Below are 55,852 nucleotides of genomic sequence, written 5' to 3' on the forward strand. Positions count from 1 at the left end.
TTGCCACGCGGGAGGGTGGTGTCGTCCGGCGCGTACGGGTCGACGGTGACCTGCGGGGAGAACCGGAAGTAACCGCCTGACGGCCAGCCGCTGTTGCCGCCGTTGCGGCCGTATCCCTCGCAGGTGAGGGTGCGGTTCGCGTTGCTGAGGGTGCAGTTGCGCAAGCCGACGTTGTTGCCGGTCCAGGACGCGCCGTCGCCGCTGTACTCGGTGGGGACGGTGGTCTGGGCGGGGAAGGTGGTGTTGCCGGGAGCGGTGAAGACCGCCGTCATGCCGGAGGGCGGGAGCAGGCCGGCGCCGCCGGTGTTCTGGTATGTCCACGGGACGGCGCCGGTCTGGCCGGGGGCGATGGTGACGGTGGCGGGCACGTCGCGGCCGATGAAGGTGACGGCGGCGGCGGGGGAGGCGAAGGCGGCAGCGAGCGCGACGGTCGTCGCGGCGATGGTCGCGGTACGGGCGAGGGTTCGGATCACGGTCGCGATGATCGTGGACGAACGGGAAGATCGAAGGCGCACGGCGCGCCGGGGAAACGGCGGTTCACCCGCCTGGCGGGCGGAAGTCGACCGGCGCGTCGAAGGCCGCGCGCCGCGTGGTGCGGCGCAGCGCGCGCAGGACGGGCGTGCCGAGGGTGAGGCACAGGACGACCGTGAGCGCCGCGCGTGTCAGGTCCCAACCCAGCGACGTGGCGAGGCAGTAGGCGGCGAAGCGGACCAGGTTGGCGGGCAGCGGATCGCCGGGGACGAAGGAGACGGAGCCGGCCAGCCCGCCGATGTACGGCCAGCCCTGCACGTTCATGATCGTGCCGTACAACACGGACGACAGCGCGCCGTAAACGGCCAGCAGCAGCAGTTCGCGGCGGCCGCGAAGAGTGCCGGAGCCGGGCAACAGGCCCGCGCCGAGGCAGACCCAGCCCATCGCGAGCATCTGGAACGGCAGCCACGGCCCGACCCCGCCCGTGAGCAGCGCGGACGCGAACATCGACAGGGAACCCAGGACGAAGCCGAAGCCGGGCCCCAGCACCCGCCCCGACAGCACCATCAGGAAGAACATCGGCTCCAGCCCCGCCGTCCCCGCGCCCAGCGGCCGCAGCGCGGCACCGGCAGCCGCCAACACCCCCAGCAGCGCAACGGACTTGGCGTCCAGCCCGGGCGCCCCACCACCCGCCGCACGCCCTTCGGAGATCTGCGCGATCACGACGGCGAGCAACAACGGCAGCAGCAGCGCGAACAGCCACGGCGCGTCGGCGGAGTGGCCGACCAGGGCCGACTTGGTGGAGGCGAGCAGCGGCCAGCCGAAGGCCGTCACGCCGACGAAGGACACCAGCAGCAGCGTCGCGATCGACCGGCGCCCGAGCGGAACAGGACGGCTGCTCATGCGCTCAGCGCCTCCGCGACCTGCTGGACGGTGAGCCACGGCCCGGGCGCCAGCACCTTGGCGACCTGCGGGGCGAAAGCGGGCGAGGAGACCACGACCTCCGCCGTCGGCCCGTCCGCGACGATCTCGCCCTCGGCCAGGATGAGGGTCCGGTGCGCCAGTTCGGCGGCCAGCTCGACGTCGTGCGTGGCCAGCAGCACGGCATGGCCCTCCGCTGCCAGGTCGCGCAGGATCTCCACCAGCCGGGCCTTGGCGGCGTAGTCGAGGCCGCGGGTCGGCTCGTCCAGGAGCAGGAGCGGGGGGCGGGCGGTGAGCACCACGGCGAGGGCGAGGGTGAGCCGCTGGCCCTCGGAGAGGTCGCGCGGGTGCGCGGTGTCGGCGATGCCGGGCAGCAGGCGTTCGACCAGGGCGCGGCACGAACCCGCGACAGCGCCCGCGTCCGCATCCGCGGCGGTGCACTCGGCGGCGACGCTCTCGCCGTACAGGAGGTCGCGCGGGTCCTGGGGGACCAGGCCGACCTGGCGGATCAGTTCGGCGGGGCGGGTCCGGTGCGGGGTGCGGCCGCCGACGGTGACACTGCCGGAGGCGGGGGCGTGCAGGCCGACCAGGCTGCCGAGCAGGGTGGACTTGCCGGCGCCGTTGCGGCCCATCAGGGCGGTGATCTCGCCGGGGCGCAGCGCGAGGTCCACGCCGCGCAGGGCGTGCACCGGGCCGCGTCGGACGGCGAGGCGGTCGGAGACGGCGATCGGTGCACCGCCCGAAGCGCCGCCGGCGGCGGGTGCGCGGCCGTCCAACTCGGCGCGCAGGGAGGCCGCCTTGCGGCGGGCGTCGCGGACGGACAGCGGCAGCGGCCGCCAGCCCGCGAGCCGGCCGAGGCCGACCACCGGCGGGTGCACCGGCGAGTGCGCCATCACCTCGGCCGGTTCGCCCAGCACCGGGGGCGTGCCCGGGGTGAGCAGCAGCACCTGGTCGGCGTACTGGACGACCCGTTCCAGCCGGTGTTCGGCCATCAGCACGGTGGTGCCGAGGTCGTGCACCAGCCGCTGGAGGACGGCGAGCACCTCCTCGGCCGCGCCGGGGTCGAGTGCCGAGGTGGGTTCGTCCAGGACCAGTACGCGCGGGTGCACGGTGAGCACCGAGCCGATGGCGACGCGCTGCTGCTGGCCGCCGGAGAGGGAGCCCAGCGCCCGGTCGCGCAGGTCGGCGAGGCCGAGCAGGTCGAGGGTCTCCTCGACCCGGCGCCGCATGACGTCGCCCGGCAGGCCCAGGGACTCCATGCCGTAGGCGAGTTCGTCCTCCACGGTGTCGGTGACGAACTGGGCCGGCGGGTCCTGGCCCACCGTGCCGACCAGGTCGGCGAGTTCGCGCGGCCGGTGCTCGCGGGTGTCGCGGCCGCCGACGGTGACCCGGCCGTGCAGCACGCCGCCGGTGAAGTGCGGCACCAGGCCGCTGACCGTCCCCAGCAGGGTGGACTTGCCGGAGCCGGACGGGCCGACCAGCAGGCAGAGTTCGCCCTCGGGGACGGTGAGGTCGACGTCGTCGAGAACGGGCGCTTCGGAGTCCGCGTACCGTACGGAGACCTGCTCGAAGGTGATCACGATGCCCTCCGGGGCGGGGTCGGGGCGGCGAACGCCGGTACCAGGCCGAGCAGTACGGTCAGCACGGCGGCCAGCGGCAGCACGGGGACGGTCGGCGGGACGATGGTGGGGGCGAAGGCGGCCGGGTCCTGGGCGGCCAGGTAGGTGGTGAGGGCCGCCACGGCGGCGCCGGAGCCCGCCGTGAGCCACTCGGGCAGGGCCCAGGGATCCGGCCGGTAGCGGGTTCTGACCGACCGTCGATTGCCGAGCAGCAGTCCGGCGAAGGCGGCGGCCAGGCCGAGCAGCAGGACGGGCAGTGCCCAGCCGGCGCCCCCGGCGGTCAGCAGTCCGTACGCGGCCAGGCAGACCCCGAGCAGCCCGGCCAGGGTGAGCGCGGCGGTCGCCCGGGCGAGCGCGCGCGGGACGTCGGCGGTGCGGCCGAAGCCGCGGGTGTCCATCGCCGCGGCCAGCGCGATGGACCGCTCCAACGCGCCCTCCAGGACGGGGAGTCCGACGCTCAGCACGGCCGCGACGCCCTTGTCCGTACGGCCGCGCAGGCGGCGGGCGGCGCGCAGCCGGCGGACGTCGTCGACCAGGTTGGGGGCGAAGGTCATCGCCACCACCACGGCCACGCCCGCCTCGTAGAGCGCGCCGGGGAGGGCGCGCAGCAGGCGGGCCGGGCTGGCGAGGGAGTTGGCGGCGCCCACGCAGATCAGCAGGGTGGCCAGCCGTAGCCCGTCGTACAGCGCGGCGAGCAGGCCCTCGACGGTGACCCGTCCGCCGATCCGTATGCCCTGCGCCCAGGCGGGGAGCGGGACTTCGGGCAGGGTGAACAGCACGTGGGTGCCGGGGATCGGGGAGCCGAGCAGCACGGCGAAGGTCAGGCGGATGCCGAGGACGACCAGGCCGAGGCGCAGGAACGCCCCGTACGAACGGGACCAGGGCGAATCGCCGCGCCGCGCCGCGACCACGTACCCGGCGGTCGCGGCGAGCAGCAGCAGGATCGCCGGGTTGGTGGTGCGGGTGGCCGCCGCGCCCAGCCCGAGCGCCCACAACCACCAGGCCCCGGGGTGCAGTTGGCGGGGGCCGGTGGGCGGTCGGGTGCTGCGGGCGGTGCTGCTCACGGATCTGTTCTGTCCTGGGAGACGGGGCAGGGGTCAGGGGTTGCGGGCAGGGGTCAGGGGTTGCGGCGGCGCGCCTGCCAGACGGCGCCCCCGGCCAGGACGGCGACCAGTGCGCCGCCGGCGACCAGGCCGATGTTCGGGTCGCTGTCGCTGTCGCCGCCGGTCTGCGGGCCGGCCTTGGCGGTGCTGTCCGGCCGCGCGGCGGCCGCACCCAGTTGCTCGGCGCAGCCCGCCTTCGGATAGCCGGCGATGGCGCACAGCAGGCTGTTGGTGTCGTAGCGCAGCGGCGGCGCGACGGCGGCCAGCACCTCGGCCGAACTGGCGCGCGGCGCGACGCTGGCGCAGGCGGTCCGCTGCTCGGGCGGCTGTGCGGCGGACGACCCGGCGTCCTCGGCGGTCCCGAAGTCCAGCAGGACGGCGACCCGCTTGTGGCCGTCCTGCGCGGGCGTGCCCGCGCAGATCTCGTCGAAGCGCGCCTGAGCGCGGGGCTTCGCGGCCTCCTGCCCGCCGTCGGGGCTGACGGCGAACCGCCACCCGTCGACCGCCCCGTCCGGCGGCACGGCGATCGCGGGCCCCTGCTGCTGGTACATCCACGCCCCGCCGTCGGCCCCGCGCCAGAACGACCAGTACCGGTATCCGGAGGCGGCCCGCGCGGGCGCGGCGGTGGCGAGGAGCAGCAGCGCGCCGAGCAGCGCGAGGAGAACCCGGGTCGGCGAGCCGCCTCCGGCACGCGGGGCGCGGGCCCGGCCCGCCGGAGGGTGAACCACCGGGCGCATCAGAGGTTCGGGTTGCGCTTGCGCTGGAGGCTGAGCAGCAGGCCTCCGCCGATGCCGATGAGGAGGCCGACGATGATCAGCCAGACCTGGCCCATGCCGTCGCTCTTCTTCGACGACGGGGTCGCCGCCTCCGAGGAGGTGGCGGTGGCCTTGGGGGCCGGGCCGAGGGCGGTGAGCTGGCCGGCGAGGGCGGCAGGGTCGCGGTGGGCGGCCTGGCTGACCAGGAGCAGGGTGGCGGTGGCGGCGGCGTCGGTGCCGTCCTTGGTCCAGGTGGAGCCCTGTCCCTCAAGCCAGCCGACGGCGTCGGTGGCCTGGTCGGGGTGGCCGCTCTGGATGAGGGCGAGCGCGGCCCAGGCGGTGGCGGTGTAGTCGGGCTTGGGATCGGAGCCCGGGGTGGTGAGGGTGAGGTGCTCGCCGCCCGCCGTGAGCTGGCTGGTGAGGTAGGCGCCGACGGCCTCGCCCGCCTCGGCGTGCGGGACGGTCGCGGGCGCGGAGCCGTCGGCGCACGCGAGGGCCTTGGGCGCCGTGTCGGCGCGCACCGAGGTGGCGACCGGCAGGTGTCCGCCGGCGGCGGCGAGCGCGGCCTGGGCGCTCGCCAGGGTGTTGGGGGTGAGGGCGCCGGCGGCGGGGTCCGGCTGGTAGCCGAAGGCGCCGCGCTGGTCGGCGGGGGCGGTGCAGCCGAGCTGGAAGTGGGCGAGGCCGTCGAAGGCGTTCTTCCCGGTCGCGCCGTCGCTTCCCGCCTTGGCGACGCTCGCCGGGTCGGTCCGGGCCGCGAACAGCGCGTTGACGGCGAGTCCGGTGGAGTTGGCGTCGCCCGGGATACCGGGGTTGTAGGGCCAGCTGCCGTCGGCGTTCTGATTGGCCTTGAGCCACTTCACGCCCTTGTCGACGGCGTCCTGGTGCCCGCCGACGGCGACCAGCGCCTGGATGGCGACGGAGGTGGCGTTGCTGTCCTCGGTCTTGGCGTCGCAGGCCGCGCCGGCTGCCCGGTAGGAGGGCCAGCCGCCGTCCTCGCACTGCTGCCCGGTGAGCCACGCGACCGCGGAGTCGGCCGGGGTGACCTTGGCCGCCGACAGCGCGGTGAGCGCCAGCGACTGCCGCCAGACGCCGTCGTACGTGGGGTCGCTCTTGCCGTACAGGCCCTCCGGCAGGGGGGTCGACGGCGAGGGGCTGTCGGCGAGGGCCGGTCCGGCGGCGACGCCGGCGAGCAGCGCGGCGGACAGGGCGGCGGCGCCCAGTCGGGCGGCGGTGTGCATGGTGCGGGTGTGCCTTTCGGTGAGCGGTGGTGGCCCGGGCGGGGCCCTTCCGTGGTTCTCGGCGGGTGCCGGGCGCGGGCGCCCGGGCCAGGGCCTGTCTCGTGGATCCTTTGGACCCTTTGGATCCTCTGGATCGTTTGGACTCTTTGAACCCATGCCGGGGCCGCGACGCCCGTCGACTCTAGCCGCCGGGCCGGGCCGGACGGGCCCGGTGAGGCAGGAACAGGTTTCAGTCCGGTTCCGGTCCGAGCGTGGTCAGGCCAGCGTCAGCAGCCGTGCCGCGGTGTGCAGGTCGGCTCTCACCTCGGCGATCGAGGCGCGCCCGGAGAGCCAGGCGACCAGGGCCGAGTGCCAGGTGTGCTCGATCACCCGGACGGCCGCCCGCTGGCTCTCGCTGGGCGGCCCGGACTGGCCGATCGCATCCAGGATGAGCTGTCCGGTGGCGGCGCTGATCCGGTCCACCTCGGCCCCGACCGAGCGGTCGGCGAAGCACATCGAGCGGACCATCGCCTCGGCCAGCAGTGGTTCGCGCTGCAGCGCGTGGAAGGCCCGGGTGAGCGCGTCGGCGACCCGCAGGGCCGGCTCCCGGTCGGTCGGCGGGTGGCGCCGGATGTGGTCCTGGAGGCCCTGCAGCTGCTCCAGCATGACCGCGACCAGCAGGTGAACCTTGGACGGGAAGTACCGGTACAGCGTCCCGAGGGCGACCTGCGCGCTCTCCGCGACCTCCCGCATCTGCACCGCCTCGTACCCGCCGCGGGCGGCCAGCGCGGTGGCGGCCCGCAGGATGCGGCGGCGCCGTTCGGCCTGGCGCGCGGTCAGCGGCGGCTCGCCCGAGGGCGCGGAGGTGGGGCTCGCGGGCGTGGTCGGCGACGGCAAGTGTGCTCCCGGGGGGCGCGTGGGTGGCGGCGTGCTCCTGAAAGGTCGGCCCGAAGCCGTCCCGCGGTCGGTCGGCCCGGCGTGGCGGGAATCACCAGCCCTGGCTCCTGAGCGAAAGCTACGGGCCGGTATCTTCGAGGTCTCTCATTGTTCACACGGTCGATGACGAGTTCCACAGCCACTGAAACCTGATCTACTTTAGCGACCGGCAGCACCAGTAGCACCGATAGCAGACCAGAGATGAGGGCCGAGGATGACCGCGCAGCCGTTGCGGATTGCCCTGCTGTCATACCGCGGGGACCCGTTCTGCGGCGGTCAGGGCGTGTACGTACGGCACCTCTCCCGCGAGCTGGCCGGACTCGGCCACCACGTGGACGTGATCGGTGCCCAGCCCTACCCCGTACTGGACGAGGTCGCGGGGCCCGGGTCGGTGCGCCTGGTCGAGCTGCCCAGCCTGGACCTCTACCGCGCCGACGACCCCTTCCGCACGCCCGCCCGCGGTGAGTTCCGCGGGCCGGTGGACGTGCTGGAGTTCGCCACCATGCGCACCGGCGGCTTCCCCGAGCCGCTCACCTTCTCGCTGCGCGCCCGTCAGTACCTGGCCCGGCACAAGGGCCGCTACGACGTGGTGCACGACAACCAGACCCTCGGCTACGGCCTGCTGGGCCTGGCCCGGCACGGCTTCCCGCTGGTCACCACGATCCACCACCCGATCACCGTGGACCGGCAGTTGGAGCTGGACGCGGCCACCACCCGGCTGAAGCGGCTCTCACTGCGCCGCTGGTACGCCTTCACCCGGATGCAGCGCCGGGTCGCCGCCCGGCTGGACCACGTGATCACCGTCTCCGGCAGCTCGCAGCGCGAGATCGCCGAGCACCTGGGCGCCGCCCCCGGCGCCATCTCGGTGGTCCCGATCGGCGCCGACACCCGGCTCTGGTCGCCCTCGGCGGAGGTCGAGCGGGTCCCCGGCCGGATCGTCACCACCTCCAGCGCGGACGTGCCGCTCAAGGGCCTGGTGTACCTGGTCGAGGCGCTGGCCAAGGTCCGCACCGAGCGGGACGCCCACCTGGTGGTGGTCGGCAAGCCGCAGAAGGACGACGGGCCGGTGGCCGAGGCCGTGCGCCGCTTCGGGCTGGCGGAGCACATCGAGTTCCGCACCGGCCTGAGCGACCGGGAGCTGGTCGACCTGTACCGCTCGGCCGAGGTGGCCTGCGTCCCGTCGCTGTACGAGGGCTTCTCGCTGCCCGCCGCCGAGGCGATGGCCACCGGCACCCCGCTGGTCGCCACCACCGGCGGGGCGATCCCCGAGGTGGCCGGCCCGGACGGCGAGACCTGCCTGGCCGTGCCGCCGGGGGAGGCGGACGCGCTGGCCGCCGCACTCGGCCGGCTGTTGGACGACCCGCGGCTGCGCGCCGAACTCGGCGCGGCCGGGCGGGAGCGGGTGCTGGCCCGGTTCACCTGGGAGCGGGCGGCCGAGCTGACCGCCGAGGCGTACCGCGCGGCGATCGCCACCGGCGTGGGTGCCCGGGCCCGTTCCGGGCCCGGCTGGCGGTACGTGCCCTGAGTGGCGCGCCCGAGCGGTGTCGCCCGACCGATCCGACGACGCGCGCGTGACCTGACGAAGCGTCAAGAACGCTTGGTAGCAATAGGAATGGGAGCCCTGCAGTGCTGACCGTCGATTTCTCGCGCTTCCCGCTCGCCCCCGGCGACCGGGTGCTCGACCTGGGCTGCGGCGGGGGCCGGCACGCGTTCGAGTGCTACCGCCGCGGTGCCAACGTGATCGCCCTCGACCAGAACACCGAGGAGATCGCCGAGGTCAAGAAGTGGTTCGCCGCGATGGAGCAGGCCGGTGAGGCCCCCGAGGGCGCGTCGGCGGTCGCGATGGAGGGCAACGCGCTGGCGCTGCCGTTCGAGGACGAGTACTTCGACAAGATCATCATCTCCGAGGTGATGGAGCACATACCCGACGACAAGGGCGTGCTCAACGAGATGTTCCGCGTCCTCAAGCCGGGCGGTCTGCTCGCCGTCACCGTGCCCCGCTGGCTGCCGGAGAAGATCTGCTGGGCGCTGTCCGACGAGTACCACGAGGTCGAGGGCGGCCACATCCGGATCTACCGGGGCGACGAGCTGCTCGGCAAGCTCAAGGACGCCGGCCTGGAGCCGTACGGCACCCACCACGCGCACGCGCTGCACTCGCCGTACTGGTGGATCAAGTGCGCGGTCGGCGTGAACAACGACAAGGCGCTGCCGGTCAAGGCGTACCACCAGCTGCTGGTCTGGGACATCGTCGGCACCCCGGTCATCAGCACCCTCACCAAGGCCGCCGAGAAGGCGCTCAACCCGGTCATCGGCAAGAGCTTCGTCGCCTACGCGTCCAAGCCCCACCGCACCGGGTCGCAGCGCGCCGAGTCCGGCCGGGCCGGCGCATGACCGCCGCCGTCCCCGAGGTGCTGCTGCTCGACGGGGTGCTGGACGCCGAGCAGGCGGCCGGCACCGTCCGCAGCATCCTGGCCGAGCAGCGCCCCGACGGCGCCATCCCGTGGTTCACCGGCCACCACCTGGACCCCTGGGACCACACCGAGGCCGCGATGGCCCTCGACACCGCCGGCGAGCACGCCGCCGCCGAGGCCGCCTACCGCTGGCTGGCCGCCCAGCAGAACCCGGACGGCTCCTGGTACGCCGCGTACACCGACGGCGTGGTCACCGACCGGGCCAAGGAGAGCAACTTCTGCGCGTACATCGCGGTCGGGGTCTGGCACCACCACCTCAGCACCGGCGACGACGCCTTCCTGGAGTGGATCTGGCCGGTGGTCCGCCGGGCCCTGGACTTCATCGTCGGCCTGCGGCTGCCCGGCGGCCCGATTGCCTGGCGGGTCGACGAGGACGGCGCCGCCACCGACGAGGCGCTGCTCACCGGCTCGTCCAGCATCCTGCACGCGCTGCGCTGCGGCCTGGCCGTCGCCGACTACCTGGAGGAGCCCCAGCCCGACTGGGAGCTCGCGGCCGGACGGCTGCGGCACGCCATCGCCCACCACCCCGAGCGGTTCCTCGACAAGGACCGCTACTCGATGGACTGGTACTACCCGATCCTCGGCACCGGCCTGCGCGGCGACGCGGCGGTGGCCCGGATCGAGCGGGACTGGGACCGCTTCGTCGTCCCCGGCCTCGGCGTGCGCTGCGTCAGCGACCGCCCGTGGGTGACCGGCGGCGAGAGCGCCGAACTGGCCCTCGCGCTCTGGGCGATCGGCGAGTCCGACCGCGCGGTGGACATCCTGCGCTGGATCCAGAAGCACCTGCGGCACGAGGACGGCTCGTACTGGACCGGGTACGTCTTCGAGGACGACGCGATCTGGCCCGAGGAGCGCACCACCTGGACGGCCGGGTCGCTGCTGCTCGCGGTGGCCGCGCTCGGCGGGGACCCGGCGACCGTCGCGGTCTTCGGCGGGGAACAGCTGCCCGCCGGGCTGGTGGTCCAGGACTGCTGCTGACGACCAGCGCATACGGAAGGGGCGGGACCGGTGATCCGGTCCCGCCCCTTCCGTGTGGTGGGCGTCAGCCGCGCTGGATGCCCGAGGTGTCGCTCAGCACACCGTGGGTGCCGTCCGGCAGCTGCGCGACCAGCGCGGCACCGCGCTGCTCGACGGCCAGGTACCAGGTGCCCGGCACGACCTCGCCGACCGGGGCGCCGGCCGGGTTGTCCTTCGGGGCCAGCTGGCGCGGGGCCGGGACGGCGAACCAGAACGGCTGGAAGTCCGCCGCCGGGGCGGCCGGCTGCTGGGCGGCCGGGGTCGGCTGCGGGGCCGGGACACCGGCGTCCTGCGGCTGGCCGGGCACCGGCTGACCGGGCTGGCCCGGCTGCGGCTGACCGGCACCCGGGTAGCCGTAGCCACCGGCCGGCTGGGCGGCGAAGGCCGGGTCGTGGCCCTGGGCCGGGTAGCCGTACTGGCCGGGCTGACCGGGGGCACCCGGGTGACCGGGCTGACCCGGCATCGGGTAGCCGCCCTGGTACGGGACGGCCGGGCGGTCGGTGACCAGCGGGGCCTTCAGCGCGGGCACCAGCGGGCCCGCGGCGGCCGCACCGGCCAGCACGATCAGCGAGATGACGCCGAGCCAGGCACCGAAGCCGTGGCCGACGCTGGGGCCGTAGGGGCTGGCGCCCAGCGACCAGACCGAGGTCCACAGCGCCGCGACGGCGAAGGCGATGCCCCACTGGTCCAGCCGCAGGCCGAGCACCTGGCGGTTGGCCGCGGCCTGGCCCTGGAACCGCTGCACCAGGATCAGCACGGCGGCGACGATGCCGAGCAGGAAGATCGAGGGCAGGATCGGGAACAGGTCCGTGCTCCACGCGTTCTTTGAGGCGTCCGCACAGAACCGGCCGCTGCAGTCCGCGGACAGGTAGGGCAGGAAGGAGGCGATGAAGAGCAGGACGGCTCCGCCTGCGACGGCGGCGTCTCCCCTGGTGAGAGCGCGCAGATTCACTTACGTTCCCCTCGTTGACGTGTCGTGGACGGTGATTCTTGCGGTCGGGCTGACCGGCCGAAACTCCCGAACGGACCAGAAGCCTAGGCCCAACCGTCCTGCCGGTGCACGGCGGGACCGGGAACGGGGCGAAGTCGTTGCAAACCGTGCGGGCCGGTCGGAGTGTCGTCCGCCGGGCCCGCCCGTCCCAACTCCCTTGCCGGGCCTGCTCAGTGCGCGGTCAGGAAGGCGGTCAGCGCGTCGACGATCCCCTGGGCGGCCTGTTGGCGCCACTGAGGGTCCGTCATCCGCCTGGCGTCCACGGAGTTGCGCATGTTACCGCACTCGATGAACACCTTGGGGACCGTGGAGAGGTTGAGACCCCCCAGGTCGGAGCGGGTGTCCAGGCCCTCGTCGGCGATGTAGTCGGCGTAGGGCTCGTCGGTCGCGTCGTGGAAGTGCTGGCGCAGCAGCAGACCGAGCCGGTGCGAGGGTTCGACGATCGCCGAGTTGTCCGCCTTACCGGCGACCACCTTGGCGGGCATGATCACGTGGAAGCCGCTGCCGCTCGCCGGGCCGCCGTCGCCGTGCACCGAGACCGCGACGTCGGCGTGCGCGTCGGCGCCCACCTTGGCCCGCTCGTCGATGCACGGGCCCCAGGCACGGTCGCCGTCCTGCACCAACACCACCTTGGCGCCCCGGGCGGTCAGCAGGGCGCGGGCCCGGCGGGAGACGTCCAGGGTGTAGTCGGCCTCGGTGTAGCCGGAGTCGGTCTCGGTGCCGGTGGTGTCGCACTCCTTGCGGGAGTTGCCGATGTCCACCTGGCGGTTGATCTCGGTGGGGTGGGCGAAGTTGCCGGGGTTGTGGCCGGGGTCCAGCACGACGGTGCGGCCGGCGAGGTCGGCGGTGCCCCCGGGGGCCGCGGTGGGGGTCCCGGTCGGCGTTCCGGACGGAGTTTCGGACGGCGTTCCGGACGGCGTTCCGGTCGCCGCGGGTGTTCCGGTGGGCGTGCCGCCGGTCGGCGGGGCCTCGGGGGTGGCCGGGGCCTGGGTGGTGGACTGGACGGCGCCGGGCGGCGCGGCCGTGGCGCCCGCCGGGCCGGAGTCGTCCAGGGCCCGCCAGCCCAACCAGCCGGCCGTGCAGAGCGGGACGACCGCGGCCACCACCGTGGTGGCGCGCAGCAGGGCGGAGCGGCGGCGGGGCGGTCGGGAGGTGGAGCCGGTCACGGGTGGGTCAGATCCTGTCCTGGGTCCGCGCGGTGAGGCCGTAGCTGCTCGCGATCGGGTTCCACTTGGTCATGAAGTCGGTCTTCGCCTGGGTCGCCTGCGGGTTGAGCTGGTCCGCGTGGGTCTTGTCCGCGGTGCTCTGGGCCCGGCCGGAGCAGCCCTGCTTGGCGACGGCGCGTGCCCAGCTCGCGTACGCCCGGTCGATGTCGGCGGACAGCTGCCAGGCGGACTTCAGCGAGTTCACCGCGTCCGCGCCGCCCGGCACATCGGTGACGCTCAGCTTGGCGAGCTTGGTCAGCAGCGCGTCGCGCTGCTTCGCGCCGTTGTCGAAGTCCTGGGCGGCGCTCTCGATATCGGCCTTGGACGGGCAGCTGCTCACCTTGGCGACGGCGCTGCCTATCGGGGCCCTGGCGTTCTCGCCCTCGCTGAGCAGACCGTCCAGCGCCTGCGCCTGGGCCTGGGCGCCTGGGCCCGGACCGGTCGCGGACGGGGACGGGGTCCCGCCGGCCGGGGTGGTCGGGGCGGTGCTCGGCGCGGCGTCGGTACCGGTGGGTGCCGGGGCGGGCTGCGGGTTGCCGGAGCCGGTCCCGCCGGCGGCCGTCGGGGCGGGCGCGGCCTGGCCGCTCTTGTCGTCGCCGCCCTGGCTCGCGTACAGCAGGCCGCCGCCGACCGCCAGCACCAGGAGCAGCGCGAAGCCGATCAGCAGCGGGGCCTTGCCCTTGCCCGGGTGCGACCGGTCGTCCTCGTCGTCGACCGGGTAGTGGGTCGGGTAGTCCGGCTGGGCCCCGTACGGGGGCTGCGCCGGTGCGGCGGCCGGGGGCGGCGGCGGGTAGACGTAGCCGGGACCGGGGGTCGTCGGCGCTCCCTGCGGGCCGCGGGTCTGCGGGGTCGCGTGGGAGGGGAACGGCGCGGCGGCGGGCGGCGGCGGGGCGACGGTGGGGAAGGCGGCGGTGGGCGCCCCGGGGCCCTGGGCCGGTGCCGTGTCGGCCGGGGGCGGGCCGAAGCCGGGGACGGGCGGGCCGAAGCCGGGCGCGGTGGCCAGGTACGGGCGGGCGCCCAGCGGCGGGCCCTGGTCGCCGACGGCGCCCGGGGAGGGGGGCGGCGCGACCGGGCCGGGCTTCGGCGGTTGTGCGCCGGGGGCGGGTGCGGCGGGCTGTGCGCCTTGCACGGGGGGCGCGGGCTCGGCGTCCTGCCGCTGCGGGTTGCGGACCCAGCCGCCCGCGCCGCCGCGCGCGGTCGGGTCCCAGACCGCCGGAGCGGTGTTCTGCTGGTCCGTCATGTGCCGCTGGCTCCCACCGTCCGCCGATGCTCTGCCTGGTGCTGTTGCCTCGTGCTGCTGCCTGGCGCTGCCCTGTGTCGCCCGGTGCAGCCGCCTGGTGCTGCGCGGACACCGTACCGTTCGAACCCGCGGCCGACAGCCCCGGCACGACGTTAGAGCATCCGTGCGGGGCTGTGGGGGTGATCCGCTCAGGCGGCGGCGCGGCGCAGGACGCGCAGCGAGCCGGTCACCGAGACCTCCTCGAAGCCCTCGGCCAGTGCCCGCAGGTACACCCGGTACGGGGCCTGGCCGCCGTCCGCCGGGTCCGGGAACACGTCGTGCACCACCAGCAGACCCTCCGGCGCCAGGTGCGGCGCCCAACCCTCGTAGTCGCCGGTGGCGTGCTCATCGGTGTGCCCGCCGTCGATGAACACCAGGCCCAGCGGGCGGCCCCACAGGGCGGCGATCTGCGGGGAGCGGCCGACCAGCGCGACCACGTGGTCCTCCAGCCCGGCGGCGTGCAGGGTGCGGCGGAAGCGGGGCAGGGTGTCCATCCGCCCGACCTCCGGGTCCACCAGGCTCGTGTCGTGGTACTCCCAGCCGGGCTGCTGCTCCTCCGAGCCACGGTGGTGGTCCACGGTCAGCGCGACCGTCCCGGTCTCGCGGGCCGCCGCGGCCAGCAGGATCGCCGAGCGGCCGCAGTAGGTGCCGATCTCCAGCACCGGCAGCCCGGTCCGCCGGGCCGCCGCCACGGCCGCCGCGTACAGCGCGAGGCCCTCGTCCACCGGCATGAACCCGGTGGCCGCCTCGAACGCCGCCAGCACCTCGGGCGCCGGGCGGGCGCTCTCCAGCAGGTCGGACATGCGGTGCTCCTCGGGTTCGGTACGGCGGGCGGACGTGCTCGGACCCTACTCGACGGTAGCCGGGGCGGCCGCGGCAGGATCGGCTTGCGAGCCGTGGACCGGGGCCACCGCGGTGGCGGATATGTCGGCGGGCACGGGTGTGGGCACGGCCGGGATCGTGCCGGTGAGTGGCGACGTCGTGCGCGCGTCCGGCGGCTGCGCCCCGTCCTGGAACGTGTTCTACCCGCCCCGCGTCGCCCGTGCCAGAATCGGCCCGACCGTCGATCCACGCACACCGGGAGCAGCCCCATGCGCGCAGCCGTCCTGCACAAGACCGGCCAGGACACCCTCGACGTCCGCGAGGACGTGACGGCGGTCGGCTTCGGGCCGGGCACCGTACGGGTCCGGATGCGCGCCGCCAGCCTCTGCCACTCGGACCTCTCCGCGATGAGCGGCGTCCTGCCGCAGCCCGCGCCGTTCGTCCCCGGGCACGAGGGCGCCGGGGAGGTCGTGGAGGTCGGGGAGGGCGTCACCGGCGTCGCGCCCGGGGACCGCGTGGTGCTCTGCTGGATGGCTCCCTGCGGCCGTTGCGCCCACTGCGAGCACGGCCGCGGCCACCTCTGCATCGCCAGCCTGCGGCGGCTCGGCGCACCCGGCTTCCGGTTGGCGGACGACGGCACGGAGGCCTCCGGCTTCTACGGCACCGGGGCCTTCGCCGAGGAGGTGGTGGTCAGCGCCGACGCCGTGATCAAGGTGCCGTCCGACCTGCCGTACGAGGCCGCGGCGCTGATCGGCTGCGGGGTCACCACGGGAATCGGCGCCGCCGTCAACACCGCCGAGGTCGAGCCCGGCTCCTCGGTCGCGGTGATCGGCGCGGGCGGGGTCGGCGTGGCCACCGTCCAGGGCGCCCGGGTCTGCGGCGCCGCCCGGATCACCGTCGTCGACCCGGTGGTCTCGCGCCGCGAACGGGCCCTCGCCTTCGGCGCCACCGAGGCGATCGCCCCCGACGAGCTGAAGGCCTTCGCCAAGGGCCTGCCGGGCGGCGGCTTCGACTACGTCTTCGAGGCGGTCGGCCGCTCGGCCACCGTCCGGGCCGGCTACGACGCGGCCCGACGCGGCGGCGCGGTGGTCGTCATCGGTGCGGGAGCGCAGGACGACCGCGCGCAGTTCAGCATGGGGGAGCTGTTCTTCAACGAGAAGCGCCTGCTGCCCTCGCTGTACGGCGGGGCGCCGGTGGCGCGCACCATCGGGCTGGTCGTGGAGCTGTGGCGGGCCGGGCGGATCGACCTCGACGGGATGATCACGCACCGGGTCGGGCTGGCGGACGTGAACGAGGCGATCGCCCAGATGCGCAGCGGCGAGGCGCTGCGGACGGTGGTCTCGCTGGGCTGACGACGCCTCGCCGCCGTCGCGCGAGGGCCCGCCGGGTGTTCCCCGGCGGGCCCTCGTCGTTGTTCCCCCTGGATCGTCTTCCCGGCTCAGGCCTGGGCGCCGGCCGCGCGGTGGCGGCCGTGCGGGTCGGATCGGGAGGTTTCGTCGGCCGCGGACGCGCCGCGGTGGCGGCCGTGCGTCGCGGTGTCCTTGGCCGTCTTCTCGTCGGCGTCGGTCCCGTTGGCCACGGTTCCGGTGGTGTCGGTGAGGGTGTCGGACATGAGAATCGTCTTTTCCGTGCGGAGGGTGCAGGTCATCGGCGCCCGTCCGGCGCCGGCGGCGCACGGTCGGGTCCCCGATCGGGCGCTCGGTACGCGCCACAGCCGGTGATCGCGGCCCGTGCCCCGGCCACCATAACGGCCGGGACGGACGAGATCCTATCGAGATCACGACGCGCGTCCCGCGTCGAGCCAGTGCCCGACCAGCTCCCGGTAGAGCGGCGACAGCACCTGCAGGTCCCCGTGCCGCGCCAGCACGCCCCGCCCACCGTCGAGCAGCAGCACCCGATCCGCCCGCAACGCCGAACTGATCCGGTGCGCGATCACCACCAAGGTCCCGGGCCGGGCGGCGAAGGCCCGCTCCACCCGCTCCTCGGCGGCGGCATCGAGATGACAGGTCGCCTCGTCCAGCACCACCAGCGGCGCGGGCGACAGGTACGTCCGCACCAGCGCGATCAACTGCCGCTCACCCGCCGACAGTTCACCCGGATCGCCCAGTGCGCCCGCCACCCCGCCCAGGCGCGCCACCAACTCCGCGGCGCCCAGCCGCCGGACGGCCGCGGCAAGCCGCTCATGGCTGGTGGCCGGGGCGAGCCAGACGAGGTTCTCCCGCACCGACCCCGGGAACACATACGCCTCCTGCGGCAGCAGGGCGGCCGACGGCGCCGTCACCGTGCCCGCCGCCGGAGCCATCAGCCCGGCGAGGAGCGCCGCCAGGGTCGACTTCCCGGTCCCGCTGGGCCCCACGACGGCGATGTGCTCCCCGGGGAGGAACGTCGCATCGAGCCCGTCGAGCACGGGCGAAGCGCCGACACCGTGCGCGTACCGGACGCCGCGCAGGCGCACCTCCCCGGCGGGGGCGACGCTTTCCGTGCCGACGCCCGCAACCTGCGTCCCGGACACCCGGCCGCCTCCCGTGGCCGGTGCGCTCAACCGGACGCCGGGTGGCCGGTCCGGCCCGCTGACATCGCGCCGGCCGCCCTCGGCGGTCCCCGCGCCGGAAGGGCTGCCGTCGGCCGTGACCGTCGCCAGGCGGTCCAGCACCACGGCGAGGTCGAGCAGCCAGCCGCCGACCGTGCCGGCCAAAGTCCTTACGGCCGGATCGAGTTGCTGCAGCAGGTAGGTGGCGACGCCGAGCAGCTCGCCCGCGGTCAGCGCGTCGTGCGCGAGCAGCCACGGAGCCGCGGCGAGGACCGCCGGCACCGGCAGCCGTCCACCGAGTGCCACGACGAGTGCGCGCAGGGCCGAGGCCCGGCCCAGTGCTCGGGAGGCGGCCGCGCTCTGCCGCGCGGCCTCGGTCAGCGCGCGGGCGACCTCCTCCCCGGTTCCCGTCGCCTGCACATCGCGCAGCCCGTGCAGGGTCCGTCCGGCGTCGGCGGCGAGCCGCTCCTCGGCCAGCACGACCGCCCTCCGCCGCGCCACCATCGGGCGCAGCAGCCGGACGAACAACAGCCCCGCCGCCAGCAGCGGCAGCAGCACCAGTGGCAGGACGGCGGGCGCCAGCAGCGTCAGCCCGATCAGGGCGGCGACCAGCGTGACCCCCACCCCGCGCAGGGTGCGGAGCAGCGTAGCGGTCAACTGCCGTGCGGACTCGACCTGTTCGGTGAGCCTGGCGACCTCGGCCGGATCCGCCGAGGGGCGCGCGAGCGCACTGCGGACCACCCGCTCGACCAACGCGTCCCGCAGCGGCTCCACCACCCCGGCGAGGTACGGGAACCCGGCCCGTGCCGCATACGCCCGGACCCCCATCGCCAGCCCGAACCCCGCCGACCAGGCCGCCCCGACCGCCGGCCGCCCGGCCAGGAACCCCTGGTCGACCGCGGCCGAGACGAACAGCCCCGAAAGCAACGGCGGCAGCGCCTCCACCCCGGACCACAGGAGCAACCGCACCAACGCCCCCCGGGTGCTCCCCAACTGCCGGAACAACAACCCCCACCCCGAAACCCGCCGACGCCTCCGCCGCCCGCCCGGCGCCCCGGCGACCCGCTGACGCGCAGGCGCGTGTGCGGTTCGGGGCGGGCCGAGGGGCGAGTCGAGGCGGCGGGGCTGCTCGGGTTGCATGGGAGTCCGTCTCCGTCGGGGGCGGCTCGCGCGGGAAGTCGATCGGGCCGACCTCCCGCGCGCGAGGCGCAGCGGCACGGGAAGTCGACGTCGCCGACTTTCCGTACGGCGTGGGAAGGGGCGCACCGAGACTCAGGCCGTCGCTGCCTGCAGTGCCGTGTCCGACAGGGCCGCGCGGTAGTCGGGGTGGGGCAGGAGAGAGGTGTGGGGGGCCAGGGCGCGGAGGTGGCCGGCGTCCAGCCAGGCGACGAGGTCGGCGCGGGCGGCGATGGTGGCGCGGTGGGCGATGACCAGGCGGGTGCGGCCGTGGGTGGCGTGCTCGAGGGCCCGGGTGACCTGGTGTTCGGTGGCGAGGTCCAGGCCCGAGGTGGCGTCGTCGAGGATGACGACCCGGGTGGGGCGGGCCAGGAGGCGGGCGAGGCCGAGGCGTTGCAGTTCGCCGCCGGAGAGCCGGAGGTCGTCCAGCGGGGTGTCCCACCCCAGGGGCAGTCGCCGCAGGAAGTCGTCCGCCCGGGCGGCGGCCGCCTCGGCCGGTCCGGCGCCGGCCAGCGCGTCGCGGACCGTACGGCCGACCAGTGCGGGTCGGGCGAAGGCGTAGCCGACCGCCTGCCGCAGCTCGCCGGCCGACAGGCTGCTCACCGGGACGCCGTCGATCAGCACCGTGCCCCCGTCGGGGTCGCGCAGCCGTCCGGGCAGCGCCGCCAGCAGGGACTTGCCGGAGCCGGAGCGCCCGACCAGGGCGACCGTACGGCCGCCGGGGACGGTGAGGTCGAGCGGACCGAGCAGTATCCGGTCGCCGTCACGCACCACCACGCCCCGGAGCGAGACCTCCCCGGGCCCGCCGACCGGGAGCGTCGCCGTACCGCCGGGCGCGGGCGCGAGCGCCAGCAGTTCGTCCACCCGGGCCTGCCCGGCGCGTGCGTGGGCGACCCCGACCAGCGCCTCGACCTGCTCGAACAGTCCCGCGCCGAGCGCCGCCCAGCCCGCCGCCGCGGCGAGCGCGCCGGGGGCGAGGGCGCCGTCCGCGAGCAGGGCCCCGGCGGTGGTGAGCACCGCGACCTCGATCAGGGCGATCAGCAGGGTCGCCTGCCAGGCGGTGCGTCGCTGGGCCGCCCAGAGCGCGTGTCCGGCGGCGGAGAGTTCCGGCAGCGGCGCCAACACCCGGGCGGCCTCGCGCTGTTCGGCGCGCGCCGCGTGGATGCTGCGCAGCCCTGCGAGGGCGCCGCTGAGTCGGGCGGCGATGTCGGCCTGCACCTCCTGGTAGCGGGCGAAGACCGGCCCGGCCTGGCGCAGGAAGAGCCGGATCAGCAGGACTCCGGGCACCACGCCCGCGAAGAAGGCGAGCGCCAGCCACGGCGACAGCACCGCGAGCCCGACGATCGCGCCGACCGAGGTGAGCAGTGCGGTGGCGGCGCCGAGGGCGGCGGGCAGCCGGCCGCCCGCGTCGCCCGCCGAGCCCAGCAGTCGGGCGCAGAGGTCGCCGGGCGGCGGCCCGCCGTGCAGTCGGCCGCCCGGCCCGAGGGCGAGCAGGTGGCGGAGCAGGCGTCCGCGCAGGGCGGTGGTGGCCTCGGCGGAGCAGGCCGGTCCGGCGGCCGCGGCGGTGGCGTTGGCGGTGGCCGCCGCGCCCAGGACGCCGGCGAGCAGCAGGAGCGCGCCGGGCCCGGAGCGGTGGCCGAGGACGGCGTCGACGGCCCCGGCGAGCACGGCGGGCAGTGCGAGGGTGGTGCCGGCCTCGACCGGCAGGGCGATGCCGAGGGCGAGGGTCCAGCCGGTGGGGCGGCGGGGCAAGTCGTGCCTCCCGTCGGGGGATCGGAAACAGTGGGAGAAGACGGGTGCCGTCCCCGCCTGTCCGGACAGGCGGGGACGGCACCCGGCGGCTACCGCCTGATCGGCCGGTGGCCGAGCCGATGGCTCAGCTGTTGGTGAAGATCAGGCAGGTCAGGATGAGACAGGTGTACTGGCAGCCGCTGCCGTGGCCGGTCAGCTCGACGGACTCGGTCTCCGGCAGGTCCTGCAGCGCCGCGAGGTCGGTCTCGAAGTCCACCATGTTCTCCATGATCGGGTCCTCCCCTTGAGGTCACGCCCGCCGCAATCTGCCTGCGGGCGTCGGGTGTTGACCCCGGGCGGCCTCCATCCGCCGCACCGGGGGTGATGCCCCGGACCGCACTGGGCCCGGGAGTCTGTGGAAAGCCGGGATCAGCCCGGTCGGCCGGTCCGCAGGAACGCGGCCAGCAGCTCGTGCAGCACGGCGGCGCCCTCCTCGGCCAGCACCTCGTGCCCGGAGCCGGCCGCCTCGACGTACCGGAAGTCCACGCCCTCGACCCGGCCGATCCGCAGCAACTCGTGCCGCAGCGACCGGGACTGGCTCACCGGCACGACCTCGTCCCGGTTGCCGTGCACCACCAGCAGCGGCGCGCTCAGCCGGTGCGCCAGCTGCAGCACGTCACGCGGGCCACGGGCGTCCGCGATCGGCTCGCCGCCGCCCAGCCGGGTGGTCAACGCCCGTACGGGGGGCGCCGCTTCGGCGAGCAGTCGGGCACCGGACAGGAACGGGGCCACCACCGCGCAGCGGGCGACCTGCTCGGCCGGCGCGTGCGCGGCCGCCAGCAGGGCCAGGAACGCGCCGTAGCTGACCCCGAACAGTGCGGGCGGTTCCAGGCCGAGCGCCGCGCGCTGGCCGGCGATGCCCTCCAACAGGTACAGCACGTCGTCCAGGTCGGGCCCGCCCCAGGCGCCCCGGATGGCCAGCGCGTGCGGCACCCCGTAGCCGGTGGAGCCGCGCTGGTTGGGCGCGACCACCGCCAGGCCCTCGGCGGCCATCCGCTGCAACGCCGGGTCGAACTCCAGCCGCCAGGCGTCCGCGGGGCCGCCGTGCAGTGCCAGCACCAGGTGCGGGCTGCTCAGCCAGGAGTCCCCGCCGTACACCACGGCCTCCAACGGGCCTGCCGGGCCCGCGAGTTCGAGGCTCTGCGCGGGCTGCCAGCGGCCGCCTTCGCCGGGCGGCGTGCTGCCGTCGAGGCGCCAACCGGCGGGCGGGGTGTGGGCGGAGCGCAGCCCGCCGGGCTGCCAGGGCAGTACGGTGTCCCGCCACGGGCCGGGCAACCCCGAGGCCAGCGGCGCGAGTTGGAGCGGAAGCGGCATCGGGCCCGGACCGGCCGGGACCGGGCCGTGCGCCAGCAGGGCGTCCACGTCAAGGGTGGCCAGCGCCGCCGGGTGGTCGGGCGAGGAGTACGGGATCCGCAGCCCCGCCTCGCCCCAGTGCCCGACCGCGCCGAGCCGCCCGGGCGGCACCGGCAGCGGGTCCAGCCGGCTGACGGCGGGCCGCCACAGGGCGAGCGCCGACCCGGCGCCGTGGTCGATCTGCACCGCGACCCGGGGGCCGTCCGTCGCCTGCCGCAGCGCGACCGGCCGCAGGAACATGCCCGCGACGTGCAGGCGTTCCGGGAACCGTAGCGGCTCGCCGCCGCCCAGCACGCCCCAGCCGAGCCGGTCGACGCCCGGCGCGTCGCTGCGCACCATCGCGAAGCGACTGTCCGGGTCGAACAGCACCAGCCGGTCGTTGCTGCGCTCGCCGATCTCCAGCAGCGGCGTGGTGGTCCCGCTGCGCAGGTCCAGCGCCACGCTGCGGACCAACCCCCCGGCCACCCGGTCCAGCGCGAGCAGCGTGCCCGCGTGGTCCAGCCAGGTGCCGCCGCCGTGCAGGCCGGGGATCTCGGTGATCTGCACGGGCTCGCTGCCGTCCGACCGGACCAGCCAGGCGGTGGTCGTGGGACGGGTGTCGGTGCCGAGCGCGAGCGCCACCGGTGTGCGCGGACCGGCGCCGGGCGGCACCGGGAGCGGCAGCAGGCGCAGTCCGGACATCCGGAGCGAGGCCAACTGCTGCTCGAAGGCGGCGTTCTCGCCGTACGAGAGGCGGACCAGGTCGTGCCGCTCGCCGTCGTGCCGGCAGATCAGCACCGAGCCGTCGGGCAGCGCGACCAACTGCGAGCGCAGGCTCTCCGAGCGGTTGCCGGACAGCGGCAGCGGGGTCGGCGCGGCCGGCTCACCGTTCGTCGGGAGCCGCCAACTCTCCACGTACCAGGCGCTGTCGGCGGCCGCTGCCAGGCAGGCCGCGTGGCTGCCGTCGGCGGAGAAGGTGAAGCTGAGCCGCCGCAGGGCCTGGGTGGTGGTGCGGGTGGCCACGTTCATGCCTCGCTCACCCCGCCCGCGCCGGAGGGGATTCGGCGCCGGGTGGGCGGGGCGGGGTCGAGCCAGAGCCGGGGGCCGGCGTGGCGCAGTCGGAGCAGGAAGGCCAGCGGGCCCGCGGTGCCGGTGCCGTAGGCGGTGGCGCAGCCGGTGCCGGTCTCGTCGGGGAGGGTCAGCAGGCCGTCGCGCAGGGCGGCTCGGGTGGCGATCAACTGGCCCAACTCCTCGGCGCCGTCGCGGAATTCGTGCTCGTCGGTGGCCTCGGCGAGGTCCAGCAGGTAGTCGCCGTCGCCGGCCAGTCCGTGGCAGGCGCTCACCCCGCTGTGCCAACGCCCGGCCAGTACGGCCCGCCCGGCGGCGCGGGCGAGGTCGAGGGTGGCGGCGTCGCCGGTGGCCCGCCAGAGCCGGAGCAGGAAGCTGCCCGCGCCGGAGGAGCCGCTGCACCAGTGGGAGAGCCGGATGTGCTCGGGGTCGGCCGCGCTCTGCGGCCACCAGGCGGTCCGCCGGTCTGCGCCCCACCGTACGGTCGCGGCGAGCGTCCGCCCGGCGTCGACGGCGGCGCCGAGTGCGTCGGCGCGCAGGGTCCGGTCCTCGATGGTTGCGGCGGCGGCGAGGAGGAAAGCGCCCACGCCCGCCGCGCCGTGCGCGAAGCCCAGGTGGGTGATCCCGGCGAGCGCCGAGTCGAAGTCCGCCGGCACCGGCCAGACCGTCCCGTACGACTCCTGCCGTGCGGCGGTCAGCAGGGTGCGGGCGCAGTCGGCGGCCCGGGGGAGGAAGTCCTCCCCGAAACCCGCCCCGATGCCAGCCCCGAAGGTATCGGCCCCGAAGCCCTCGGCGGCGAAGCGGAGTTGGGTGAACCCGGCGCCCGCCGCGCCGTGGCACACATCGGGGTTGGGCCACTCGACGGCGACCCGCCGGGCGAGCCCGGCCGCCCGCTCCGCCAACCCGGCGTCGCCCAGCGCGCCCGCGGCGTCCAGCAGCGCCCACGCCGTCCCCGACCGTCCGAAGTGCAGGCCGGGCAGTACCACCGGCTCGGCCGCGATCCGCCGTTCGATCCAGTCCGCGGCGGTACGGGCCGTGCGCGCGGCCTCCGTCCGTACCTCCTCCGGCAGCCCGTCGGCCGTCGCGGCCCGCGCCAGTACGGCGAGCACACCCGCGGCGCCGTGCTGCACGTTGCACGGGTCCGTCCGCTCCCCGGCGGGGACGACGGGCCAGAGCCGGTCGGGCCGCCCGGGCGTCGCGGTGGCGGCGAGGTGCCGCAGGCCGTCGTGCAGCAGGCGGTCGAGGGTCGGGCCGTCGCCGCGCCGGGACGCGGGGCCCGCGTGCTGCCGGGCGGCGGCCTGCCAGAGCGGGGCGACGCCGGCAGAAGCGGTGCCGCCCAGCACCGCCCGAACCCGCGCCACCCCCCACCGCCGCCCGGGCTCCTCCGCCCGCAGCCCCAGCACCAGCGGCGCCAGCCGCCGCGCCGTCGCACCCGTGCGGGCCGCGAGGGCGAGCCAGCGCCCGAGCCGCTCGGCGACCGGCCGCGCCTGCGGCAGGTCCTCCGGAAGCAGCGGGTCGTGCCCGGTCGCGAGCAGGAAGAGCAGCCCGCCGAGCGCGTACAGGTCCACGGCCGGGTCGGCGACACAGGAGCCGGCGAGGGCGAGCCGCCCCTGTTCCGGAGCGCGGTAGCCGGGGGTGCCGGCCGAGCCCGCCCGGTGGCCGGTCTCGGCGGCGAGTTCGAGGTCGACCAGCCGCAGGCCGCCGTCCGGGCGGACCATCACATTGCCGGGGGAGAGGTCGCGCAGCACCAGCCCCTGGGCGTGCACCCGCTCGACCAGGTCGAGCAGCCCGTGCACCACCGGCTCGGCCTCGGCCCAGTCCACGTCCGGGCTGCCGTCGCGTCGCAGCCGGGCCGCGACCCAGGCGCCCAGCGGCTGTCCGGCGATTCGTTCCTGTACCAGGAAGACGGAGTCGTCCTGCTCGATCAGTTCGACGGCGCGCGGCGCCAGCTCCTGCCCGTCCAGGCGGGCGAGCAGCGCGGCCTCGTGCCGCAGCGCGTCGCGGGCGTCCGTCCCGGCGCGGTCGACCTCGATGTGGGCGCGGGCCTGCTTGACCACGACCTCCGCGCCGCTGGCCGCCTCCCGCCCGAGGAACACGCCGCCCTTGGCGCCGTGCCGCACGGCGGCGGTCACCGCGTACCGCCCGGCCAGCAGCACCCCGCCCTTCCGTCGGCCCGCGGCGACGGCGCCCGCAGGGGCGGCGGGCGCGGCGAACGGGTCCCGCACCCACCCCGGCGCCCGGTACGACCCGCCGCGCACGTCCTCGGCCCGCTCCCCGGCGGGCCCGCGCAGCACCGACCGGTACTCCCCGTCGTTGCCCAGCTCCGCCCGCGACGCGAACGCGCCGTACCGGTAGTGCACCCGGCTGCCCGGCCGGTACGGCCGGTCGGAGAGCACCACGGGGCCCGGCAGCCCGGCCGTGACCCGGTCCAGTTCGGCCGCCAGCCGCTGGAACTGGGCGTCGTCCACCGGGTAGACGGTGATGAACTTGCCCGCCGAACCGCGGTCGCTGTTACGGGAGTTGAGCTCGCGCAGCCGCTCCTCCCCGGCGGCGAACTTGAAGCTGCACGGGTCCGCGCCGAGCACCCGTACCACCGCCGCGAGCACCTCCCCGCCCACCACCGACGCCGCGCTCACATGAAGCTTCCACCCCTGCTCCGGCAAGGGCGATGACGCGGACGGCCTGGCCGTGCACCAGAAGCCACCGACGGTGACGTCCCAGCCGCCGTCGCCTCCCCGGCCGCCGGCACCGGCCAGTGCCGCCCGCGTCGTCTCCGGCCACGAACCGGCCGCACCCGGCCCGCGCCCCGCCGATCCCCGGCCCCCGGCCGTACGCAGCGATGTGCCCGCCCTCATTCGCCGCCACATCCCTTCGTCTCGGCCGTCCCGCCGCGGGGGCCGCTGCTCGGCACCCGCGGCACCACGGCCCGGCTTGATCGGTTTCCTCGGAATGAACGGGAGCGCCTCGACAGGCAGGAACGCCACATCCCTGTGTTCCGCCATCGGTCCGGTCTCACCAGGACTTGATCCGGCGGACCCCTTCTCGCCCCCGGCTCGCCAAGGGCCGGGGGCGACTGGGGCAACTCCCGTTCGCAGGACTGAAGTTAGTTTCGAGAAAACCGAAGCCTCAACGCAGACCCGGTCACTTCACTCGTAAGGGTGATCCGCAGGCGGTTTCGAATGTGTGCGAGGGTCCTGTTGTGCGCCGCGAGCGCCCGATGCGCGGGTGCGCGCGGCTCGTGCGGGCCCGCACGAGCGCCCCACCGCAGGTTGACACGCCTCCGCGCCGGGTTGACGCGCATCCGTACGCCCACGGCACCCGCGTCCGAACGCCGACGGAGTCGACCCCCCGAACGGCCGAGGCCCGACCGCACCCGCGCGCACGGTAGTCTCGACAGGTGCCGAAACTGTCCGACGTCATCACCGCGCTCGAAGAGGTCTACCCGCCGCAGTGGGCGGAGTCCTGGGACGCCGTCGGCCTGGTCTGCGGGGACCCTCAGGCCGAGGTCAGCCGCGTGCTGTTCGCCGTCGACCCCGTCCAGGCGGTCGTCGACGAGGCCGTGGAGTGGGGCGCCGACCTCGTCGTCACCCACCACCCCCTCTACCTGCGCGGCACCACCAGCGTCGCCGCCACCACCTTCAAGGGCCGGGTGGTGCACACGCTGATCACCAACGGCATCGCGCTGCACGTCGCCCACACCAACGCCGACCACGCCGACCCCGGCGTCTCGGACGCGCTCGCCGAGGCGGTCGGCCTGCGGGTCACCGGACCGCTGGTGCCGGACCCGACCGACCCGCTGGGCCGCCGCGGCGCCGGCCGGATCGGCCTGCTGGAACCCCCGCTGGCCCTGTCCGCCTTCGCCGCGCAGGTCGCCAGGGGCCTGCCCGCCACCGCCGCCGGGGTGCGCGTCTCCGGCGACCCGAACCGGCTGATCAGCCGGGTCGCGGTGTGCGGCGGCTCGGGCGACGGCCTCTTCGCCGACGTACGGGCGGCCGACGTGGACGCCTACGTGACCGCCGACCTGCGCCACCACCCGGCGTCCGAGGCCACCGAGGCCGCGCCGGTCGCGCTGATCGACGCCGCCCACTGGGCCACCGAGTGGCCCTGGCTCGCCCTGGCCGAGCGCGCCCTGCTGGCCGCCGCCGACCAGCGCGGCTGGGCCGTGGAGACCAAGGTCTCCCACCGGGTCACCGACCCGTGGACCGCGCACGCCCCCATGTCCTTCACCGCCTGACCCGATTCACAGGAGCTTTCCGCTTGAACGCCGCGCCCGCCGACCAGATCCGCCTGCTCGACCTCCAGGCCATCGACTCGAAGCTCGACCAGCTGGCCCACCGGCGCCGGAGCCTGCCGGAGCACGCCGAGATCGAGAAGGCCATCGCCGACCACACCGCCCTCAAGGACCTCGTCGTCGCCGCCGAGGCCCAGAAGGGCGACACCGCCCGCGAGCTGACCAAGGCCGAGCAGGACGTCGAGCAGGTCCGCTCCCGCGCCGCCCGCAACCAGCAGCGCCTGGACTCCGGCGCGATCACCTCGCCGAAGGACCTGGAGAACCTCCAGCACGAGATCGGCTCGCTGGCCAAGCGCCAGGGCGACCTGGAGGAGGTCGTGCTGGAGATCATGGAGCGCCAGGAGACCGCCCAGACCCGGGTCGAGGAGCTGAGTGCCCGCCTGGAGCACTCCACCGTCGTCCTCACCGAGGCCGAGGGCCGCCGCGACGCCGCCTTCGCGGAGATCGACGGCGAGGCCGACAAGGTCAAGCGCGACCGCGAGACCGTGGCCGCCGTCATCCCGGCCGACCTGCTGAAGCTGTACGCCAAGCTGCGCGAGACCCAGGGCGGCGTCGGCGCGGCCCGCCTCTACCAGCGCCGCTGCGAGGGCTGCCGCACCGAGTTCTCGATCACCGAGCTGAACGCCATCAAGGCCGAGCCGGCCGACAAGGTCGTCCGCTGCGAGAACTGCTCGCGGATCCTGGTCCGCACCGCCGACTCGGGCGTCTGAGCCGGTGCCGTCGCGCTTCATCGTCGAGGCGGACGGCGGGTCCCGGGGCAACCCGGGGCCGGCCGGCTACGGCGCGGTGGTCCGGGACGGAGACACCGGGCAGCTCGTCGCCGAGGCCGCGGAGTTCATCGGCCACGCCACCAACAACGTGGCCGAGTACCGGGGACTGATCGCAGGCCTCAAGGCGGCCCGCGAGCTCGACCCGGACGCCTCGGTGGACGTCCGGATGGACTCCAAGCTGGTCGTCGAGCAGATGTCCGGGCGCTGGAAGATCAAGCACCCCGACATGCAGCCGCTCGCCGCCGAGGCGCGCACGGTCCTCCCGCGCGGCCGGGTCACCTACACCTGGATCCCGCGCGAGCGGAACAAGGACGCCGACCGGCTGGCCAACGAGGCGATGGACGCCGGCCAGGCCGGCCGCCGGTGGGAGCCGAAGCCCAAGGCCGCGGTCGTCGACGAGCCGCCGCTGGAGACCCCCGCCCCCAAGGCCGGCTGGGCCGCCCCCGCGGACCTCGGCACCCCCACCACCTTCGTCCTGCTGCGCCACGGCGAGACCCCGCTCACCCCGGAGAAGCGCTTCTCCGGCAGCGGCGGCACCGACCCGGAGCTCTCCGACAAGGGCCGCTGGCAGGCCGAACGTGCCGCCGAGGCGCTGGCCGCGCGCGGCAGCATCCAGGCGGTGGTCGCCTCCCCGATGCTCCGCACCCGGCAGACCGCCGAGACCGTCGCCGCCCGGCTCGGCCTGGAGGTCCGGTACGAGGACGGGCTGCGCGAGGTCGACTTCGGCGACTGGGAGGGCCTGACCTTCGGCGAGGTGCAGGAGCGCTACCCGGAGGACCTGGCCGCCTGGCTCGGCTCCGCCAAGGCCAAGCCGACCGGCAGCAGCGAGAGCTTCACCACGCTCACCCACCGGGCCGGTGTCGCCCGGGACAAGATCCTCGCCCGGTACGCGGGGAAGACCGTGCTGGTGGTCTCGCACGTCAGCCCGATCAAGACCCTGGTCCGGCTGGCGCTCGGCGCCCCGCCGGACTCGATGTACCGGATGGAGCTGTCCGCCGCCTCGATCTGCGCCGTCCAGTACTACGCGGACGGCAACGCCTCGCTGCGGCTGCTCAACGACACCTCGCACCTGCGCTGACACCGGTGGGCGGGCCCGGCGGCCCGCCCACACACCCCCGGCGTCCCGCCCGCACATCCCGGGAGCCCGCCCGCACGCTCAGTGCACGTCGGTGACCACCACGTCCAGCTGCCACGGCTTGCGCGCCGTGCCCTCCGCCGCCAGCTCGACCCGGTGGCCCAGCTCCAGCAGCGCGTCCATCAGCTCACCCGGCGTCTTCGGCTCGGCCCCGGTGACCAGCAGGTCCCGGACGAGCCGGCCCTTGGTCGCCTTGTTGAAGTGGCTGACCACCGTGCGCCTGCCGCCCCGCTCCTGCAGCACCCGGACGGTCGCGGTACGGGAGGCCACTTCGCCGGCCGGCTTCCAGGCCGCCGCGTACGCGGAGCTGCGCAGGTCCAGCACCAGCCCGTCCGCCGCCTCCGGCAGCACGGAGGCCATCGCGCCCCGCCAGTACGCGCCGAGCGCCCCCGGCCCCGGGAGCTTCACGCCCATCGAGCAGCGGTAGGACGGGATCCGGTCCGAGATCCGTACCGCGCCCCACAGGCCGGAGAACACCAGCAGCGAACGCTCGGCCCGGTCGTACGCGGCGGCGTCCAGGGTGGCCAGGCCCAGGTTGTCGAACAGCACCCCGGTGTACACCTCGGCCGCCGGACGGGCACCCGCCGTCGGCAGACCGGCGTTCTTGGCGATCTCGCCGCGCAGACCGGGGGTGAGGCCCAGCACCTCGGCCGCGGTGTCCTCGTCGCCCCGGCAGAGGCCGACCAGCGCCTCCAGCACCGCGCCGCGCGCCGCCGTCAGCCCCGGCAGCGACAGCCGGTCGAGCACGACCGGCTCGCCGTCCCCGGACCCGGCCTTGCCTTCCGAGGGCGGCAACAGCACCAGCACAGCGGACTCCTCGACGGTTTGTGGCGGACGAACCCCGCCACCCTACTGCGGCCGCTCCTCCTCCCAGCGCCACACGGTCCGATGTGCCGCCCGCCCCCGCCCCGGGGGTGGGAGGATCGGTCCGTGCCCGATGCCGAACTCCCCGCCGCCCCCGCCGACGGCCGGCGCCGCCGTCTGCTCGTCCTGGCGATCTGCTGCATGAGCCTGTTCATCGTCGGCCTGGACAACACCGTGGTGAACATCGCCCTGCCGGTGATCCAGAAGGACCTGGACACCCCGGCCTCCGGGCTGCAGTGGATCATCGACGCCTACACCCTGGTGCTGGCCTCGCTGCTGATGCTGTTCGGCTCGGTGGCCGACCGCTTCGGCCGCCGCCGGGTGTTCCGGATCGGGCTGACCTGCTTCGCGCTCGGTTCGCTGCTGTGCAGCCTGGCGCCGAGCCTGGAGTGGCTGGTGGCGTTCCGGGCGCTGCAGGCGGTGGGCGGCTCGATGCTCAACCCGGTGGCGATGTCGATCATCACCAACACCTTCACCGACCCCGGGGAGCGGGCCCGGGCGATCGGCGTCTGGGGCGGCGTGGTCGGCATCTCGATGGCGCTCGGCCCGCTGCTGGGCGGCTTCCTGGTGGACGGCGCCGGCTGGCCCTCGATCTTCCTGATCAACGTCCCGGTGGCGCTGGCCGCCATACTGCTGACCGTCCGCTACGTCCCCGAGTCGCGCGCGCCGAGGCCGCGCCGGCTGGACCCGGTGGGCCAGCTGCTGATGATCGTCCTGCTGGGCTGCGGGACCGCCGCGATCATCGAGGGCCCGGGCAACGGCTGGACCTCCCCGCTGATCCTCGCCCTCGTCGCCGCGGCGGTGGCCGCGCTGATCGCCTTCCCGCTCTGGGAACGGCGGGTGGCCGAGCCGCTGGTGGACCCGCGGTTCTTCGCCAGCGCCCCGTTCACCGGCGCCACCGTCACCGCGGTCTGCGCCTTCGCCGCGCTCGGCGGCTTCCTCTTCCTCAACACCCTCTACCTGCAGGACGTCCGGCACTACGGCCCGGTCGAGGCGGGCCTGTGGACGCTGCCGATGGCCGGGCTGATGCTGGTCTGCGCGCCGCTGTCCGGACGGATCGTCAGCAGCCGGGGCCCGCGACTGCCGCTGGCCGTGGCCGGGATCTGCCTCGCCGCGAGCGGCCTGCTGCTCACCCGGCTGACCGCAGACTCCCCGCCGACGCTGCTGCTGGTCGCGTACGCGCTGTTCGGCTTCGGCTTCGGCATGGTCAACCCGCCGATCACCAACGCGGCGGTCTCCGGCATGCCGCGCGCCCAGGCGGGCGTGGCCGCGGCGGTCGCCTCGACCAGCCGCCAGGTCGGCCAGTCGCTGGGGGTGGCGGTGATCGGCACGGTCGTCACCTCGGCCGTGGTCGGCCCGGTGGCCACCGGTTTCGCCCCGGCCAGCCACGCCGGCTGGTGGATCCTGGTCGGCCTGGGCGCCGTGATCCTCGCCCTCGGCCTGCTCACCACCACCGCCTGGGCCACCGGGACCGCCGCCCGGGTGGCCGCCCGCCTCGGCGCCGAGCCGCCCGCGGCCCGGTCCGGTGTACGGGAGGCTCCGCCCGAGCGGCTACGATGACCACTACGGCGGAAGAGCCGGCCGGGCGGTCGCGACGGGTCCCTGACCCGCCGAGGAACGTCCGGGCTCCACAGAGCAGGGTGGTGGGTAACGCCCACCCGGGGTGACCCGCGGGACAGTGCCACAGAAAGCAGACCGCCCACCGCTTCGGCGCGTGGGTAAGGGTGAAACGGTGGTGTAAGAGACCACCAGCGACCGGGGTGACCCGGCCGGCTAGGTAAACCCCACCTGGAGCAAGGTCAAGATCGGTGCCCTCGGGCACCGTGCGCGGACGTTTGAAGGCTGCTCGCCCGAGTCCGCGGGTGGACCGCACGAGGCTGTCGGCAACGGCAGCCCTAGATGGATGGCCGCCTCCCCGGGCCGCGCAAGCGACCTGGGAGACAGAACCCGGCGTACAGGCCGACTCTTCCGTCGCCTAGCTGAGGGAAGGCCCCTTGGTCTGCAACTTCGCAGGCCAGGGGGCCTTTTCATGCCTCAAAGATCTGTCACCGCTTGCTGACTCTTCGTGCCTGCTGCGGCCTGTTTCTGGGTGTGCTGTGGCGATCGTGTGGCGGTGAGAACGGTCGAAGCAGCCTTCCAGGAGCCCCGGTAACCTCGTTGCAGCTAGCTGGCCAGCGCCTCCCCGAGCAGCGCATACGGCCGACCGGTGAGCTGGCGATGCAGCGTCTCGGTGCGGGATCGGATCAGGCCCTCACGGTAGGCGGCCGGCAGCCGCTCCCACACCCCGGCCGCCATCTCGGCCGCACCGGTCGGGTCGCCGTCGACGCGGAGGCATGCGGCGGTGTCCACTGCCAGGAGGGCGCGCGCCATTACCGACGGAGAGTCCGTGAGCGCCAGGGCGTCCTCCTGGGCCTGGTAGGCGTTGCCCGTGTCGCCCAGCAGTGTGTACGCCTGCGACAGGTGCACGTGGTGCTTCTGCTCGGGGTAGCCGAACCAGGTGTCGGCCGCCTCGGCGCCGTCCAGGCGCTCCGCCAGATTCCGCGTGTCGTCTACCGCCCGCCGGGCCCCTTCGAGGTCGCCGGAGGCTGCCAGAGCACGCGCTGTGACGGCCGCAGCGAGCGCTCCGGCCGCCATCGGGCTGCTCCCCGCCTCCCGCCGGGCCAGCTCGGCGATCCGAGCGGCAGCCCCGGGAGCACCGTAGTTGAGCGGGACCATGGCATGCCGGGCCAGCACCCAGGCGATCATCCGCTGATCACCGGACTCCCGCGCGGCCTGCTCGGCGGTGGCGAACCAGCGGTAGGCGTCGCGCTGGTCACCGCGGTCGTGCTGGACGATGGCCACCAAGCCCGCGATGCCTGCCGCCGTCCGGGCGAGGTCCGCACGGGTACGCGCCGGGTGAGGTCGGTTCAGCACCTCTCCCAGCAGATCGAGATCACCCATCATCTCGGCCAGCACCGCCTGCGGTGCCCGGCCACGGTAGCCGCCCCGGTGCCGCTCGAACGCCGATTCCAGGTAGGCGAGATCGCCCTCTCCGGATGGCCTGAGCGCTGCGGTGATCCCCTCGTGGGCCTGTGCGATGCCGGGCAGCGCGACGAGGCCGGTGGCTGCTCCTATCCCTGCTCCGATGAACTTCCGCCTGTCCACGCTGTTGCCCTTCGTGCTGCGCTCACTCCGGTACCGCCGGGAGGCGGCGGCGGCCTCGGCCACCTGGCCCACGGTCAGACCGTAGGCGTCGGCAATCCCCTGGTACGAGGGTTTCTGCGGAATTTGCTTCTCGGTTTCCCACCGCTTGATGGTCTCCCAATCGCACCACTCGCCACTTGCGGCGGCGACTAACGCGGCCTGCTCGGCGCGCGTCTTCTTCGGATGCGCCTCGCGGATCTCCCGCAACAGTCGGCCGATCCCGTCCAGGCTGACACCGCTCACCTGCGGCCCCCTGGCTCATAGCTGACAGGGCCTCAATTCTGGCCCCCTTGGCGGTCCCCTGGTGGAAAATGCACCCCTTCGTGGCCCCTCTCCTACGGCATGCCCGCGCCGTTCAATGACTAACAGTCGCCCGGCGCGAGGAATCACCGATCCCCCTCGGCTCCGTGGAAGAGCGCCGGGCGGCCCCTGACTACCGGAGGCCGCTCTGACGACCATGACGACGACGCTGCTGCTCACCGAGCGCGGCCTGATCCATGCCGACACCGACGAGGCAGGTAGGGGCACCGCGCTCTATGTCCCGGCCGAGAGCCGGGCGCTCCTACCGGAGATCCGCCTATGGCGGCTCCAACGCGGCCGGTGGCTCCGGCGGTACCGGGGGCTGCGGTGACAACCGCACTTGACGTGCCCACCATGCAGCGCCGCGGCTGCATGCAGCACATGCCCTGCGCCCCCGAGTCGGCGAGGAGCGCCCGACACCTGGTCCAGGAGAAGCTGACCGATTGGGGCCGTCTTGATCTGCTGGAAGATGCTCGGCTGATCGTCTCGGAACTGGTCGGCAACGCAGCCCGGCATACCGGTTGTACCTGGCTGTGTGTGGCACTCGGCCTGGACGGTGACCGGCTCCGACTGGCGGTCCGCGATTCGTCACGCGCCGTGCCCGTGGTCATCAAGACCGGGGTCACCGAGACGTCCGGGCGCGGCATGGGCCTCGTCGATCGTATCGCCAACCGCTGGGGCGTCGACGAGGCCCCGTTCGGCAAATGGGTCTGGGCCGAGATCGGCTGCCCACCAGACACCCTGCCGCAGGCAGGACCTCAGGGCGTCACAGCCACCGAATACCGCTCAGCGAAGGAGGGAAACACGTGCACAGCCTGATCGCCAGTCCGTTCCTGGACGAATACCTGTTGGTGCGCCCCGGTGGCCGGGGTGGTCTCCGGCTCCCGCAGGCCAACTACGAGGATCTGCGCGCCCACAACCCCGCTCAGGCAGCTCCCTCGTGGCTCGCGGACGCCGTGCGCGCCCAGTGGGCCGACCTGGACGTGACCGGTCGTCCTGCGGGTGACGTCCTGCTGGTCCGGCAGCCCTCCGCGTGGGGCTACTCGCGAGCCAGCTGGGAGATCAACCTCGGCTGCAACTACACGTGCAAGCACTGCTATCTCGGGCTCAAGGTCAACTCGGGCATGCCGCTCGCGGACAAGCTCACCTGCCTGGGCATCATGGCCGAGGCCGGCGTCCTCTGGCTCCAGATCACCGGGGGCGAGCCCACCGTGGACCGGGACTTCATGCCCTCGTATCGCCGCGCGTTCGAGCTGGGCATGATGATCACCGTCTCCACCAACGCCTCGTTGCTGTGGCGGGAGAACCTGCTGGAGATGTTCCGCGAGTGCCCGCCCTACCGGGTCACGGTGTCGATGTACGGGGCGACCAAGGCCAGCTACGACGAGCTGACCCAGCGGCAGGGCGCCTGGGACCTGTTCATCCAGGGCATGAATGCCGGTCGCCGGGCCAAGCTGCCGCTGCGGATGAGCATCATCGTCACTGAGGACAACGCCACCGAGGAACAGGCGATGATCGACCTGTGTGAAGGCTGGGGGCTGGAGTACAACGTCTTCACCAACATGACTCCGACGATCTACGGCGGGGCGGAGTCGCTGACCGCGCAGTCCAAGGAGCACCTGCGGATGCGCAAGCCGTTCGGCGGCTGCAACGCCGGACACACCTTCTTCCACACCGACCCACACGGGCTGGTGTCCATCTGCAAGATCGGCCGTGACGACCAAATCAGCCTCCCCACCGAGGGGATCAACGGCCTCGCCCGGCTCGGCGCCATCGCCGACCGCCTCATGCTTCGCACCGGTGGATGCTCCGGCTGCCAGCTCTCCGGCGCGTGCACCGTGTGCCGGCCGCTGGCCAAGCACTACCAGGAGGCGAGTTACTGCCAGCACGGGATCAAGAAAGCAGGGTGACATGACCGCTGTAGCTGTCGAACTCTCCCCGAGGCGTCCGTTCCCGGACGACGGCCCGGCCCAGCGCCTGCCGTACCTCACGCGGCCGATCGCGGCCCCGACCCCGCCCGTCACCGAGATCATCGCCGTCGGCGACCTGGACGAGGTCATGGACAGCGTGAAGTGCTCGTGCAACGCGGGCGACGACAACCCCCACTGAACCACCCGCTGATCGCACCTGATCAGTAACGCTCAGGCCCCGGCGCTCTCCGCGTCGGGGCCTGAGCCGTGCGGGGCGGGCGAGTAGGGTGCGGGTATGGATCCGCGCTGGGACTTGCTGCGCCCCGTGATGTGCGTCCCGTATTTTCCGACGCTCGGGCCACTCCACCCCGAAGCTATTTCCGCTGAGCTTCTGGCCGAGGTGTTCGCCGTCGCTGGCACTGGAGAATTCCTGCCGTACGACAAGGACCGGCGGTGGTCTGACTACAAGGACGAGCATGTCCTGCTGGACGCCGTCGTTCAGGACCAGGCTCGCACGCTGATCCCCACCATCACCGGTCGCGGCATCCTGCGCGTCCATCTCTACGGTGCCCGCGAGTATCGCCAGGAGGCCGAGGAACTCGCCGCCAAGCTTGCCGCCGAGCATGACGGGGCTAAAGCCCGTGTGGTGTGGTTCCAGGACGCCGCCGACCCAGTGGCCGCCTCTACCCGCGTACAGCTCCGTACCTTCGACCAGGACGCACCAGCCGTCGAGGGAATCGAGGCTCTCGGCCAACAGCCCGAAGCCATCCGGACCACCTTCCCCGAGTTCGCCGAGAAGCTGGCCGGCGAGGGCTTCGTGTTCCTGCACTCCCGGATCGACAGCGTCGGCCCCGTGCTGGTCGCTGTCCGGGACGAGCGCGTAGTAGGCGCAATCGGCCCCATGGAGACCATGGCCGACCCCATCGGTAGGCGACGACTTCTTCCGCAGTACTTCGGTGTTCTGCCGGAATACCGAGGCCTCGGCCTCGGTCGGCTCCTGTGGCGCTCGGCGATGCACTGGGGCAAGGAACACGGTGCCGACTACCAGCTCTTGCAGACAGCTGCCGGGGGCGCATCCGACCGGCTGTGCCAGAGCGAGGGCCTGGCCGACCTCGGATTCGTCTGCACCACCACCGTCTGACGAGAGCCTCACGACGGACGAGGAGCCGCTGAAGAGGCCCGATGAGTGGCGGTCGCCGAAGGTGTGGCGATCACGTGGCGATCGGACCGCCGGGAACAGCGTTTCCGCAGGTCGCTGCTGGTGAAGAGACTGTTCCCGGCGTACAGGCCGACTCTTCCGCCCCTGGACATCCGAAGGCCCTCCGACCCGCGCTTCCCGCGCGGGTCGGAGGGCCTTCGTGCGTCGTGGAGGCGGGGTTCAGGCGGGGTGGGCGCCGACGGCGTCGCGGATCTGTTCGCCGAGGCCGCCGTTGACGCGGGCGCAGTTGGCGCAGCAGAAGAACATGCCGGCCACTTCGACGCCGTGGCCGACGATGCGCACGTCGCACTGTTCGCAGCGGGGGGCGAGCTTCTCCATCGCGCACTCGAAGCTGTCGAAGGTGTAGGTGTCGCCGGTGACCGTCTTGATTTCGAAGGCGAGCCAGTAGTCGTTGCCGCAGGTGACGCAGATGGCCATGGCGGCCGTCTCCTTCCGGTGGGGCCGGCCCTGGCGGGGCGGCTGTTTCCAGTGTCGAAGGGTCGGTCGGCGGCGGCCACCCGGCGGGACCGTCAGGCGGAGCGCGTGGAGAGCTCCTCCAGGGCCCGGACGGCGCGGTCGGCGTCGTCGGCGGCGACGAACAGGTGGTCGTGGTGGAAGCCGGCCACCACGTTGCAGCTGATGCCCTCCTCGGCGAGCCGTCCGGCCACGGCGGCGGTCAGTCCGACGGCCTCCAGAGCCGAGTGGATCTGCAGGGTGATCCAGGCCGCCACGTACTCGTAGCGCAGCCCGAGCGCGTCCGCCTCATCCTGGGCGACCACGACGGTCACGCCTTCGGGTTCGGCGACGGTCACCACCGGCCGCAGCCCGGCGGGCACCTTCGCGGGGAGGGTGCAGTAGACGTACCGCCCGGGGTTGAGCTGCGGTCGCATGCCGCGCAGCAGGGTCGCAAGGTCTCGTTCACCGGCCATGCCCGTCACCGTAGCCGCCGACGGGCCCCCACGCCCTACGGGGCGGGCGTGTCGGAATCCATTGACGAGCGACAGTCACCGATATATCGTCGAACTATCGAGACAGTAACTCGACTGTTTCGGTGAACAGGGAGGTGGGCGCGATGCGCTCAGGAAAGCGGTTTCGCGGAGAGGGCTCGCGCGGTGGCGGCATGCGCCGTGGGCCGGGCCCCGAGTTCCAGGGGATGCCCGGGGAGGACTTCGGGGGGCGGGCGGCCTTCGGCGGGTTCGGCTCGCCGCGCGGCGGCCCGTTCGGGCACGGCTTCGCCGGCCACGGCGGCCGGCGTGGCGGCCCGCACGGGCGGCGCGGTGGCCGGGCCCGGCGCGGGGACGTCCGCGCCTCGCTGCTGGCGCTGCTCAAGGAGCGGCCGATGCACGGCTACGAGATGATCGCCGAGATCACCGAGCGGACCGGCGGGGCCTGGCGGCCCAGCCCGGGCTCGATCTACCCGAACCTCCAGCTGCTGGAGGAGGAGGGCCTGATCACCGCGGAGGAGGTCGGCGGCAAGCGGCTGGTCTCGCTCACCGAGGCGGGTCGCGCCGAGGCGGAGGCCGGGCCGGCCGAGCCGTGGGCGGAGGCCGGCCGGGAGGCCGACTGGGAGGCCGTCCAGGAGATGGGTCAGGCGCTCGCCACGGTCGACCAGGCCGTGCAGCAGGTCATGCGGACGGGCACCGAGGCGCAGCGCGCCAAGGGCCTGGCGGTGCTGACCGAGGCCCGCAAGAAGCTGTACCTGATCCTCGCCGAGGATGACTGACCGGCGCGGGGGGACCGGCGTGACGGGCGGTGTCGCTGTTCTCCGGACCCTGGAGGCTCAGGGCCGGACCACGAACAGGGCCACACAGGCGAGCAGCAGCACCGCCCAGCCGAACCAGAGCCAGCCGTCGGGGCCGATCGTCACGGTGTAGAGGGACACCGCCAGCAGCAGCACCCCGGTGACCCCGGCGACCTGCCGGTTGTGGTGGACGGCCGCCTGCGAGCGGCTCCTGGGGTGCCGTACGTGGTGCCGGACCGTCCTGGCCATGCCGACCTCCCGGGGAGGCGATGAGGGGAGCGGAACGGACGGCCCGTCAGCCGGAGGCCTTGGCGGTGGCCGCCTCGTCGTACTCGTAGCGCCAGAACCAGCTCAGGCCCCGAACCTGCTTGCTCCGGACGTACACCAGTGTGCGCGCGGGACTGTCGCCCTGCGCGGGGACCGGGACCTTGTACTTCTTCGGCACGCCGAGCATCGGCCCCAGCGGGATCGGGAGGACCTTCCCGTCCAGGGGGCCGCCGACGAATTCGGTGTCCGCGCTCTTCACCCCTCCAGGGTCTCACCTCCACGCTGCGGCCACGGCCGGAGCACCCGGAGAGGGAGGCCCGGTGAGGGTCGAGTGCCCGGAGTGTGACCGGAGAGGCACCGCCCCCGGTCATTCGGAGGCCCCGCGCACCCTTATCCTTCCTGTTACGCCCTCGGGGTTCACCCGGGTCAGCGGGCTCCGTACGGGCCGGGTGAGGCGCCGGTTCGCGTGCCCTCCGGTCGGAACCGGCGCGGACAGCGTGCTGCCGCGACTTCGTACCGTGACCCGGGCGTCGGCCGTCCGGTGACCCCGGGCCGCGGCCGGCAGGGCGCGGACAGCAGGGCCGGGCACCTCCTCGGGAAGTAGCGGGGGGCGCCGTGCGTTGCGTCGGAGTGGTACGTCGAACGCTGTGTCGCACCAGGCACAGCAGTGCGCGGAAGGGGCCCGATGGAAGCCGGCGGCAGGTGGACGACCTGGTGGCAGAAGCGTGATCGACAGCGGGCCCGTCCGGGGGAGGCGGACCAGGCCGCCAGACTGGACCAGCTGCTCGGCGCGGTTCGCGCCGGATTCCCGCTCGCGCCCGCCGCCCATCCGGCCGGCTACCGGTGTTCCTGTGACCGGGTGGCCTGTCCGGCCCCGGCCCAGCACCCGGTCTCCTTCGCCTGGCAGACCCAGGCGACCACCGAGCCCGAGCAGCTGTCCCGCTGGCTCTCCCGCGACCCGCAGGCCAACTTCATCACCGCCACCGGCCGGGTGCACGACGTGCTGGACGTCCCGGCCGAGGCCGGACGGCTGGCGCTGGAGCGGCTGACCGCGCGGGGCGTCGAGGGCCCGGTCGCCGCCGTCGGCGAGGACCGCTACCTGTTCTTCACCGCCACCCGGGGCACCCCGCAGGACGAGGACGAGTGGTGGCCGAGCGCGCTCGACTCCACCCCGGACACCATGTCCGAGCACCCCGGCCTGCGCTGGCACTGCCGAGGCTCGTACACCCTGCTCCCGCCGGCCGCCCTCCCGGACGGCTCCCGGGTGCGGTGGCTGCGCGGGCCCGAGCAGCCGCTGCCGGACCCGCTGCGCGTCCTGGACGTGCTCACCGACGCCTGTACCGAGGTGGGCGCGGTGGCCGAGGAGCAGTGGCTCATCGGCTGAGGCTGTTACTCGCCCGCTCGCCTCCGGGGCGCTCTGACCCGGTGCCGACGGTCGGCGGGCACTGCGCCACCTCCTTCGTCGGCGGCTTGGCCCTTCTCGCTTTCGGCACCGGCGCGCCCCTTCGGCTCGGGGCGGCCGTTACCCGCCCGCTCGCCTCCGGGGCGCCCCTTCGGCTCGGGGCGCCCCTTCGGTTCGGGCGGGACGGGTCACGGCAGGGTGAGGATCTCCGCGCCGTCCGCCGTGACCACCAGGGTGTGCTCGAACTGGGCGGTGCGCTTGCGGTCCTTGGTGACGACCGTCCAGCCGTCCGGCCAGATCTCGTAGTCGTAGGTGCCCAGGGTGAGCATCGGCTCGATGGTGAAGGTCATGCCCGGCTTGATCACCTCGGTGGCCCGCTCGCTGTCGTAGTGCGGGACGATCAGGCCGGAGTGGAACGACGTGTTGATGCCGTGTCCGGTGAAGTCCCGCACCACGCCGTAGTCGAAGCGCTTGGCGTAGGACTCGATGACCCGTCCGATGACGTTGATCTGGCGGCCCGGCTTGACCGCCTTGATCGCCCGGTTGAGGCACTCCCGGGTGCGCTCGACCAGCAGCCGGGACTCCTCGTCCACGTCACCCACCAGGTAGGTGGCGTTGAGGTCGCCGTGCACCCCGTGGATGTACGCGGTGGCGTCGATGTTGACGATGTCGCCGTCCTGCAGCACGGTCGAGTCCGGGATGCCGTGGCAGATCACCTCGTTGATCGAGGTGCAGACCGACTTCGGGAAGCCCCGGTAGCCGAGGTCGGACGGGTAGGCGCCGTGGTCGCACATGTACTCGTGGGCGACGGCGTCCAGCGCGTCGGTGGTGACGCCGGGGGCGATCAGCTTGGCCGCCTCCTCCATCGCCCGGGCGGCGATGGCGCCCGCGATCCGCATCTTCTCGATCGTCTCGGCGGTCTGCACCTCGGGCCCGGTGTACGGCGTCGGAGCGGGCCGCCCGACGTACTCGGGGCGCGCGATGTGCGCCGGGACCTTGCGGGTGGGGGACTGGATGCCGGGTACGAGAGCCATGGCGGCGAGTCTAGCCGTCGGGACCCGTCCCGCCCGGGCGGTGTGCGGAGCGGCCCGGGCCGGGGAATGATCGGTACCGACCCATCAGCCTGAACGGAGAGCGTCATGCCCCTGGGATTCCACCGCAAGCCGACCGGCCGGCCCGGCGAGTGGTTCTACTGCATCAAGCACGGCAAGGTCGAGGAGGGCCCGGAGTGCCCGGCCAAGGACCGCCTCGGGCCGTACGACAGCCCCGAGGAGGCGGCCCACGCGCTGCAGATCGCGGACGAACGCAACCGCGAGTGGCGGAACGACCCGCGCTGGAGCGATGAGCCCAAGGGCGAGGGGCGGTAGCGTCACGCCGCCGCGGCCGCCTCGCGTTCCGCCCGGTCGTGCTCGGCCCGGACCGCCGCGGTGTGCGGGTCGGTGCGGTCGTCGTAGGCGACCAGCCTCGGCAGCGCGGCGGCGACCGCGAGGACGGCGACCACGCAGGCGAGGCCGCCGCTCCAGACGGCGGCGCGCACCCCGATCAGCCCGGCCATGGTGCCGGCCCGGACCTGGCCGAGCTGGGGGCCGACGGAGTAACTGAGCAGCTCGACACCGGCCATCCGGCCGCGGACCGCGTCCGGGATGGACTGGTTCCACATGGTCGAGCGGGCGATCCCGCTGATCTCGTCGGCGCCGCCCGCCAGTGCCAGCCCGAGCAGCACCACCCAGATGTTCCCGGACAGCCCGGCCAGTGCCATGGCCGCACCCCAGCCGACCGCGGCGGCCACCAGGAGTCGCCCGTGCCGGTGGACCCGGGACGTCCAGCCGCTGGTCGCGCCGACCAGCAGGGCGCCGACGGCGGAGGCCGCGTACATCGGGCCGAGCGCCCAGTCCGCGCCCAACTCCGAGGCCAGGAAGGGGAAGACGGCTACCGGGAAGGCGAACAGCATGGCGCAGGTGTCGATCGCGTAGGTGCCCAGCAGGTCCTTGCGGCTCCACGCGTACCGCACGCCGGTGAGCACCGCCCGTACGGACGGGCGCTCGGCGCCGGTGGGCGGCGGCACCGCCTTGATCCGCGCCAGCAGCAGCAGCGAGCCGGCGAAGGTGAGCACGTCCAGCGCGTACGCGGTCTGCACCCCGGAGAAGGCCACCACGACACCGGCCAGCGCCGGCCCGGCCACCGAAGCGACGTTGTGGTACAGCGATTTGAGGGCGAAGGCGGCGGACAGGTGCTGGTGCGCGACGATCCGCGGCAGCAGCGAGTCCAGCGCCGGGCGCTGCAGGCCGTCGCAGGCCGCGACCAGCGCGGCGACCAGGTAGATCGGCCACAGCAGCGGGTGCGGCAGCAGGGCGTTGAGCAGCAGCAGCCCGGCCAGCAGTCCGAGCGCGGCCTCCGAACGCAGCACCAGCCTGCGCCGATCCAGGGCGTCGGCGAGGGCACCGCCCCAGAGGCCGAAGACGATCAGCGGGGCGAGTTCGACGGCGCCGATCAGGCCGACCGCGAAGGAGGAGTCGGTGAGCTCCTTGATCTGCATCGGCACGGCGACGTAGGTCAGGAAGCTGCCGAAGCCGGTGACACAGCCACTGGTCCACAGGTAGCGGAAGTCGCGCGAGGCGCGCCACGGCGCCAGGTCGGGCGTCAGTGAGCGCAGCAGGGCACGCAGCCGACCGGTATGCGGTGGTTCGTCGTCGTTCACGAACCACCATCCTCGGATGGCTACTTCGGCCGTCGCAACGGGTTTTTCACCAGCGGTTGAGCGTGGGCGCCGACGTCAGCCGACCGGCGAGCTCGGCCAGCCGGGCCAGGGCGGAGCGGCGGCCGGCCGGTTGTCCGGCGGCGGCGCTGACCAGGTGCTGGGCGAGGTCGAAGGGTTCCTCGGCGGCGGTGCCGACGGCCAGCCGCTCGTGGGCGATCCCGCCCAGGTCGCCCGGTGCGGTGGGGGCGGCGCCGTCCACCGCGAGGACGGTCGCGCCGTGGCGGCGGGCGTCCCACACCCGCTCCAGCAGCCGGGCGTCGGCCGCCTCGGGGGCCACCACCAGGACGGTGGCGCCGCGCCGGGCCTCGGTGAGCCGGCGCAGGTGGTGTGCCAGGTGGGCCGGGGCGGCGGCGGGCGGGCGGTGCCGCAGCAGGGTGGGCGCCAGCCGGGGGACGGCGGACCAGGCGGCCTCGTCCGCCAGGTGGGCGGCCAGGTGCCAGGGCTCGTACGCCTCGGTGCCGACCAGCAGCAACTCGCCCGCCCCGCGCCGTTCCACCGAGCGCCGCAGCGAGCCGGCGAAGCCGCCGACCGCTTCCAGCCAGCCGGTGCCCGTCAGCCGTTCCCGGAGTGCTGAAACTCTCACCGCGTCCATGCGGGCCAGGATGTCGCGCGCGGCCGGGGATTTGGCAGGATCGGCCCATGACTTCCCTCGAATCAGCGACAAACCCGGCCCACGAAGTGCCGGACGTCTCGCAGCTGGTGGTCGGCGTCCTCGGCGGCACCGGCGACCAGGGGCGGGGCCTGGCCCTGCGGCTGGCCAAGGCCGGCCAGCAGGTGATCATCGGCTCCCGGGACACGGCCCGGGCCGAGGCCTCGGCCGCCGAGCTGGGCGTCGGCGTGCGCGGCGCCGACAACGCCACCGTCGCCCGGGAGAGCGACGTGGTGATCGTGGCCGTCCCGTGGGACGGCCACGCGGCCACCCTCACCGCGCTGCGCGGGGAACTGGCCGGAAAGATCGTCGTCGACTGCGTCAACCCGCTCGGCTTCGACAAGCAGGGCGCGTACGCGCTGAAGCCGGAGGAGGGCAGCGCCGCCCAGCAGGCCGCCGCGCTGCTGCCGGACTCCCGGGTCACCGCCGCCTTCCACCACCTCTCGGCGGTGCTGCTGCTGGACGAGTCGGTGGAGCGGATCGACACCGACGTGATGGTGCTCGGCGAGGACCGGGACGCCACCGACGTGGTGCGCGCGCTGGCCGGCCGGATCCCCGGGATGCGGGGCGTCTTCGCGGGCCGACTGCGCAACGCCCACCAGGTGGAGGCGCTGGTGGCCAACCTGATCTCGGTCAACCGCCGCTACAAGGCCCACGCGGGCCTGCGGATCACCGACGTGTGAGCGAGGACGCCGTGTCGACCTCACCCCTGGACCTCCTCCGGAGGTGAGGTCGGCGACAATGGGTGGCGGCCGCAACCCGGCCGCCCGCACCCGCGTCTAGGAGCCCCGCGTCATGCCTCGCACGTCCCTCATCGCCCTGATCGTCACCGTCCTCGCGCTGGCGGCCGCCGTGGTCTCGGTGATCGCGGGCTTCTGGATCGGGCTGATCTGGCTCCCGCTGGCCGGTGTGGCCAGCAACGTGCTGTGGATGAACCGCCGCAAGGAGAAGCTCGCCGCGGCGGCCGAACAGCTCTAGTTCTTCCAGAAGCTGAACAGGTACCGGCCGACCGTCGCGTAGTCGGTGTCCACGCCGAACAGGCTCATCAGGTCGTGGACGATCCCGAAGAAGAACGAGTTCACCTCGGGCTGCCACAGCAGCGCGAACACCGCGAGCATGCCGTACGGCGCGAACGGCTCCACCGCGCGCCGGGTCTTGGCCGAGAGCCACGGCTCGATGATCCCGTAGCCGTCCAGGCCGGGCACCGGCAGCAGGTTCAGCACGGCCGCGCTGACCTGCAGCAGACCGAGGAAGCCGAGGGCACAGGCGAAGGGCGAGACGGTCAGCTCGTAGCCGTAGTACGAGGCGTGCACGTCCGAGCCGTCCAGCCAGCCGGCGCCGACCGGGATCAGCAGCGCCGCCGCGAACACCAGGTTCACCAGCGGCCCGGCCGCCGAGATCAGGCTGTGCTTGAGCCGGCCCTGGATCCGGTGCCGCTCGATCCACACCGAGCCGCCGGGCAGGCCGATGCCGCCGAGGATCACGAAGACGATCGGCAGCACGAAGCTGAGCAGCACGTTGGTGTACTTCAGCGGGTTGAGCGTGAGGTAGCCCTTGGCGCCGACGGTGATGTCGCCGCCGTGCAGCGCGGTGCGCGCGTGGGCGTACTCGTGCAGGCAGAGCGAGACCATCCAGCCCGACACCACGAACAGGAACACCCCGAACCGGGCGTTGCCGTAGCCCGAGTACACCGTCCAGGCGGAGGTGCCGAGGACGGCGAGGAGGACCCAGAACACCGGGCTGATCCGGCGGTCCTCGCTGCGGGATCGCGGCGTGGCGGCGAAGGTCATGGTGGGGGTGCTCCGTGGGCAGAGGGAAGGGGGATACCGGACAGGGACCGATCATGCCGGGCGGGCGGTGGACGGACAAGCCGCACCGGGTGAACGTCCGAGGGCTCGCCCCTGGTTCCGCCGCCGTCCGGGCCCGGTCGCGGGGTTAGGCACAATTGTGCGGCCTCGCCGCCGCCCATCGACCAGAATGGACCGGTGCACTACGGCATCCTCGGGACCGCCACGGCCCACCACGACGACGGCACACCGGTCCCCCTGGGCGGCGCCCGGCTGCGGGCCCTGCTCACCGCGCTGGTCCTGCGCCAGGGCCGACCGGTCCCGGCCGACCTGCTGGTGGACGAGGTGTGGGACGCCGAACCGCCGCAGGACTCCTCCGCCGCGCTGCAGACCCTGGTCGGCCGGCTGCGCCGCACCATCGGCCGCGAGCAGGTCGGCTCCGGCCCCGCCGGGTACTGGCTGACCGGGCCGGCCACCGACCTCGCCGACTTCCAGCGGCTGAGCGGCGAGGGCCGCCGCGCCCTGGACGCCGGCGACCACGCGCTGGCCGCCGATCGGCTGCGCGCCGCGCTCGCCCTGTGGCGCGGCCCGGCCCTCGCGGACCTGCCCGACCGCACCGGCCCGGCCGCCCGGCTGGAGGCCCAGCGCGAGGAGGTCCGCCGCCACCGGATCACCGCCGACCTCGGGCTCGGCCGGGCCGCCGAGCTGGTCGCCGAACTCGCCGAGCTGTGCGAACGGCAGCCGCTGGACGAACCGCTGCAGCTGCTGATGCTCCGGGCGCTGCACGACAGCGGCCGCACCGCCGAAGCGCTGCGCCACTACGAGCGGACCAGGCGCGCCCTGGCGGACGAGCTCGGCGTCGACCCCGGTCGCCGACTCCAGTCCCTCCACGCCGAGTTGCTCGCCTCCTCGGAGCCCGCGCCGATCGTCGGGAAGCCGCCCGCGCCCCAACTCCCGTGCGCCGGAAGCAATCTGCGCGGTCGACTGACCAGCTTCGTCGGCCGCGAGGCCGATCTCGTCACCCTGCGCGCCCTGGTGACGGAGCGCCGGATGGTCACGCTGACCGGCCCCGGCGGCTCCGGCAAGACCCGGCTGTCGATCGAGGCCGGCCGCGCCGAGCAGTCGGTCGGGCACTGGCCGGACGGCGTATGGGTGGCCGAACTCGCCCCGCTGGAGAGCCCGGACGCCGTCCCCGCCGCCGTGGTCTCCGCGCTCGGCCTGCGCGAGATCCAGCTGCACGCCGCCACCATGGTCGCCGAGGTGATGGAGAAGCGCGCCGAGGACCCGGTGCGCCGACTGATAGAACACTGCGGCCACCGCCGGATGTTGCTGGTCCTGGACAACTGCGAGCACCTGATCCAGGCCGCCGCCGACCTCGCCGACGTGCTGCTCGCCGAGTGCCCGGGGCTGACCGTGCTCGCCACCAGCCGCGAACCGCTCGGCGTGCCCGGCGAGACGGTGCTGCCGGTCGAGCCGCTGCCCGACCCGGTGGCGCTGCGACTGCTCGCCGAGCGCGCCGCCACCGCCCGTCCCGGCTTCGACCCGCAGAGCGACCCGGAGGCCTGCGCCGAGATCTGCCGCCGCCTGGACGGCCTGCCGCTGGCCATCGAACTGGCCGCGGCCCGGCTGCGGGTGATGACGGCCCGCCAGATCGCCGACCGGCTGGACGGCCGCTTCGCGCTGCTCACCGCCGGCAGCCGCACCCTGCTGCCGCGTCAGCAGACCCTGCGCGCGGTGGTCGACTGGAGCTGGGACCTGCTGGGCAAGCGCGAGCGGGCGGTGCTGCGCCGGCTGTCGGTGTTCGCCGGCGGCTGGCAGCTGGAGGACGCCGAGGCGATCTGCGCGGACGCCGCCGTGGTGTCCCGGGGCGAGGTCGCCGATCTGCTGCTCTCCCTGGTCGACAAGTCCCTGCTGGTGGCCGACCTGGACGACGGCAGCCTGCCGCGCTACCGGATGCTGGAGACCATCCACGAGTACGCGACCGAGCGCCTGGCCGAGTCCGCCGCCGAGCGCACCGCCACCGAGTCCCGCCACCTGGCCCACTTCTGCTCCGTCGTCGCCACCGCCGACCTGGAGATCCACGGCTCCCGGCAGCTGCACTGGCTGGCCGTGCTGGAGCGCGAGCAGGACAACGTCCGGGCCGCGCTGCGCCGAGCGGTCGACCGCGGCGAGGAGCAGCCGGCGCTGGTCCTCGCGCTGGGCATGAGCTGGTACTGGTCGCTGCGCGGCTACAGCCTGGAGGCCCGCGGCTGGTACAACGCGGTCGCGGCCCTGGCGCCGGACCCGTTCGGCCCGGACGTCCCGCCGGCGGTGCCGCTGGAGCGCAATGTGCTCGAGTACGGCCTGCCGATGCCCGAGGGCGTGCTCCACGAGGCCCGCCGGCTGCTCGCGATGTTCCGGCTGATCGGGCTGTTCGAGGGGAACATGGACGTGCTCGGCGACCCGGAGGCGGTCACCGTGGCCCACCGCCTGATGGGCGCCTACACCCCGGAGCTGCCGCAGGCGTACCGGTTCCCGGCGCTGATGCGGGTGTTCGGGGCCTTCCTGTCCGGCCGGCTGGAGCTGATGAGGGAACTGCTGGACGACGCGGTCCGCGGCTGCGAGGTGCACGGCACGCCGAACGACCTGGCGTTCATCCTGCAGGTTCGGGCCAGGATGCTGAACGACTGGCCGGGCGGCATGGAGCAGAGCATCCGGGACGGCGAGCGCTCCCTGGAGCTGTACGAGCGGGCCGGCAACCTCTGGGGGATCTCGCAGGCGATGTCGGCCCGCGGCGAGGCGCTGGCCAACCGGGGCGAGTCCGCGGCCGCCGCCGCCGCGTACCGGCGGGCGATCGAGCTGGCCGAGGCGCTGGGCGCGCCGCAGGAGGTGCCGATCCTCAAGGTGCACCTCGGCAGCGCCCTGCTGGACACCGATCTGGAGGAGGGCGAGCGGGTGGTCCGCGAAGCGGTGGGGTCCATCGGCTCCCCGGGCGCCAACCAGTCCACCACCGGCGCCCTGATGATGGGGTACCTGACGCTCTGCGGCATCCTGGCCCAACGTGGGGAGTACCGGGAGGCACTGGCCGAGCTGGACGTCCTCGACGGGATCAAGGTGGGCGGCTTCGCGCCGAGCATCGTCAACGGGCTGTTGTACAGCGCCCGGGGCTGGATCACCGCCCGGACCGGGGAACCGGAGCAGGGGCTCGCCATGCTGCGCGAGGGCCGCCGGTCGCTGCGGGCGATGACGGCCGCCAGCGGTTTCGCCGAGCACATGACCGTGATGGTGGTGCCCGCGGTGTGCGGGGTGCTGTGCTCCTTCGCCGTGCGCGACGGGGACCTGGGGCGGGCCAGGCTGGCGGCGGTGCTGCTGGGGGCGCAGAACAGGTTGCACGGCCCGAAGGGCGGCTACCTGGACCGCGTCGAGCGCGAGCGGATGACCGCCCTGCTGCGAGGGCTGCTGGGCGACGCCGGGTTCGAGGAGGCCCGCGCCGAGGGCGACGGGCTGACCCCGCAGCAGACCCAGGAGTTGCTCAAGGAGTTGCTCGGATAGCGGAGGCCGGCCGGCGCCCGTCCCCTGGTCGCCGGCCGGCCTGTCCTCGCGACGCGCGTCCTCGCGACGCGCGTCCTCGCGACGCGCGTCCTCGCGTCGCAAGTCCTCGTACCGCTCGCTCAGGTCCGCTTGCGGAAGCGGGCCACCGCGAGCGGGGCGAAGATCGCGGTGGCGACGGCCGACCAGATCAGCACGATCATCACCGGGTGGGCCACCGCCCCCTGGCCGTTGAGCAGGGCGCGGGAGGCGTCGGCCAGCGCGGACAGCGGGTTGACCTTGGTGAAGGCCTGTAGCCAGCCCGGCATGGTGTCGGTCGGGGCGAAGATCGAGCTGCCGAACTGCATCGGCATCAGGACCAGCATGGAGACGCCCTGCACCGCCTGGGCGCTCTTCATCGACATGCCGAGCAGCATCGAGATCCAGACGATCGACATGCCGAACACCAGCGACAGGCCGACCGCGGCCAGCAGCTCCGGCACACCGGTCTTCAGCTCGAAGCCGAGGATGAACGCGAAGGTCAGCAGGATCGCGGAGGAGAGCAGCGCCCGCAGGGTCTCCGCCACGATCTTGGACAGCAGCACCGAGGCCCGGCCGATCGGCAGGGTGCGGAAACGGTCCATCACCCCGGTCTGGAAGTCGCTGTTCAGGCCGGTGCCGACGGCCAGCGCCAGGGTCATGCCGGTCTGCCCGAGCAGACCGGGGATCATGAACTGCTTGTACTCGTCCTGGCTGTGGAACATGGCGCCGCCGAAGACGTAGACGAACAGCACGGTGAAGACGATCGGCATCAGCACGGCGTCGAACATCGACTCCGGGTCGGCCTTGATCCGCATCAGGTTGCGCCGGGTCAGCGCGCCGACGTGGCGCAGGGTGCCGGCCAGGCCGATCCGGGTGTCCTCGACCCGGGTGTCCTCCACCCGGGCGGGGGCGAGCGTGGCGGTGGTCATGCGACGGGCTCCTTGACGAGGTCGGCGGCGGAGGCGGTGGCCGCGTCGGCGGTGGGCTTGCCGGTGATGGCGAGGAAGACCTCGTCCAGGCTGGGGACCTTGGTGTCGATGCCGGCGATCGCGAAGCCGCGGGTGCCGAGCACCGAGATGACGGCGGTCAGATGCTCCTCGCCGGTGATCGGCACCGCGAGCAGGCCGTCGTCGTGCGAGACGGTGGCGCTGAGGATGCCACTGTCGTGCAGGCAGCGGGCCATCTCGGACAGGTCGGCCGGGCGTGCGGGGCGGACCTGGAGGGTCTGGCCGCCGACCCTGGCCTTGAGCTCGGCGACACGGCCGTTGGCGATCACCTTGCCGCGGTCGATGACGGTCAGTTCGCTCGCGAGCTGCTCCGCCTCCTCCATGTACTGGGTGGTCAGCAGCACGGTGCTGCCCTCGGCGACCATCCGCTGCACCTCGTCCCAGACCTCGTTGCGGGTGCGCGGGTCCAGGCCGGTGGTGGGCTCGTCCAGGTAGAGCACCCGGGGGCGGCCGATCATGCTCGCGGCCAGGTCGAGGCGGCGGCGCATGCCGCCGGAGTAGGTCTTGGCGGGCCGCTTGGCGGCCTCGGTGAGGGAGAAGCGCTCCAGCAGTTCGGCGGCCCGGGCCTTGGCCTCGCGGCTGGAGAGGTCGAGCAGCCGGCCGATCAGGTAGAGGTTCTCGTAGCCGGAGAGCAGCTCGTCCACCGAGGCGTACTGGCCGGTCAGGCCGATGGTGCGACGCAGCTGCTTGGGCTGGCGCAGGACGTCGTAGCCGCCGACGTACGCGGTGCCGGCGTCGGGCTTGATCAGGGTGGAGAGAACGCGCACCAGAGTGGTCTTGCCCGCGCCGTTGGGGCCGAGCAGAGCGAGGACGGTGCCCTCGCGGACGGTGAGGTCGACCCCGTCGAGGGCCTTGGTGGCGCCGTAGTGCTTGACGATGCCGCGTACCTCGACGGCGTTCCCGGCGGTTCCCCGCGTGTTCGGGGCGGTGGCGATTCCTGTCATGCCCCCAGGTTGTCCGCCCCGGCTGTCAGCCCCCTGTCACCGGGCCGGGCCCGCTGACGCCCTGCTGTCACCCCGCTGTCACCCGGCTGTCGTCGGTGGGTGTGTGACCTCCTCTCAGGAGGAGGATCAGGTCTGCCGAGCCGGATGTGGCAGGCGCCTCGCTCCTCGGCCAGCTACAAGGTGGTCGGGGACCTGGAACTGATGGTCGACACCCTCAGCCGACTCGGCCGCACCCCGTGCCCCCCGATCGAGCTACGCCATGCCGAACAGCGATGGGCCGCCTACGTGGACGACCCCGAGGTGCTGGCGCAGTTCGCCGGCAGCTCCCTGTTGCACACGGACCTGAGCAACGAGAACGTGCTGATTCGGGGAAATCAGGCATATCTGGTCGACTGGGCGTGGGCGACCTGCGGGGCCCCTTGGATCGACCCGGCCCTATGGGTGATCTGGTTGATCGCGGCAGGCGGCCACAGCCCGGCTGCGGCAGAAGCCTGGGCTGCCAGGATTCCTGCTTGGGAACTCGGCGACCCCGCGCTGGTGAACGTCTTCGCGAAGGCTCAGGCCCGCATGTGGGCCGACATCGCCGGCGGTGACCCGGACCCGTGGACTGCCGGAGTGAACCAGGCAGCTCAGCAATGGACTCGCTTCCGAGAGGGCCGCTGAGCATTCTGAGTCCCAACCGGCCTGATGACTGTCAGGGTGAAGTGACTTGCGTGTTGGGTGCTGACGCCGCTGCTTCGGTCTCGCCGAAGCAGCGGCGACAAGAACTCGTCTCGTCTCCCCGCAGCTTGCGCAGGAAGTCGGCCCCGCCGACTTCCTGCGCACAGGACACCCCATTGGCCCAAGCCCCAAGCGTGCTGGGGCTTGGGCTGTCGCTATGAGTTCCATGCACGGACCGAATCGGGGCGGGGCCTGCGCGGGAAGCGCAGGCCCCGCCCTTTTCGATCGGCAACGTCGCCGGGGGCGGGAGCGTCAGTGGAAGCTGTGCTCCTCCGCCGGGAAGGCGCCGGTGCGGACCTCGTCGGCGAACTCGCGGGCGGCGTCGCCGAGGACGGCCCGCAGGTTCGCGTACTTCTTGACGAACTTGGGCACCCGTCCCGCCGTCATGCCGGCCATGTCGGTCCAGACCAGCACCTGCGCGTCCGTCTCCGGCCCGCCGCCGATGCCGACGGTCGGGATCGCCAGCTGTTCGGTGACCTGGGCGGCCAGCTCGGCCGGGACGGCCTCCAGCACCACCGAGAAGGCGCCGGCCTGCTGGACGGCCTTGGCGTCGCGCAGCAGCTGGTGCGCCGCCTCGTCGCCGCGGCCCTGGACCGGGTAGCCGCCGAAGGCGTGCACCGACTGCGGGGTGAGGCCGATGTGCGCCATCACCGGGATGCCGGCCTCGACCAGCAGCTCGATGGAGCGGGCGCTGCGCTCCCCGCCCTCCAGCTTGACCGCGCCGACCCCGGCCTCCTTCATCAGCCGGGCCGCGTTGTGCATGGCCTGCGCGGGCGACTCCTGGTACGAGCCGAACGGCAGGTCGGCGACGATCATGGCGCGCTGGGTGCCGCGGACGACGGCGGCGGAGAGCATCACCATCTGATCCATGGTCACCGGCACGGTGGTCTCGTAGCCGAGGTGGCAGTTGCCGGCGGAGTCGCCGACCAGCAGGACGGGGATCCCGGCCTCGTCGAACACCCCCGCGGTGAGGGCGTCGTAGGCGGTGAGCATCGCCCACTTCTCGGCGCGCTGCTTGGCGGCGGCGAGGTCGCGGACGGTGACGCGGCGATTGGTGACCCCGCCGTAGAGGGTGGCGGTCGACGCCTGGTTCTGGGCAGGCGAAGGCGAAGAAGCGTTCATCGAACGGACTCCTGAAGGGTTGTCGTCTCGTGGCGCCGTGTGGCGTCCCCGGATCACCTCCATGCTTGCACGCCCCGGCGTGAGCGCAAAGGGGGGTGCGGGCGACCGGGTGCGATCCACGCCACACCGGCCCCTTCCGTGCCGCCGGGCTTTGCCTCCATTTTGCGAAACGGGCTCGTCTCGTATCGCATTGGCCGCTACTCTGGTGCGGGGGGTTACGAGACGTCTGCGACTCGCAAATGCCCGCCAGTGCCACACCAACACGGACGGGAAGACCAATGACCACCGCCGCCGCGCCACCCCGTGTGCCGGAAGCCATCCACCGCCGCCGCTGGGCGATCCTGGGCACCCTGGTGCTCGCCCTGCTCGTCGTCGTGCTCGACAACTCGATCCTCAACGTCGCGATGAAGACCATCGCGACCCCCGCCCCGGTCGGCCTGGGCGCCACCCAGAGCGACCTCGAATGGGCGATCAACTCCTACACCCTGGTCTTCGCCGGGCTGCTCTTCACCTCGGGCCTGCTCGGCGACCGCTTCGGTCGCAAGCGGGCGCTGCTGGCCGGCATGGTGGTCTTCGGCATCGCCTCGCTGCTGTCCTCGATGGCCGGCTCACCCGGTGAACTCGTCGGTTTCCGCGCCCTGATGGGCGTCGGCGCCGCGCTCGCGATGCCCGCCACGCTGGCCATCATCATGAACGTCTTCGAGCGCGAGGAGCAGCCCAAGGCGATCGGCATCTGGGCCGGCGCGGTCGGCCTGGCCATCGCCATCGGCCCGATCACCGGCGGTCTGCTGATCGAGCACTTCTGGTGGGGCTCGGTCTTCCTGATCAACGTCCCGATCGTGATCGTCGCGGTGATCGCGATGGCGATCCTGGTCCCCGAGTCCAAGGACCCCAACCCGGGCGCCCTCGACCCGGTCGGCGTGCTGCTGTCGATCATCGGCCTGGTCGCGCTGATCTACGGCATCATCAAGGGCGGCGAGCTGGCCGACTTCACCGCCTTCGAGGCCTGGGGCCCGACCCTGCTCGGCGTGGTGGCGCTGGCCGCGTTCGTCTGGTTCGAGCGCCGCACCCCGTTCCCCGCGCTCGACGTCACCTGGTTCCGCAACAAGGTGTTCAGCGCCTCCGTGGTGGTCGTCGGCGTGATCTTCTTCGCGCTGATGGGCGTGTCCTTCTTCGGCGTCTTCTACATCCAGAGCGTGCGCGGCTACAGCGCCCTGCAGGCCGGCCTGCTGATGCTGCCGCTGGCCGTCGCCCAGCTGATGTTCGCGCCGCGGGCCCGGCTGGTGGTCGAGCGCCTCGGCGTCGCCGCCACCGCCGCCGGCGGCATGGTGCTGGTCGCGCTCGGCTTCGTCGGTTACATCGTGCTGACCGCGACCACCCCGATCTGGGTGCTGATCGTGCTCGGCCTGGTGATGGGTACGGGCATGGCGCACGTCATGCCGCCGGTCACCGTCGCGATCATGGGCTCGCTGCCCCGCGAGAAGGCCGGCGCCGGCTCGGCCGTCAACAACACCTTCCGCCAGGTCGGCGGCTCGCTCGGGGTCGCCGTGCTCGGCGCGGTGCTCTCCACCGTCTACCGCGACGGGATGTCCGACACCCTCAGCCACCTCCCCGAGGGGCTGCGCGACAAGGCGGGCGAGTCGCTGGAGGCCACCCTGGCCATCGCCGACCGGATCCCGAACGGCGCGGGCAAGGCGCTGATCGCCCCGGCGAACGACTCCTTCATCCACGCCATGCACGTGGTGGCCTCGCTCTCGGTGGGCATCTCGCTGGTCGGCGCACTGGTCGCCTGGTTCCTGCTGCCGCGCCGCACCGCCGCCCCCGGCGGCCCGGCCGGCCCGGCCCCGGCGCAGCCGGGCCAGGCCCGGGAGGCCGCGGCCGCCGACGCCTGACCCGCGGCCGCCGACGCCTGACCCGCGGCCGCCGACGCCTGACCCGTGATCGGCTGAGCGACAATGGCCCTGCCGACCGGTACGCCGGTCGGCAGGGCCTCGGTCCGGGGCGGGGGCCCACCCCGCCGGCGGACCGCCTACGGAAACGCCACGGCGCCCGCGCGCCCGGGGACAGCGAGGGAGAAACAGCGGGGATGAGGACGGACACGCCGAGCGCCGACACCGGGCAGCCCTGTGCGGCGGTACGCCGCGGCCGGCCCCGCAGTGAAGCCGCCGAGCAGGCCATCTTCAGTGCCGTCGAGGAGATGATGGCCGCCGGCACCACACTCTCCGAGCTCACCATCGAGGGCATCGCCACCGCCGCCGGCGTCGGCAAGGCCACCATCTACCGGCGCTGGCCCAACAAGGAGGCCCTGCTGGTCGACGTGGTCAGCCGACTGGAGGTCCCGGTGCCGGAGCCGTCCGGAGGGAGCGCCCGGGACGATCTGATCGAGATGATCGACTACGTCCGCCGGCGTGGCCTCGCCAAACGCACCCGCTGGGTGCTCAAGGCCGCCCTCGGCCAGATGCAGACCCTCCCCGAGCTGTACACCGCCTACCAGGAGCGGGTGATCAAGCCGCGCCGGGAGGCCGGGCTCCACCTGATCCGCCAGGCCGTCGCCGAGGGCGTGATCCGCGACGACCTCGACCTGGACCTGCTCGGCGACCTGCTGATGGGCCCGATCCTCTACCGCAGCATCCTCTGGGACGACTCCGACCTGGAGGACCCGGACCTCGCCCGCAAGATGGTCGACGCCCTGCTCGACGGCCTCGCCCCGCGCTAAGGGACTGTCCCTCGGGTCCTTGCCGGGTCCGCCGAAACCCAGGAGACGGGCCCGATGCCTTCGATCGTGTCCGGACGTGGCCTGGCTCACCAAACCGGGCCACGCCGGAACCCGCTCCGGGGGCCCCGCGTCTGTCCCGGCATAGGCTGAGCCGGGTATCCGATCAAACCGGCACCAGTCCGGCACCCCGCCCGTACCCCCACGGACCGGACGCCGGACCGGACGCCGGACCGGCGGCGGCACGAGCGAGGGAGCCACGGCATGACGCAGGCGGACAGCACCGACCGGACCACGACGACCGGGCCTGCGGACACCGCCCCGGCCGGCCGTACCGGCGACTTCCTCGGCCTGCGGAACTGGGGCCGGGACGCCCGCGGCAGCAGCACCTGGCGGCGCGGACTGGTGATCGCCGTGCTGGCCCTGCTCACCGCCCTGCTGCTGGCCTTCCACGCCGAGGCGCCCAACGGTGTCGGCAACCTCGGCAGCCTGCTGGAGACCTTCCTGCCCTGGCTGGGCCTGGCCGTCCCGGTGCTGCTGGTGCCCGCGCTGCTGCGCCGCTCCGCCACCGCGCTGCTCGCCCTGCTGCTGCCCGCCGTGCTGTGGGCCAACCTGTTCGGCGGGCTGCTGAGCGACAAGAGCGGCGGCAAGGGTGACTGGACGGTGGTCAGCCACAACGTCGCCGCCGACAACACCGACGTGCCGGGCACCATCCGCGGCCTGGTCGCCTCGGGCGCCCAGATCGTCGCCCTCCAGGAACTGGCCGGCAAGCAGCTGCGGGCGTACGAGACCGGCCTCGCCGACGCCTACCCGTACCACTCCGTGGAGGGGACGGTCG

The 55,852-nt window shown here is 73.9% G+C and carries 53 protein-coding genes and 1 other RNA gene (2 of these 54 cut by a window edge); 24 read left to right on the plus strand and 30 right to left on the minus strand.

Translation table 11 applies throughout. From position 1 onward, the window contains the following. From ACH4E7_RS07325 to ACH4E7_RS07355, 7 genes are all read right to left on the minus strand, one after another. Positions 1–473 carry the 5' portion of an RICIN domain-containing protein gene (locus tag ACH4E7_RS07325; protein WP_396248023.1) on the minus strand. Its footprint begins 514 nt before the window's first position, so only the first 473 of its 987 coding nucleotides appear in the window; the start codon lies at positions 471–473; its stop codon lies off the left edge, out of view. 64 nt (positions 474–537) lie between these two features. Then, positions 538–1,374 (minus strand): ECF transporter S component, encoded by an 837-nt coding sequence (locus tag ACH4E7_RS07330; RefSeq protein WP_396248024.1) that lies wholly within the window; start codon positions 1,372–1,374, stop codon positions 538–540. Then, positions 1,371–2,972: an ABC transporter ATP-binding protein gene (locus ACH4E7_RS07335; RefSeq protein WP_396248025.1), complete on the minus strand. Its 1,602-nt coding sequence runs from the start codon at positions 2,970–2,972 to the stop codon at positions 1,371–1,373. Before ACH4E7_RS07335 ends, ACH4E7_RS07330 begins: the two co-directional genes overlap by 4 nt. Further along, the gene (locus tag ACH4E7_RS07340; protein WP_396248026.1) at positions 2,969–4,075 is read right to left on the minus strand and encodes a CbiQ family ECF transporter T component; all 1,107 of its coding nucleotides are present in this window, start codon (positions 4,073–4,075) and stop codon (positions 2,969–2,971) included. The genes ACH4E7_RS07335 and ACH4E7_RS07340 overlap by 4 nt, the downstream gene beginning before the upstream one ends. A gap of 53 nt (positions 4,076–4,128) precedes the next feature. Next, complete coding sequence (locus ACH4E7_RS07345) at positions 4,129–4,851, minus strand: SCO2322 family protein (RefSeq protein WP_396248027.1); 723 nt, start codon at positions 4,849–4,851, stop codon at positions 4,129–4,131. Continuing rightward, complete coding sequence (locus ACH4E7_RS07350; protein WP_396248028.1) at positions 4,851–6,107, minus strand: prenyltransferase/squalene oxidase repeat-containing protein; 1,257 nt, start codon at positions 6,105–6,107, stop codon at positions 4,851–4,853. The genes ACH4E7_RS07345 and ACH4E7_RS07350 overlap by 1 nt, the downstream gene beginning before the upstream one ends. A 255-nt stretch (positions 6,108–6,362) precedes the next feature. Beyond that, complete coding sequence (locus ACH4E7_RS07355) at positions 6,363–6,983, minus strand: TetR family transcriptional regulator (RefSeq protein WP_396248029.1); 621 nt, start codon at positions 6,981–6,983, stop codon at positions 6,363–6,365. Between the two features lie 253 nt (positions 6,984–7,236). Between ACH4E7_RS07355 and ACH4E7_RS07360 the strand changes: the two genes are divergently transcribed. The 3 genes from ACH4E7_RS07360 to ACH4E7_RS07370 all read left to right on the plus strand — a co-directional run bounded on the left by ACH4E7_RS07360 (position 7,237) and on the right by ACH4E7_RS07370 (position 10,471). After that, positions 7,237–8,547 carry a glycosyltransferase family 4 protein gene (locus ACH4E7_RS07360; protein WP_396248030.1) on the plus strand — a complete coding sequence of 437 codons (1,311 nt, stop codon included), beginning with the start codon at positions 7,237–7,239 and terminating at the stop codon, positions 8,545–8,547. Between the two features lie 101 nt (positions 8,548–8,648). Next, positions 8,649–9,413 carry a class I SAM-dependent methyltransferase gene (locus tag ACH4E7_RS07365; RefSeq protein WP_355673944.1) on the plus strand — a complete coding sequence of 255 codons (765 nt, stop codon included), beginning with the start codon at positions 8,649–8,651 and terminating at the stop codon, positions 9,411–9,413. Next, positions 9,410–10,471, plus strand: coding sequence for a prenyltransferase (locus ACH4E7_RS07370; RefSeq protein ID WP_396248031.1), 1,062 nt, complete (start codon positions 9,410–9,412; stop codon positions 10,469–10,471). Before ACH4E7_RS07365 ends, ACH4E7_RS07370 begins: the two co-directional genes overlap by 4 nt. 64 nt (positions 10,472–10,535) lie before the next feature. Here ACH4E7_RS07370 and ACH4E7_RS07375 read toward each other — a convergent pair whose 3' ends face one another. From ACH4E7_RS07375 to ACH4E7_RS07390, 4 genes are all read right to left on the minus strand, one after another. Beyond that, entirely contained in the window at positions 10,536–11,462 is a 927-nt protein-coding gene (locus ACH4E7_RS07375) for a hypothetical protein (protein ID WP_396248032.1), read from the minus strand. Positions 11,463–11,671: 209 nt separating this feature from the next. After that, positions 11,672–12,667: an N-acetylmuramoyl-L-alanine amidase gene (locus ACH4E7_RS07380; RefSeq protein WP_396248033.1), complete on the minus strand. Its 996-nt coding sequence runs from the start codon at positions 12,665–12,667 to the stop codon at positions 11,672–11,674. A 7-nt stretch (positions 12,668–12,674) separates the two neighbouring features. Further along, a complete protein-coding gene (locus ACH4E7_RS07385; RefSeq protein WP_396248034.1) occupies positions 12,675–13,946 on the minus strand; it encodes a hypothetical protein in 1,272 nt (423 codons plus the stop codon). Between the two features lie 188 nt (positions 13,947–14,134). Beyond that, positions 14,135–14,788, minus strand: coding sequence for a class I SAM-dependent methyltransferase (locus ACH4E7_RS07390; protein ID WP_355673939.1), 654 nt, complete (start codon positions 14,786–14,788; stop codon positions 14,135–14,137). Positions 14,789–15,076: 288 nt separating this feature from the next. Between ACH4E7_RS07390 and ACH4E7_RS07395 the strand changes: the two genes are divergently transcribed. After that, positions 15,077–16,159, plus strand: coding sequence for an alcohol dehydrogenase catalytic domain-containing protein (locus ACH4E7_RS07395; protein WP_396248035.1), 1,083 nt, complete (start codon positions 15,077–15,079; stop codon positions 16,157–16,159). Positions 16,160–16,245: 86 nt separating this feature from the next. Here ACH4E7_RS07395 and ACH4E7_RS07400 read toward each other — a convergent pair whose 3' ends face one another. From ACH4E7_RS07400 to lanL, 6 genes are all read right to left on the minus strand, one after another. Beyond that, complete coding sequence (locus ACH4E7_RS07400; RefSeq protein WP_396248036.1) at positions 16,246–16,419, minus strand: hypothetical protein; 174 nt, start codon at positions 16,417–16,419, stop codon at positions 16,246–16,248. Between the two features lie 165 nt (positions 16,420–16,584). Continuing rightward, positions 16,585–18,306: an ATP-binding cassette domain-containing protein gene (locus ACH4E7_RS07405; RefSeq protein ID WP_396248037.1), complete on the minus strand. Its 1,722-nt coding sequence runs from the start codon at positions 18,304–18,306 to the stop codon at positions 16,585–16,587. Between the two features lie 303 nt (positions 18,307–18,609). Continuing rightward, the gene (locus ACH4E7_RS07410) at positions 18,610–20,265 is read right to left on the minus strand and encodes an ATP-binding cassette domain-containing protein (RefSeq protein ID WP_396248038.1); all 1,656 of its coding nucleotides are present in this window, start codon (positions 20,263–20,265) and stop codon (positions 18,610–18,612) included. Between the two features lie 124 nt (positions 20,266–20,389). Then, positions 20,390–20,533 (minus strand): VenA family class IV lanthipeptide, encoded by a 144-nt coding sequence (locus tag ACH4E7_RS07415; protein WP_157882160.1) that lies wholly within the window; start codon positions 20,531–20,533, stop codon positions 20,390–20,392. Between the two features lie 140 nt (positions 20,534–20,673). Next, complete coding sequence (locus tag ACH4E7_RS07420) at positions 20,674–22,665, minus strand: alpha/beta hydrolase family protein (RefSeq protein ID WP_396248039.1); 1,992 nt, start codon at positions 22,663–22,665, stop codon at positions 20,674–20,676. After that, positions 22,662–25,706, minus strand: coding sequence for a class IV lanthionine synthetase LanL (lanL, locus tag ACH4E7_RS07425; RefSeq protein WP_396248040.1), 3,045 nt, complete (start codon positions 25,704–25,706; stop codon positions 22,662–22,664). Before lanL ends, ACH4E7_RS07420 begins: the two co-directional genes overlap by 4 nt. A gap of 395 nt (positions 25,707–26,101) precedes the next feature. On the opposite strand from lanL, the gene ACH4E7_RS07430 reads away from it, so the two are divergent. The 3 genes from ACH4E7_RS07430 to ACH4E7_RS07440 are packed head-to-tail and all read left to right on the plus strand — an operon-like array spanning position 26,102 to position 28,843. Further along, on the plus strand, positions 26,102–26,938 hold the full coding sequence (locus tag ACH4E7_RS07430; protein WP_396248041.1) for a Nif3-like dinuclear metal center hexameric protein: 837 nt from the start codon (positions 26,102–26,104) through the stop codon (positions 26,936–26,938). Positions 26,939–26,961: 23 nt separating this feature from the next. Beyond that, complete coding sequence (locus ACH4E7_RS07435) at positions 26,962–27,705, plus strand: zinc ribbon domain-containing protein (protein WP_396248042.1); 744 nt, start codon at positions 26,962–26,964, stop codon at positions 27,703–27,705. A 4-nt stretch (positions 27,706–27,709) separates the two neighbouring features. Then, positions 27,710–28,843, plus strand: a complete 1,134-nt coding sequence (locus ACH4E7_RS07440) for a bifunctional RNase H/acid phosphatase (protein WP_396248043.1) — start codon at positions 27,710–27,712, stop codon at positions 28,841–28,843. Between the two features lie 78 nt (positions 28,844–28,921). Here ACH4E7_RS07440 and yaaA read toward each other — a convergent pair whose 3' ends face one another. Beyond that, entirely contained in the window at positions 28,922–29,707 is a 786-nt protein-coding gene (yaaA, locus tag ACH4E7_RS07445) for a peroxide stress protein YaaA (RefSeq protein WP_396248044.1), read from the minus strand. Positions 29,708–29,830: 123 nt separating this feature from the next. On the opposite strand from yaaA, the gene ACH4E7_RS07450 reads away from it, so the two are divergent. Beyond that, positions 29,831–31,324 (plus strand): MFS transporter, encoded by a 1,494-nt coding sequence (locus ACH4E7_RS07450; RefSeq protein WP_396248045.1) that lies wholly within the window; start codon positions 29,831–29,833, stop codon positions 31,322–31,324. 13 nt (positions 31,325–31,337) lie between these two features. After that, positions 31,338–31,735: RNase P RNA component class A (gene rnpB / locus ACH4E7_RS07455), an RNA gene on the plus strand. A 192-nt stretch (positions 31,736–31,927) separates the two neighbouring features. Here the strand turns inward: rnpB and ACH4E7_RS07460 are convergent. Further along, positions 31,928–33,190 carry a transcriptional regulator gene (locus tag ACH4E7_RS07460; protein ID WP_396248046.1) on the minus strand — a complete coding sequence of 421 codons (1,263 nt, stop codon included), beginning with the start codon at positions 33,188–33,190 and terminating at the stop codon, positions 31,928–31,930. A 214-nt stretch (positions 33,191–33,404) separates the two neighbouring features. On the opposite strand from ACH4E7_RS07460, the gene ACH4E7_RS07465 reads away from it, so the two are divergent. The 5 genes from ACH4E7_RS07465 (at position 33,405) to ACH4E7_RS07485 (ending at position 36,298) form a co-directional block, all read left to right on the plus strand. Continuing rightward, entirely contained in the window at positions 33,405–33,578 is a 174-nt protein-coding gene (locus ACH4E7_RS07465) for a hypothetical protein (protein WP_396248047.1), read from the plus strand. A gap of 23 nt (positions 33,579–33,601) precedes the next feature. Then, positions 33,602–34,066, plus strand: coding sequence for an ATP-binding protein (locus tag ACH4E7_RS07470; RefSeq protein ID WP_396248228.1), 465 nt, complete (start codon positions 33,602–33,604; stop codon positions 34,064–34,066). Beyond that, positions 34,054–35,157 (plus strand): radical SAM protein, encoded by a 1,104-nt coding sequence (locus ACH4E7_RS07475; RefSeq protein ID WP_396248048.1) that lies wholly within the window; start codon positions 34,054–34,056, stop codon positions 35,155–35,157. The genes ACH4E7_RS07470 and ACH4E7_RS07475 overlap by 13 nt, the downstream gene beginning before the upstream one ends. Position 35,158: 1 nt before the next feature. Continuing rightward, positions 35,159–35,356 (plus strand): hypothetical protein, encoded by a 198-nt coding sequence (locus ACH4E7_RS07480; RefSeq protein WP_396248049.1) that lies wholly within the window; start codon positions 35,159–35,161, stop codon positions 35,354–35,356. A 96-nt stretch (positions 35,357–35,452) separates the two neighbouring features. Then, a complete protein-coding gene (locus ACH4E7_RS07485) occupies positions 35,453–36,298 on the plus strand; it encodes a GNAT family N-acetyltransferase (protein ID WP_396248050.1) in 846 nt (281 codons plus the stop codon). 237 nt (positions 36,299–36,535) lie between these two features. Here ACH4E7_RS07485 and ACH4E7_RS07490 read toward each other — a convergent pair whose 3' ends face one another. Both ACH4E7_RS07490 and ACH4E7_RS07495 read right to left on the minus strand, forming a co-directional pair. Then, positions 36,536–36,793 (minus strand): Prokaryotic metallothionein, encoded by a 258-nt coding sequence (locus ACH4E7_RS07490; RefSeq protein WP_387748676.1) that lies wholly within the window; start codon positions 36,791–36,793, stop codon positions 36,536–36,538. A 92-nt stretch (positions 36,794–36,885) separates the two neighbouring features. Next, positions 36,886–37,284, minus strand: a complete 399-nt coding sequence (locus ACH4E7_RS07495; RefSeq protein WP_396248051.1) for an ACT domain-containing protein — start codon at positions 37,282–37,284, stop codon at positions 36,886–36,888. A gap of 143 nt (positions 37,285–37,427) precedes the next feature. Here ACH4E7_RS07495 and ACH4E7_RS07500 point away from each other — a divergent pair, with 143 nt between their 5' ends. Continuing rightward, positions 37,428–38,078, plus strand: coding sequence for a PadR family transcriptional regulator (locus ACH4E7_RS07500; protein WP_396248052.1), 651 nt, complete (start codon positions 37,428–37,430; stop codon positions 38,076–38,078). Positions 38,079–38,135: 57 nt separating this feature from the next. On the opposite strand, the gene ACH4E7_RS07505 is transcribed toward ACH4E7_RS07500, so the two are convergent. Continuing rightward, positions 38,136–38,345, minus strand: a complete 210-nt coding sequence (locus ACH4E7_RS07505; RefSeq protein WP_396248053.1) for a hypothetical protein — start codon at positions 38,343–38,345, stop codon at positions 38,136–38,138. 46 nt (positions 38,346–38,391) lie between these two features. Beyond that, on the minus strand, positions 38,392–38,622 hold the full coding sequence (locus ACH4E7_RS07510) for a hypothetical protein (RefSeq protein WP_355674996.1): 231 nt from the start codon (positions 38,620–38,622) through the stop codon (positions 38,392–38,394). 426 nt (positions 38,623–39,048) lie between these two features. Between ACH4E7_RS07510 and ACH4E7_RS07515 the strand changes: the two genes are divergently transcribed. Then, positions 39,049–39,747, plus strand: coding sequence for a bifunctional DNA primase/polymerase (locus ACH4E7_RS07515; RefSeq protein WP_396248054.1), 699 nt, complete (start codon positions 39,049–39,051; stop codon positions 39,745–39,747). A 206-nt stretch (positions 39,748–39,953) separates the two neighbouring features. Here ACH4E7_RS07515 and map read toward each other — a convergent pair whose 3' ends face one another. After that, complete coding sequence (gene map / locus ACH4E7_RS07520) at positions 39,954–40,799, minus strand: type I methionyl aminopeptidase (RefSeq protein ID WP_396248055.1); 846 nt, start codon at positions 40,797–40,799, stop codon at positions 39,954–39,956. 105 nt (positions 40,800–40,904) lie between these two features. Here map and ACH4E7_RS07525 point away from each other — a divergent pair, with 105 nt between their 5' ends. Further along, a complete protein-coding gene (locus tag ACH4E7_RS07525; RefSeq protein WP_396248056.1) occupies positions 40,905–41,132 on the plus strand; it encodes a hypothetical protein in 228 nt (75 codons plus the stop codon). Between the two features lie 2 nt (positions 41,133–41,134). Here the strand turns inward: ACH4E7_RS07525 and ACH4E7_RS07530 are convergent, their stop codons facing one another. Both ACH4E7_RS07530 and ACH4E7_RS07535 read right to left on the minus strand, forming a co-directional pair. Then, complete coding sequence (locus ACH4E7_RS07530) at positions 41,135–42,463, minus strand: MFS transporter (protein ID WP_396248057.1); 1,329 nt, start codon at positions 42,461–42,463, stop codon at positions 41,135–41,137. 46 nt (positions 42,464–42,509) lie between these two features. Beyond that, positions 42,510–43,115 (minus strand): hypothetical protein, encoded by a 606-nt coding sequence (locus tag ACH4E7_RS07535; protein ID WP_396248058.1) that lies wholly within the window; start codon positions 43,113–43,115, stop codon positions 42,510–42,512. Between the two features lie 47 nt (positions 43,116–43,162). Between ACH4E7_RS07535 and npdG the strand changes: the two genes are divergently transcribed. Together npdG and ACH4E7_RS07545 are read left to right on the plus strand one after the other, a co-directional pair. Then, the gene (npdG, locus tag ACH4E7_RS07540; protein WP_396248059.1) at positions 43,163–43,855 is read left to right on the plus strand and encodes an NADPH-dependent F420 reductase; all 693 of its coding nucleotides are present in this window, start codon (positions 43,163–43,165) and stop codon (positions 43,853–43,855) included. A gap of 112 nt (positions 43,856–43,967) precedes the next feature. Then, positions 43,968–44,150, plus strand: coding sequence for a hypothetical protein (locus ACH4E7_RS07545; protein WP_355675003.1), 183 nt, complete (start codon positions 43,968–43,970; stop codon positions 44,148–44,150). Here ACH4E7_RS07545 and ACH4E7_RS07550 read toward each other — a convergent pair. Further along, positions 44,147–44,962: a site-2 protease family protein gene (locus tag ACH4E7_RS07550; protein WP_396248060.1), complete on the minus strand. Its 816-nt coding sequence runs from the start codon at positions 44,960–44,962 to the stop codon at positions 44,147–44,149. The genes ACH4E7_RS07545 and ACH4E7_RS07550 overlap by 4 nt on opposite strands. A 195-nt stretch (positions 44,963–45,157) precedes the next feature. Here ACH4E7_RS07550 and ACH4E7_RS07555 point away from each other — a divergent pair, with 195 nt between their 5' ends. Next, complete coding sequence (locus ACH4E7_RS07555; RefSeq protein ID WP_396248061.1) at positions 45,158–48,490, plus strand: BTAD domain-containing putative transcriptional regulator; 3,333 nt, start codon at positions 45,158–45,160, stop codon at positions 48,488–48,490. A gap of 119 nt (positions 48,491–48,609) precedes the next feature. Here ACH4E7_RS07555 and ACH4E7_RS07560 read toward each other — a convergent pair whose 3' ends face one another. Both ACH4E7_RS07560 and ACH4E7_RS07565 read right to left on the minus strand, forming a co-directional pair. Further along, entirely contained in the window at positions 48,610–49,437 is an 828-nt protein-coding gene (locus ACH4E7_RS07560; RefSeq protein WP_396248062.1) for an ABC transporter permease, read from the minus strand. Then, positions 49,434–50,459, minus strand: coding sequence for an ATP-binding cassette domain-containing protein (locus ACH4E7_RS07565; RefSeq protein ID WP_396248063.1), 1,026 nt, complete (start codon positions 50,457–50,459; stop codon positions 49,434–49,436). The genes ACH4E7_RS07560 and ACH4E7_RS07565 overlap by 4 nt, the downstream gene beginning before the upstream one ends. 201 nt (positions 50,460–50,660) lie before the next feature. Between ACH4E7_RS07565 and ACH4E7_RS07570 the strand changes: the two genes are divergently transcribed. Then, complete coding sequence (locus tag ACH4E7_RS07570; protein WP_396248064.1) at positions 50,661–51,122, plus strand: hypothetical protein; 462 nt, start codon at positions 50,661–50,663, stop codon at positions 51,120–51,122. A gap of 309 nt (positions 51,123–51,431) precedes the next feature. Here the strand turns inward: ACH4E7_RS07570 and panB are convergent, their stop codons facing one another. Beyond that, entirely contained in the window at positions 51,432–52,301 is an 870-nt protein-coding gene (panB, locus tag ACH4E7_RS07575; RefSeq protein ID WP_396248065.1) for a 3-methyl-2-oxobutanoate hydroxymethyltransferase, read from the minus strand. A 278-nt stretch (positions 52,302–52,579) separates the two neighbouring features. Here panB and ACH4E7_RS07580 point away from each other — a divergent pair, with 278 nt between their 5' ends. From ACH4E7_RS07580 to ACH4E7_RS07590, 3 genes are all read left to right on the plus strand, one after another. Then, the gene (locus ACH4E7_RS07580) at positions 52,580–54,193 is read left to right on the plus strand and encodes a DHA2 family efflux MFS transporter permease subunit (protein WP_396248066.1); all 1,614 of its coding nucleotides are present in this window, start codon (positions 52,580–52,582) and stop codon (positions 54,191–54,193) included. Between the two features lie 194 nt (positions 54,194–54,387). Continuing rightward, positions 54,388–55,017: a TetR/AcrR family transcriptional regulator gene (locus ACH4E7_RS07585; RefSeq protein WP_396248067.1), complete on the plus strand. Its 630-nt coding sequence runs from the start codon at positions 54,388–54,390 to the stop codon at positions 55,015–55,017. A 261-nt stretch (positions 55,018–55,278) separates the two neighbouring features. Next, on the plus strand, positions 55,279–55,852 hold the 5' portion of the coding sequence (locus ACH4E7_RS07590) for an endonuclease/exonuclease/phosphatase family protein (RefSeq protein ID WP_396248068.1). The gene runs 476 nt beyond the window's last position; the window shows 574 of its 1,050 coding nt (coding positions 1–574); the start codon lies at positions 55,279–55,281; its stop codon lies off the right edge, out of view.

It is taken from the genome of Kitasatospora sp. NPDC018058, from assembly GCF_044327205.1.
Lineage (GTDB): Bacteria > Actinomycetota > Actinomycetes > Streptomycetales > Streptomycetaceae > Kitasatospora.

Coding starts and splice junctions, on each gene's coding strand:
- ACH4E7_RS07495 (WP_396248051.1), bottom strand. CDS start 37,284: ATGGCCGGTGAACGAGACCTTGCGACCCTGCTGCGCGGCATGCGACCG.
- ACH4E7_RS07505 (WP_396248053.1), bottom strand. CDS start 38,345: ATGGCCAGGACGGTCCGGCACCACGTACGGCACCCCAGGAGCCGCTCG.
- ACH4E7_RS07490 (WP_387748676.1), bottom strand. CDS start 36,793: ATGGCCATCTGCGTCACCTGCGGCAACGACTACTGGCTCGCCTTCGAA.
- panB (WP_396248065.1), bottom strand. CDS start 52,301: ATGAACGCTTCTTCGCCTTCGCCTGCCCAGAACCAGGCGTCGACCGCC.
- ACH4E7_RS07480 (WP_396248049.1), top strand. CDS start 35,159: ATGACCGCTGTAGCTGTCGAACTCTCCCCGAGGCGTCCGTTCCCGGAC.
- ACH4E7_RS07585 (WP_396248067.1), top strand. CDS start 54,388: ATGAGGACGGACACGCCGAGCGCCGACACCGGGCAGCCCTGTGCGGCG.
- ACH4E7_RS07580 (WP_396248066.1), top strand. CDS start 52,580: ATGACCACCGCCGCCGCGCCACCCCGTGTGCCGGAAGCCATCCACCGC.
- npdG (WP_396248059.1), top strand. CDS start 43,163: ATGACTTCCCTCGAATCAGCGACAAACCCGGCCCACGAAGTGCCGGAC.
- ACH4E7_RS07385 (WP_396248034.1), bottom strand. CDS start 13,946: ATGACGGACCAGCAGAACACCGCTCCGGCGGTCTGGGACCCGACCGCG.
- ACH4E7_RS07500 (WP_396248052.1), top strand. CDS start 37,428: ATGCGCTCAGGAAAGCGGTTTCGCGGAGAGGGCTCGCGCGGTGGCGGC.
- ACH4E7_RS07570 (WP_396248064.1), top strand. CDS start 50,661: ATGGTCGACACCCTCAGCCGACTCGGCCGCACCCCGTGCCCCCCGATC.
- ACH4E7_RS07390 (WP_355673939.1), bottom strand. CDS start 14,788: ATGTCCGACCTGCTGGAGAGCGCCCGCCCGGCGCCCGAGGTGCTGGCG.
- ACH4E7_RS07535 (WP_396248058.1), bottom strand. CDS start 43,115: ATGGACGCGGTGAGAGTTTCAGCACTCCGGGAACGGCTGACGGGCACC.
- map (WP_396248055.1), bottom strand. CDS start 40,799: ATGGCTCTCGTACCCGGCATCCAGTCCCCCACCCGCAAGGTCCCGGCG.
- ACH4E7_RS07360 (WP_396248030.1), top strand. CDS start 7,237: ATGACCGCGCAGCCGTTGCGGATTGCCCTGCTGTCATACCGCGGGGAC.
- ACH4E7_RS07470 (WP_396248228.1), top strand. CDS start 33,602: ATGCAGCGCCGCGGCTGCATGCAGCACATGCCCTGCGCCCCCGAGTCG.
- ACH4E7_RS07550 (WP_396248060.1), bottom strand. CDS start 44,962: ATGACCTTCGCCGCCACGCCGCGATCCCGCAGCGAGGACCGCCGGATC.
- ACH4E7_RS07415 (WP_157882160.1), bottom strand. CDS start 20,533: ATGGAGAACATGGTGGACTTCGAGACCGACCTCGCGGCGCTGCAGGAC.
- ACH4E7_RS07560 (WP_396248062.1), bottom strand. CDS start 49,437: ATGACCACCGCCACGCTCGCCCCCGCCCGGGTGGAGGACACCCGGGTC.
- ACH4E7_RS07345 (WP_396248027.1), bottom strand. CDS start 4,851: ATGCGCCCGGTGGTTCACCCTCCGGCGGGCCGGGCCCGCGCCCCGCGT.
- ACH4E7_RS07525 (WP_396248056.1), top strand. CDS start 40,905: ATGCCCCTGGGATTCCACCGCAAGCCGACCGGCCGGCCCGGCGAGTGG.
- ACH4E7_RS07400 (WP_396248036.1), bottom strand. CDS start 16,419: ATGTCCGACACCCTCACCGACACCACCGGAACCGTGGCCAACGGGACC.
- ACH4E7_RS07420 (WP_396248039.1), bottom strand. CDS start 22,665: ATGAACGTGGCCACCCGCACCACCACCCAGGCCCTGCGGCGGCTCAGC.
- ACH4E7_RS07485 (WP_396248050.1), top strand. CDS start 35,453: ATGGATCCGCGCTGGGACTTGCTGCGCCCCGTGATGTGCGTCCCGTAT.
- ACH4E7_RS07395 (WP_396248035.1), top strand. CDS start 15,077: ATGCGCGCAGCCGTCCTGCACAAGACCGGCCAGGACACCCTCGACGTC.
- lanL (WP_396248040.1), bottom strand. CDS start 25,706: ATGGCGGAACACAGGGATGTGGCGTTCCTGCCTGTCGAGGCGCTCCCG.
- ACH4E7_RS07330 (WP_396248024.1), bottom strand. CDS start 1,374: ATGAGCAGCCGTCCTGTTCCGCTCGGGCGCCGGTCGATCGCGACGCTG.
- ACH4E7_RS07545 (WP_355675003.1), top strand. CDS start 43,968: ATGCCTCGCACGTCCCTCATCGCCCTGATCGTCACCGTCCTCGCGCTG.
- ACH4E7_RS07515 (WP_396248054.1), top strand. CDS start 39,049: ATGGAAGCCGGCGGCAGGTGGACGACCTGGTGGCAGAAGCGTGATCGA.
- ACH4E7_RS07370 (WP_396248031.1), top strand. CDS start 9,410: ATGACCGCCGCCGTCCCCGAGGTGCTGCTGCTCGACGGGGTGCTGGAC.
- ACH4E7_RS07465 (WP_396248047.1), top strand. CDS start 33,405: ATGACGACGACGCTGCTGCTCACCGAGCGCGGCCTGATCCATGCCGAC.
- ACH4E7_RS07350 (WP_396248028.1), bottom strand. CDS start 6,107: ATGCACACCGCCGCCCGACTGGGCGCCGCCGCCCTGTCCGCCGCGCTG.
- ACH4E7_RS07565 (WP_396248063.1), bottom strand. CDS start 50,459: ATGACAGGAATCGCCACCGCCCCGAACACGCGGGGAACCGCCGGGAAC.